At 69.3% G+C, this 57,671-nt stretch carries 23 protein-coding genes (1 of these 23 running past the window's edge); 16 read left to right on the top strand and 7 right to left on the bottom strand.

From position 1 onward, the window contains the following. The 6 genes from AC1DWT_RS19200 to AC1DWT_RS19225 all read left to right on the top strand — a co-directional run. Positions 1-539, top strand: a 539-nt coding sequence (locus AC1DWT_RS19200; protein WP_477921820.1) for an amino acid permease, incomplete at its 5' end; no start/stop codon positions are given. Next, complete coding sequence (locus AC1DWT_RS19205) at positions 536-1,948, top strand: ethanolamine ammonia-lyase subunit EutB (protein ID WP_072945612.1); 1,413 nt, start codon at positions 536-538, stop codon at positions 1,946-1,948. The genes AC1DWT_RS19200 and AC1DWT_RS19205, both read left to right, overlap by 4 nt. Next, a complete protein-coding gene (eutC, locus tag AC1DWT_RS19210) occupies positions 1,945-2,712 on the top strand; it encodes an ethanolamine ammonia-lyase subunit EutC (protein ID WP_095860948.1) in 768 nt (255 codons plus the stop codon). Before AC1DWT_RS19205 ends, eutC begins: the two co-directional genes overlap by 4 nt. Before the next feature lie 78 nt (positions 2,713-2,790). Beyond that, positions 2,791-3,336, top strand: coding sequence for a hypothetical protein (locus AC1DWT_RS19215; protein WP_477921822.1), 546 nt, complete (start codon positions 2,791-2,793; stop codon positions 3,334-3,336). 120 nt (positions 3,337-3,456) lie between these two features. Continuing rightward, positions 3,457-4,797: an MFS transporter gene (locus tag AC1DWT_RS19220; RefSeq protein ID WP_477921824.1), complete on the top strand. Its 1,341-nt coding sequence runs from the start codon at positions 3,457-3,459 to the stop codon at positions 4,795-4,797. Positions 4,798-4,958: 161 nt separating this feature from the next. Beyond that, the gene (locus tag AC1DWT_RS19225) at positions 4,959-6,596 is read left to right on the top strand and encodes an AMP-binding protein (protein ID WP_072945619.1); all 1,638 of its coding nucleotides are present in this window, start codon (positions 4,959-4,961) and stop codon (positions 6,594-6,596) included. A gap of 10 nt (positions 6,597-6,606) precedes the next feature. Here AC1DWT_RS19225 and AC1DWT_RS19230 read toward each other — a convergent pair whose 3' ends face one another. Then, complete coding sequence (locus AC1DWT_RS19230) at positions 6,607-7,104, bottom strand: ankyrin repeat domain-containing protein (RefSeq protein ID WP_477921826.1); 498 nt, start codon at positions 7,102-7,104, stop codon at positions 6,607-6,609. A gap of 12 nt (positions 7,105-7,116) precedes the next feature. After that, entirely contained in the window at positions 7,117-7,701 is a 585-nt protein-coding gene (locus AC1DWT_RS19235) for a GlcG/HbpS family heme-binding protein (protein WP_095860946.1), read from the bottom strand. A 164-nt stretch (positions 7,702-7,865) separates the two neighbouring features. On the opposite strand from AC1DWT_RS19235, the gene AC1DWT_RS19240 reads away from it, so the two are divergent. The 3 genes from AC1DWT_RS19240 to AC1DWT_RS19250 all read left to right on the top strand — a co-directional run bounded on the left by AC1DWT_RS19240 (position 7,866) and on the right by AC1DWT_RS19250 (position 10,108). Further along, entirely contained in the window at positions 7,866-9,068 is a 1,203-nt protein-coding gene (locus AC1DWT_RS19240) for a sensor histidine kinase (RefSeq protein ID WP_477921828.1), read from the top strand. Then, positions 9,065-9,691, top strand: coding sequence for a response regulator (locus AC1DWT_RS19245; RefSeq protein ID WP_072945628.1), 627 nt, complete (start codon positions 9,065-9,067; stop codon positions 9,689-9,691). Before AC1DWT_RS19240 ends, AC1DWT_RS19245 begins: the two co-directional genes overlap by 4 nt. 147 nt (positions 9,692-9,838) lie before the next feature. After that, positions 9,839-10,108 (top strand): GlsB/YeaQ/YmgE family stress response membrane protein, encoded by a 270-nt coding sequence (locus AC1DWT_RS19250; protein ID WP_072945630.1) that lies wholly within the window; start codon positions 9,839-9,841, stop codon positions 10,106-10,108. A 49-nt stretch (positions 10,109-10,157) separates the two neighbouring features. Here AC1DWT_RS19250 and AC1DWT_RS19255 read toward each other — a convergent pair whose 3' ends face one another. Beyond that, complete coding sequence (locus AC1DWT_RS19255; protein WP_095860943.1) at positions 10,158-10,799, bottom strand: SACE_7040 family transcriptional regulator; 642 nt, start codon at positions 10,797-10,799, stop codon at positions 10,158-10,160. 115 nt (positions 10,800-10,914) lie between these two features. Here AC1DWT_RS19255 and AC1DWT_RS19260 point away from each other — a divergent pair, with 115 nt between their 5' ends. The 7 genes from AC1DWT_RS19260 to AC1DWT_RS19290 all read left to right on the top strand — a co-directional run bounded on the left by AC1DWT_RS19260 (position 10,915) and on the right by AC1DWT_RS19290 (position 54,098). After that, positions 10,915-12,504 (top strand): carboxyl transferase domain-containing protein, encoded by a 1,590-nt coding sequence (locus tag AC1DWT_RS19260; RefSeq protein ID WP_477921829.1) that lies wholly within the window; start codon positions 10,915-10,917, stop codon positions 12,502-12,504. A gap of 14 nt (positions 12,505-12,518) precedes the next feature. After that, a complete protein-coding gene (locus tag AC1DWT_RS19265) occupies positions 12,519-14,528 on the top strand; it encodes an acetyl/propionyl/methylcrotonyl-CoA carboxylase subunit alpha (RefSeq protein ID WP_477921845.1) in 2,010 nt (669 codons plus the stop codon). Further along, positions 14,525-15,685 carry an acyl-CoA dehydrogenase family protein gene (locus AC1DWT_RS19270; protein WP_072945639.1) on the top strand — a complete coding sequence of 387 codons (1,161 nt, stop codon included), beginning with the start codon at positions 14,525-14,527 and terminating at the stop codon, positions 15,683-15,685. The genes AC1DWT_RS19265 and AC1DWT_RS19270 overlap by 4 nt, the downstream gene beginning before the upstream one ends. Next, positions 15,682-16,182: a MaoC family dehydratase gene (locus AC1DWT_RS19275; RefSeq protein WP_072945641.1), complete on the top strand. Its 501-nt coding sequence runs from the start codon at positions 15,682-15,684 to the stop codon at positions 16,180-16,182. The genes AC1DWT_RS19270 and AC1DWT_RS19275 overlap by 4 nt, the downstream gene beginning before the upstream one ends. Then, positions 16,179-17,012: an HpcH/HpaI aldolase/citrate lyase family protein gene (locus AC1DWT_RS19280; protein ID WP_072945643.1), complete on the top strand. Its 834-nt coding sequence runs from the start codon at positions 16,179-16,181 to the stop codon at positions 17,010-17,012. The genes AC1DWT_RS19275 and AC1DWT_RS19280 overlap by 4 nt, the downstream gene beginning before the upstream one ends. 60 nt (positions 17,013-17,072) lie before the next feature. After that, positions 17,073-19,013 carry an acetoacetate--CoA ligase gene (locus AC1DWT_RS19285; protein WP_072945645.1) on the top strand — a complete coding sequence of 647 codons (1,941 nt, stop codon included), beginning with the start codon at positions 17,073-17,075 and terminating at the stop codon, positions 19,011-19,013. A gap of 1,335 nt (positions 19,014-20,348) precedes the next feature. Then, positions 20,349-54,098, top strand: a complete 33,750-nt coding sequence (locus tag AC1DWT_RS19290) for a non-ribosomal peptide synthase/polyketide synthase (RefSeq protein WP_477921847.1) — start codon at positions 20,349-20,351, stop codon at positions 54,096-54,098. Between the two features lie 70 nt (positions 54,099-54,168). Here AC1DWT_RS19290 and AC1DWT_RS19295 read toward each other — a convergent pair whose 3' ends face one another. The 4 genes from AC1DWT_RS19295 to pabB all read right to left on the bottom strand — a co-directional run. Next, the gene (locus AC1DWT_RS19295) at positions 54,169-55,104 is read right to left on the bottom strand and encodes an RNA polymerase sigma-70 factor (RefSeq protein WP_072945650.1); all 936 of its coding nucleotides are present in this window, start codon (positions 55,102-55,104) and stop codon (positions 54,169-54,171) included. 114 nt (positions 55,105-55,218) lie between these two features. Next, positions 55,219-56,178, bottom strand: a complete 960-nt coding sequence (locus tag AC1DWT_RS19300) for an AurF N-oxygenase family protein (protein WP_477921832.1) — start codon at positions 56,176-56,178, stop codon at positions 55,219-55,221. Beyond that, positions 56,175-57,095 carry a prephenate dehydrogenase/arogenate dehydrogenase family protein gene (locus AC1DWT_RS19305; protein WP_477921834.1) on the bottom strand — a complete coding sequence of 307 codons (921 nt, stop codon included), beginning with the start codon at positions 57,093-57,095 and terminating at the stop codon, positions 56,175-56,177. Before AC1DWT_RS19305 ends, AC1DWT_RS19300 begins: the two co-directional genes overlap by 4 nt. After that, on the bottom strand, positions 57,092-57,671 hold the 3' portion of the coding sequence (gene pabB, locus AC1DWT_RS19310; protein WP_072945658.1) for an aminodeoxychorismate synthase component I. The gene runs 1,493 nt beyond the window's last position; only the last 580 of its 2,073 coding nucleotides appear in the window; its start codon lies beyond the right edge, outside the window; its stop codon occupies positions 57,092-57,094. Before pabB ends, AC1DWT_RS19305 begins: the two co-directional genes overlap by 4 nt.

A 57,671-nucleotide genomic window follows, 5' to 3' on the forward strand; every position in this document is an offset into this window, starting at 1 on the left:
CGGCGAAGGTCGTCAACTACATCGGCCTGGCCGGCCTCGTCGCCAGCTTCTTCTCGATCATGTACGCCTACTCGCGGCAGACGTTCGCGCTGTCCCGCGCCGGTTACCTGCCGACGAACCTGTCGGTCACCAACTCGCGGAAAGCGCCCACGCTCGCACTCATCGTCCCGGGTGTCATCGGGTTCGCACTCTCGCTCACCGGTGAAGGCGCGATGCTGCTGAACATGGCCGTGTTCGGCGCGGCCGTCAGCTACGTGCTGATGATGGTCAGCCACATCGTCCTCCGCAGGCGCGAGCCGGAGATGAAGCGGCCGTACCGCACACCCGGCGGCATCGTCACCACATCGTTCGCGCTGGTCATCGCGGCCGCCGCGGTGATCGCCACGTTCCTCGTCGATCCGGTCGCCGCACTGTGGACGCTGATCGCGTTCGCGGCCTTCATGGCGTACTTCGGCCTGTACAGCCGCCATCACCTCGTTGCCAATTCGCCCGACGAGGAGTTTGCTGTTCTTGCAAAGGCGGAGGAAGAACTCGAATGACCACCTACAGTCACGGAGTCGCAGGAACCGGGTACACGTTCGACGGTCTCGTCGACCTCATGGCCAAGGCGACACCGCTGCGCAGCGGGGACGAACTCGCCGGGTGCGCGGCGTCGTCCGACGCCGAACGCGCCGCCGCGCAGTGGGCGCTGGCCGATGTCCCGCTCGGCACGTTCCTGAACGAACTCGTGGTGCCTTACGAGGACGACGAGGTCACGAGGCTCATCATCGACTCGCACGACCGGGTCGCGTTCGGCGAGATCTCCCACCTCACCGTCGGCGGCCTGCGCGACTGGTTGCTGGACGTCGCGGCGCGGGACGGCGCGGCCGAGACGTTCCGCCGCGTCGCCCCGGGGCTGACACCGGAGATGGTCGCGGCAGTCAGCAAGATCATGCGCAACCAGGACCTCATCGCGGTCGCACGGGCCGTCACCGTCACCGCGGGGTTCCGCACGACGCTCGGCGTACCCGGGCACCTGGGAACCCGGTTGCAGCCCAACCATCCCACCGACGACCCCCGCGGGATCGCGGCCGCCACGCTCGACGGGCTGCTGCTCGGCTGCGGTGACGCCGTCATCGGCATCAACCCGGCCACCGATTCGCCGCACGCCACCGCGGAACTGCTGCACCTGCTCGACGACATCCGTCAGCGCTTCGACATTCCGGCGCAGTCGTGCGTGCTGTCGCATGTGACCACCACGATGGGCCTGATCGAGGACGGCGTACCCGTCGACCTGGTGTTCCAGTCGATCGCCGGAACACAGGGCGCCAATTCCAGTTTCGGCGTCGACATCTCGCTGCTGCGGCAGGCGAACGAGGCAGGCCGGTCGCTGAAACGCGGCACCGTCGGCGACAACGTGATGTATCTGGAAACGGGGCAGGGGTCGGCCCTGAGCGCCGGGGCGCACCTCGGCACGGGTGGCAGGCCCGTCGACCAGCAGACCCTGGAGACCAGGGCGTATGCGGTGGCCCGCGACCTCGAACCGCTGCTGATCAACACGGTGGTCGGGTTCATCGGACCCGAGTACCTGTACGACGGCAAGCAGATCATCAGGGCCGGACTCGAGGACCATTTCTGCGGGAAACTACTGGGCCTGCCGATGGGTGTCGACGTCTGTTACACCAACCACGCCGAGGCCGACCAGGACGACATGGACACGCTGCTCACCCTGCTCGGTGTGGCGGGCGCGGCCTTCGTCATCGCGGTGCCGGGCGCGGACGACGTCATGCTCGGCTATCAGAGTCTGTCATTCCACGACGCGCTGTACGCGCGCCAAGTGCTCGGACTCAGGCCCGCACCGGAATTCGAGGACTGGATGCGCCGTCTCGGCATGGTCGACGACGCCGGTCGTGTGCTGCCGGTCGACGCCGCGGCGTCGCCGCTTCGAGCGCTGACGGGGGCACGATGACCGATCCTGTCGCACAAGACTTCTGGGCGGAACTGCGAGCCACGACGCAGGCGCGTATCGGCCTCGGCCGCACCGGAGACGCGCTGCCGACGCAGCGCGTCCTCGAGTTCCGGTCGGCGCACGCCGCGGCCCGCGACGCCGTCCACCAGCCGCTCGACGCGCAGGCACTGGCCGAACAGGTCGAGGCCGTGGGCCTGGGAAGACCGGTGATCGTCACGAGCAAAGCGTCGGACCGGAGCGAATACCTGCGCCGGCCCGACCTGGGTCGCACGCCGGCAGATCTGTCCGGTGTCCCCGCGGGAACGGCCGAGGTGGGATTCGTCCTCGCCGACGGGTTGTCGCCCCGCGCGCTCACCGATCACGGGGTGTCCCTGCTGTCCGCGCTGGTCGACGAGTTCGGCGGCACGTACTCGCTGGCGCCGCCGGTGATCGCGACCCAGGCCCGGGTGGCGCTCGGCGACCACATCGCGCAGGCCCTGGGTGTGCAGACGCTCGTCCTGCTGATCGGCGAGCGGCCGGGACTGTCGGTGGCCGACAGCGTCGGCGTCTACCTCACGCACCTCCCGCGCCCCGGACGCACCGACGCCGACCGGAACTGCGTGTCCAACATCCACCCACCCGAGGGGCTCGGCTACGAACTCGCCGCCCGCGTCGTGGCGGGCCTGGTGTCCGGCGCCCGGAAACTGGGCCGGTCCGGAGTGGAGCTGAAGGACACTTCCCGCGCGGATGCGCTGGCAGCCCCCTCGGAGATCCTCGAACTGTAGTCGTGTTATCTAAAGGGCGGCAGGTCCGACCGGGCCTGCGGAGAACCGCCCTGGACGGGGTGTGACGAGGAGAGATCTATGGCCTTCGCTGGCAATGTGGACGAATTGGCCCTGCTGCAGGCGGTCCGGTTGAAAGAGCAGGTCAGCGCGGCGGTACTCGCCGAACATCTCGGTGTGAGCGCCGCGTCCGCGCAGGCCGCGTACGACGCGCTGCTGACCCAGGGCAAGGCGCAGGAGGCCTCGGACGGCCGGATCGCGCTCACCGGCGCCGGGCTGTCGGAGCTCGAGGACCAGCTCGACGCCGAGCGGGTGTCCATCGACGAGGATTCCATCGCCGAGGTGTACGAGAGCTTCGTGCCGTTCCACGAGGAGTTCGTCGGACTCATCGACACGGCCGACGCCGATCAGCTGGCGGACCTGGACCGTCGCGCGTCGGTCGTGTTCGACGACCTGTCGGCGTTCGTGCCCCGGTTGTCCCGCTACCAGGACCTGTTCGCCGATGCTCTCGCGAAAGTTGCTGCGGGGGAGACGAAGTGGATCTCGGATCCCGTGATCGACTCCTACGCCACCGTGTGGACCGAGCTGCACAGGGAGCTGATCGGCGCGTCCGGCGCCACCGAGTGACGTGAGCCGCGTCACCACCCCCCCATTCGGGGGTGGTGACGCAGTGAGCCGGATCACTACTTTTCCTCTCATCCGGGATACGCCCACCAGGGTGTTCCCCACGGACCACGGAGGAATCGAGTGACCACAGTCTCCAACTCGGGTGCGGGCGCCCCCCACGCCCCCACGCCGGTGCGACAGGGCGGTACCAGCGTCCGCAAGGTGGCCATTGCCAGTGGCATCGGCACGACCATCGAGTTCTACGACTTCTTCATCTACGGCACCGCCGCAGCACTGGTGTTCCCCACGGTGTTCTTTCCCGCACTCGGCTCCACCGCAGGCACCGTCGCCTCCTTCGCGACCTTCGCCGTGGCCTTCGTCGCCAGGCCGGTGGGTGCGATGCTGTTCGGCCATTACGGTGACCGGATCGGGCGGAAGAAGACCCTGATCTCCACGCTCATCCTGATGGGCGTCTCGACCTTCCTCATCGGCCTGCTGCCCGGCGCCGCGACGATCGGCGTCGCGGCCCCGATTCTGTTGGTGCTGCTGCGTTTCGGGCAGGGATTCGCCGTCGGCGGCGAGTGGGCGGGCGCCACGCTGCTGACGGCGGAGTACGCACCGCCGGGCAAACGCGGCCTCTACGCGATGTTCCCGCAACTCGGGCCCGCGGTGGCCTTCATCCTCTCCAGCGCCACGTTCCTCGTCACCGGCAGCCTGCTGGGCGACACCACCGAGGTCTTCCTCGACTACGGGTGGCGGATTCCGTTCCTGTTCAGTGCCGTCCTGGTCGGCATCGGTCTCTACATGCGCCTGGCGATCGAGGAGACGCCGGTGTTCCGCGCCGCTCAGCAGGCAGACCGTGCGGATGCGGCCCCGCGGACCCTCCCGCTGATGGACGCCTGGCGGTTCCAGACCAAGGAGATCCTCCTCTCGGCCGGCGCGCTGGCCACCCTGTTCGCGTTCTTCTACATGGGGACGGCGTTTCTCACCAGCTACGGCACCAAGACCCTCGGGTTCAGCCGCCCGTTCGTGCTGACGGTCGGGATCGCCTCGGCGGTGGTCTTCGGATTCACCATCGTCGTCTCGGCGCTGTACTCGGACCGGATCGGACGTCGACGGGTCATCATGATCTCCTGCGGCCTGGCCGTCGTGTGGGCGCTCGCGCTGTTCCCGCTGCTGGACACCGGTTCGCCCGTCGCGTTCACGATCGGCGTGATGGTCACGCTCGCCATCTTCGGGATCGCCTACGGTCCCTGCGGCGCCCTGCTTCCGGAAATGTTCCAGACGCGGTACCGCTACACCGGCGCGGGCCTCGGCTACAACCTCGCCGGCGTGCTCGGCGGCGCGGTGCCGCCGCTGATCGCCGCGCCCCTGGCGTCCGCGTACGGCAGTGCCGCGATCGGCGTGTTGCTCGCCGTCCTCGGTGTGGTGAGCCTGCTGTGCACGAAGGCCCTGGTGGAAACGAAAGACGACGCGCTCTGACCCCGCAGGCGAGGGGTGTCCGGACTTCGCACAGTTACCGGCACCCCTCGCCGTGCAGTATGCCCTGGATCACAACAACCAAGAGTAAGTTCGACCGCGGAAGGGCCTTCCGGTCTGCCCGTCCCGTAGGCGCCCGAACGGGTTCCTGGAGAGGAAGAGTGATGACAACCCCGCTTCCCAGCTACACCCACGGCGTGTGGGACGCCCCGATGCTCGGCGACACCATCGGAGACAACTTCGACCGGACCGTGGCGGCCCACGCCGATCGTGACGCCCTGGTCGACCGGCCGTCGGGGCGGCGGTGGACGTACGCCGAACTGAAGCGGGACGTCGACGCCGTGGCGGCGGGGTTGCTGAAGCGGGGCATCGCGAAGGGCGACCGGGTCGGGATCTGGGCGCCGAACTGCCCGGAATGGACGCTGATCCAGTACGCGACCGCGAAGATCGGCGCGATCCTCGTCAACATCAACCCCGCCTACCGGGCGCACGAATTGAAGTACGTGCTCGACCAGGCTGGTGTCCGGCTGCTCGTGTCGGCTCCGCAGTTCAAGTCATCGGACTACGCGGCGATGATCGAGGAGGTCCGGCCCGAGTGCGGCGATCTCGAGGTGGTCGTGCTGCTCGGGAGTGCCGAGTGGAGCAGGCTGGCGTCGGACGGCATGGCCGCGCATGCCGCGGATCCGGCCCGGCTGCGCGCGGCGCAGGCCGCGCTGTCACCCGACGACCCGATCAACATCCAATACACCTCGGGGACAACCGGGTTCCCGAAGGGGGCGACGCTCAGCCACCACAACATCCTCAACAACGGGTACTTCGTCGGCGAGCTGTGCCACTACACCGAGAACGACCGCGTCTGCATCCCGGTGCCGTTCTACCACTGCTTCGGCATGGTCATGGGAAACCTCGCGTGCACGAGTCACGGCGCGACCATGGTGATTCCGGGTCCCTCGTTCGATCCGAAGGCGACGCTGCAGGCCGTCGAGGCGGAGAAGTGCACGTCGCTGTACGGGGTGCCGACGATGTTCATCGCCGAACTCGCCGAGCACGACTTCGAGTCCTTCGACCTGTCCAGTCTGCGGACCGGAATCATGGCCGGATCGCCCTGCCCGGTCGAGGTGATGAAGCACGTCATCGAACTGATGGGGATGGCCGAGGTCTCCATCTGCTACGGGATGACCGAGACGTCGCCGGTGTCGCTGCAGACGCGGTCGGACGACACCATCGACCAGAAGGTCTCCACCGTCGGCCGGGTCGGCCCACATCTCGAGGTCAAGATCGTCGATCCGGCAACAGGATTGACCGTTCCGCGGGGCGAGCCGGGGGAGCTGTGCACTCGCGGGTACTCGGTGATGCTCGGGTACTGGAACAACCCGGAGAAGACTGCGGAAGCGATCGACGCCGGACGGTGGATGCACACCGGCGACATCGGTGTGATGGACTCCGACGGGTACGTCGCGATCACCGGGCGGATCAAGGACATGGTGATCCGCGGCGGCGAGAACGTCTACCCCCGGGAGATCGAGGAGTTCCTGTACACCCATCCCGACATCCTCGACGCGCAGGTGATCGGCGTGCCGGACGCGAAGTACGGCGAGGAACTGATGGTGTGGGTGCGGATGAAGGAAGACACCGAACCTCTGGACGCGGCGAAGGTGCGCGAATTCTGCACCGGCAAGCTGGCCCACTACAAGATCCCGAAGTACGTGCACGTCGTCGACGAGTTTCCGATGACCGTGACGGGCAAGGTGCGCAAGGTCGAGATGCGTGAGCAGTCCCTCGACCTGATCGGGCACACCTGACCCGCACCGGTCACCCGGTCCGCAGCAGCGCCGCGACGGCATCCTGCCCGCGTCGCTCCGCGTGCTGCAGTGCCGTCCGGCCGTCGGCATCCTCGATGGCCGGATCGGCGCCCGCGTCGAGGAGCAGTCGGACGACGTCCTGGTAGCGGGCGGAGCCGTCGCCGTAGACCACGGCCTCGAGCAGTGCCGTCCAGCCCGGATCGTTGACATGGTTCACCGGAACACCCGCGTCGATCAGCATCCGCACGGTCTCGACGTGGCCGTGCTCGGCCGCCGGGATCAGCGCGGTTCCGCCGAACCGGTTAATGCTGGTCACGTCGGCGCCGTGGTCGAGGGTGAGCGCGAGAATCTCGTTCAGCCCCTCCGCGCCCGCGTACAGGAACGCCGAGTCCTCGCGGGCGTTCTTCGCGTTCACGTCGGCTCCGGCGTCGAGCAGTGCTCGCACCGCCGACGCGTCGTCACGGGCGACGGCGTCGAACAGTGCACGCTCGAGTTCGGGAGTCGACACGGGAGCGGCTCTTCAACCCAGGGCGCCGGCGATCGCGTCGAGACCGGCCGCCGCGCAGGCCTGATCCCGCATTCCGTCGGGAGCGCCGCCGACGCCGATACCCGCGATCGACCCGCTCGCCGATTTCACACTCACGCCGCCCGCCAGGAACAACGTGCCGGGAAGGTCGGCGACCGTCGCGCCGTCGCCCTTGGCGCGTTCGCTCAGGTCGCTGGTGTTCGCGCCGAACGCGGCGGCGGTGTACGCCTTCTGCCGGGCCGCCTCCACGGTGTGCTGCGCGGCGTTGTCCCCCCGCAGCATGGCCTGCACGTTGCCGTTGCGGTCGACCACCGACACGGTGACGAAGCCGAGTCCGTCGGCCTGGCACTTCGCGAGCGCCGCCTGCGCGGCGGTCTGCGCCGCCCCGACACCGAGACGGTTCTGGCTGACCAGGCCGTCCGCGCCGTCGACCGGGGCGGGTGCGGCGGCCGTCGCGACCGGAGTGGACGCCGCCGTCGCCTCGTCCGTCGTGGAAGCGCCGCACGCGGCGGTCGCGACGATCGCGGCCAGCGGGACGGTGATCGCCAGAATGCGGGGCAGTCGGTGGAAGGTGCGCATCGGAAGGCCTTTCAAGGGAGTGACGAGCTGACGTGACCAGCCTGGTCCGCAAGCGCCGGTGACCGCATCGGGCCGACGGCGCTCCCGGGCTCATCCGTCCGGCGGGGGTAGATCATCCGAACGGTGGATCCGCGACCTGCCGCACGTCCGTAGGATCCACAGACGTGACAGGACCCGTGGACGGAGTGGACAGGTCGGCCGGCGAGAGTCTGCGCGGCCCGCTCGGTACGGCCATCCATGTCTCCTTCTACGTTCTCCTCGCGACGTCGACGGCGCGGTACCTCACGTACCACGGTGTCAGCGGGCAGTTCGTCGTCGTGGTCGCGTTGATCGCGGCGCTCGCCGCGTTGTACACGTCGACCGTGGTGGTGGCGCGGCGGGGCGGCGCGTGGGAACCGTGGGTGTGGCCGGTGCTGACGACGTGGGCGGTACTCGTCTGGCTCGCGCCGAGTTTCGCGTGGTGCGCGTTTCCCATGTTCTTCCTCTGCACGAGGGCCTACCCGAGCCGTATCGCGTATCCCGTCGTCGGTATTCTCGCCGTCCTCACGTCGCTGGCGTTCTTCACGTTCTCCGGGCGCACCGAGTGGGCGGTGCTGGTGGGACCGCTGTGCACCGGCGCGCTGATCGTCATGGCGTACAGCCAGATCGAGCGGGACGGCCGGGAACGGGTGCGGCTGCTCCGTCAGGTGGCGGAGACACGGTCCCGGCTCGCGGAGACCGAGCGGGAGGCGGGGGTCCTCGCCGAACGCGAACGACTGGCCCGCGAGATCCACGACACCGTGACGCAAGGACTGACGAGCAGTCTCCTCCGGCTCGAGGCCGCCGAGCAGATCTGGGCGCAGGCAGATCCGCGGGCGGAGGCGCGGGCCCGCGAGGACGTCCGTGTGGCGACCGGAACGCTGCGCGAGAACCTGGCGGAAACCCGCAGTCTCGTGCACCATCTCGCAGCGCCCAACCTGGAATCCCAGCCGCTCGACGCGGCACTGCTCGCCGCCGCGCGTACCCACCACCCCCGGGCGGAACTCCGGATCGTGGGCACTCCGATCGCGATTCCTGCGGAGGTGGCGCACGCGCTGCTGCGGATCACCCAGAGCGCCGTCTCCAACATCACCCGGCACGCACGGGCCGACACCGTCGGTGTCACCCTGACGTACCTTCCGGACGCCGTCGCACTCGACATCTACGACGACGGCGCCGGTTTCGACCCCGCACCCAGCGGACCTCCCTCGGACCGCGGCGGATACGGCCTGCGTGCGATGCGCAGCCGCGTCGAGCAACTGGGCGGCACGTTCACCGTCGAGAGCGCACCGGGCGAGGGCACCGTGGTGGCCGCACAGATACCGTGCGCGAGAGGAACCTCGGCATGACGACCGTGACCGTGCTGCTGGTCGATGATCACGCGGTCGTGCGCGCCGGACTGCGGGCGCTGCTCGACTCCCAGCCCGACATCGAGGTGATCGCCGAGGCGGGCACGGGCGAGGAGGCGGTCGACGCCGTGACCACCCGCCGGCCGCGGCTCGTGACGATGGATCTGGCCCTCGGATCCGGCATCGACGGGGTGGAGGCCATCCGCCGGATCCGGCAGGTCGACCGGGACCTGCCGGTGCTGGTGTTCACGACGTACGACACGGACGCCGACGTCGTCCGCGCCATCGACGCCGGTGCCATCGGGTACCTCCTGAAGGATTCGACGCCCCAGGAGATCTTCGCCGCCGTCCGCGGCGCGGCGGCCGGCCAGAGTGTGCTGTCGCCGCCCGTCGCGTCGCGCCTGCTGCAGCAGATGCAGCGCCCCGAGGAGGCTCTCACGCCGCGGGAGGCCGAATTGCTGACCCTGCTGGCCAAGGGGATGACCAACAAGGAACTCGGCAAAGCCCTGTTCATCAGCGAGGCGACGGTCAAGACGCACCTCGCGCACATCTACTCGAAGCTCGGTGTCGACACCCGGGCCGCGGCCGTGTCCGTGGCGCTGCGACGGCAGGGCATCCGCTGAACCGGGGGATTCGCGGTGGCACACCGCGTGAACCTTTTGGCAACGATTTGCCGAAGCCCTGTCGAACAGCTGTCCAGGTGGTTATGTTCGAAATGAGCGGTGACCTTCCGCTCGCACCATGAATTGCGTGTTGAGAGGACAAGGGCCATGGTCGGCAACATCATCGGCACCATCATCTTCGGTGCGGTCATCGGCGTTCTGGCGCGTCTCGTGATTCCGGGAAAGCAGGCGATGGGGTGGGTCATCACCGTCGTCCTCGGCATCATCGGTGCGCTGATCGGGTACTGGGTGTGGGAGGGGCTCCTCGGCAAGGGGAACACCGGAGGGATCGACTGGATCCGGTGGATCATCAGCATTGCCGCAGCGGCCGTGCTGTCGCTCGGATACACCGCGATGACGAGCAAGAACAGGGTGTAACCACCCGACAGTGCCTTGCGGCCCGTGAGTACTTCTCAACCGCCCGCGGTTAAGAAGTACTCACGGGCCGCAGGCATGAGAACGTCATGTCGCGCAGCACTTTCCGGGTGCGCGACGGGGTGGCGGGGTCGGCGCTGTGCGGGGTCGAGTTGATGAGCCCGAACGTGGCGTGCGCCTTGGTGCGGGCATCTGTCTCGTCCAGCGACGAATCCACCTGCAGAAGCACCTTCACCCAGATCTCCACGTAACGCCGCTGCGTCAGCCGGACCTCCCGGCGCGCGTCGGCGGGCAGGCTCTCCAGGTCTCGGTCCTGGATGCGAATGAGGTCGGGTTCCCCGAGTGCGAAGTCGAGATGGAAATCGATCAGACCTTCCAGCGCCGCGTCCGGGGATGTTGCCTCCGCGGCGACGAGCGACCCGCCTTCGAACAGCCGGGTGCTGATTCCGACGAGCAGTTCGACGAGGACGGCGTCCTTGTTGGGGAAGTGCCGGTACACGGCGGGGCCGCTGATTCCCGCCGCGGAGCCGAGGTCCTCGAGGCGGACTCCGAGGAAGCCCCGTTCGGCGATGAGGCGGGCGGCGGCGTCGAGCAGCTGGCGGCGGCGATCCGCCTTCATCTGCTCGCGGCGCGTGATCGGGGCACCGTCGATGGTCGGGGTCGTCGCTTCGGTGCCGTCGACGTCTGCAGTCATCGCCTTGCTCTTTCCGGGGTGCGGTCTGGACAACTCAGTTAATCACAGTTATCTTAGTTTCAGTTATCGAGCATTAACTCACTCGGCACGGGCGTCAAGAAAAGAAGGCGGCAGGATGGCACTGGGCGGAATCACTGCACGGGAGGGCTACCGGGCAGAGCACACGAAATTGGTCGACGAGCTGAAGTCGCGGCTGGCCGTGGCCGCGCTCGGCGGCAGCGAGAAGTCGCGCGAGCGGCACGTGAGCCGAGGCAAGCTGCTGCCCCGCGATCGGGTGGACACGCTGCTCGATCCCGGCAGCCCGTTCCTGGAGATCTCGCCGCTGGCGGCGAACGGCCTGTACGACGACGAGTGCCCCGGTGCGGGCGTCATCGCCGGCATCGGCCGGGTGTCCGGCCGGGAATGCGTGATCGTCGCCAACGACGCGACCGTCAAGGGCGGCACCTACTACCCGATGACGGTGAAGAAGCACCTGCGGGCGCAGGAGATCGCGCTGCAGAACCAGCTTCCCTGCATCTACCTCGTCGACTCCGGCGGCGCGTTCCTCCCGAGGCAGGACGAGGTGTTCCCCGACCGCGAGCACTTCGGGCGCATCTTCTACAACCAGGCCACGATGAGCGCGCAGGGTATCCCGCAGATCGCGGCGGTCCTCGGCTCCTGCACCGCGGGCGGCGCCTACGTGCCAGCGATGAGCGACGAGGCGGTCATCGTCCGCAACCAGGGCACCATCTTCCTGGGCGGCCCGCCGCTGGTGAAGGCGGCGACCGGTGAGGTCGTGACGGCCGAGGAACTCGGCGGCGGCGACCTGCACTCGAAGGTTTCCGGTGTCACCGACCACCTCGCGGAGGACGACCAGGACGCGTTGCGGATCGTGCGGAACATCGTCGCGACCCTCGGCCCGCGCGCCGAGCGTCCGTGGGACGTGATCAGCGCCGTCCCCGCGACGGCGCCGCAGACCGACCTGTACGACGTGGTCCCCACCGACCCGCGCACCCCCTACGACGTCCACCAGGTCATCGACCGCATCGTCGACGGCAGTGAATTCCAGGAGTTCAAGGCCGAGTACGGCAAGACCCTGGTCACCGGTTTCGCGCACATCGAGGGCCACCCGGTCGGCATTATCGCCAACAACGGTGTGCTGTTCGCCGAGTCCGCGATGAAGGGTGCGCATTTCATCGAGCTGTGCGACAAGCGCAAGATTCCGCTGCTGTTCCTGCAGAACATCGCCGGTTTCATGGTCGGTCGCGACTACGAGGCCGGCGGCATCGCCAAGCACGGCGCGAAGATGGTGACCGCGGTGGCGTGTGCGCGGGTGCCGAAACTGACCGTCGTGATCGGCGGCTCCTACGGGGCGGGCAACTACTCGATGTGCGGGCGGGCGTACTCGCCGCGGTTCCTGTGGATGTGGCCGAACGCCCGGATCTCCGTGATGGGCGGGGAGCAGGCGGCGTCGGTGCTCTCGACGGTGCGCAGCGAACAACTCGACAGCGCGGGCAACCCCTGGTCGGCCGAGGACGAGGAGGCGTTCAAGGCGCCGATCCGCGAGCAGTACGAGGCGCAGGGCAACCCGTACTACTCGACCGCCCGGCTGTGGGACGACGGCATCATCGACCCCGCCGATACCAGAACTGTTCTCGGACTGGCGCTCTCGGTGTGTGCGAACGCACCGGTCGAGCCGGTCTCCTACGGCGTTTTCCGGATGTGAGTGGAATGACTGAAATGACTCGGATCGATACCGTCCTGGTGGCCAACCGCGGCGAGATCGCGGTGCGCGTGATCCGCACGCTGCGGGCCATGGGCATCCGTTCCGTCGCCGTCTTCAGCGAGGCGGACCGGGACGCGCGGCACGTCCGCGAGGCCGACACCGCGGTGCTGCTCGGCCCGGCCGCGGCGCGGGAGAGTTACCTCGTCATCGAGAAGGTGATCGAGGCGGCCCGCGCCACCGGCGCGCAGGGGATCCATCCCGGGTACGGGTTCCTGTCGGAGAACTCCAAGTTCGCCGGCGCGTGCGCGGATGCGGGGATCGCGTTCCTCGGCCCGTCCGCTCACGCCATCGAGGTGATGGGCGACAAGATCACCGCCAAGAACGCGGTGGCGAAGTTCGACGTTCCGGTCGTCCCCGGCATCGCCCGGCCCGGCCTGTCCGACGACGAACTGATCGCGGCCGCAGGCGACATCGGATACCCGGTGCTCGTCAAGCCCTCGGCGGGCGGCGGCGGCAAGGGCATGCGCCTGGTGGAGGAGCCGGGCGCGCTGGCCGAGGCGCTGCGCAGCGCGCGGCGTGAGGCGGCGTCGGCGTTCGGCGACGACACGCTCTTCCTCGAGCGATTCGTGCTGCGCCCCCGGCACATCGAGGTGCAGATCCTCGCGGACGGGCACGGCAACGTCGTCCACCTCGGGGAGCGCGAATGCAGTCTGCAGCGCCGGCACCAGAAGGTCATCGAGGAGGCGCCGTCGCCGCTGCTGGACGAGGCGACCCGCGCCCGGATCGGGGAGGCCGCCTGCAACACCGCGCGCAGCGTCGACTACTCCGGTGCGGGAACGGTCGAGTTCATCGTCTCCGCCGACAAGCCTGACGAGTTCTTCTTCATGGAGATGAATACCCGGTTGCAGGTCGAGCACCCGGTCACCGAACTCGTGACGGGCCTGGACCTCGTCGAGTGGCAGGTGCGGGTCGCCGCCGGTGAGCCGCTCGGGTTCACCCAGGACGACGTCACCCTCACCGGTCACGCCATCGAGGCCCGCGTCTACGCCGAGGACCCGAGCCGCGGCTTCCTGCCCACCGGTGGACTCGTCGCCGACGTGGTCGAACCCGCCGGCCCCGGTGTCCGCGTCGATTCCGGGTTGCAGCCGGGCACGGTGGTGGGCAGCGATTACGACCCGATGCTGGCGAAGGTCATCGCCCATGCCGACGACCGCGCCGGCGCGCTGCGGAAACTGGACCGCGCCCTGGCCGGCACGGGTGTGCTGGGCGTGGTCACCAACATCGAGTTCGCGCGCTTCCTGCTCGCCGACCCGGACGTGGTGGCGGGCGATCTCGACACCGGTCTGCTCGATCGGCGGCTCGAGGACTTCGTCGCCGCGGAGGCCACCGACGGCGCCCTGATCGCCGCCGCGGCGTTCCGGTGGTTGCAGCGCTGGCCCGTGGGGGCGCAGGCCGACCCGTGGGATGTTCCGAGCGGCTGGCGGGTCGGGGCGCCCGCACCCACCAGCATCCGGTTGTCCTCGCCCACCCGCACCGACCACGTGCGGATCACGGGCAGTCCGTCCGAGGCCACCGCGCAGGTCGAGGACGGCGACACCCTGTCGCTGACCGCGGCGCTCGACGGGTCCACGCTCTCGGTGGTGATCGACGGCAGGCGCGAGACCTACCGGGTCGCCCAGACCGACGGGCACATCTGGCTCGCCGGGTCGGACGGCACGACGATGCTGCGTGAGGTCCGCGAACTCAGTGTCCGCACCGGCGACGTCCACGCCGGCGAGGCGGAGATCACCAGCCCCATGCCCGGATCCGTCATTGCCGTCGGCGCCGAGGCCGGCGCCCACGTCACCGCCGGCCAGAGCCTCGTCGTGGTCGAGGCGATGAAGATGGAACATTCGCTCACCGCGCCCGTCGACGGCGTCGTCGACATCCTCGTCGTGCCCGGTGACCAGGTGATGGTCGACCAACTGCTCGCCCGAGTCACCCCGCACACCGACACCACCGACACGAAAGAAGACGCGTCATGACCGAATTCCTTGCCACCGGCCAGCTTCCGGACGAGTACCAGCAGTTGGCGAAGACCGTCGCCGACTTCGCCAAGAACGTGGTGGCACCGGTCGCGGCGGAACACGACGCCAACCACACCTTCCCGTACGAGGTGGTGTCGGGGATGGCCGACATGGGCCTGTTCGGCCTGCCCTTCCCCGAGGAGTACGGCGGAATGGGCGGCGACTACTTCGCCCTGTGCCTGGCGCTCGAAGAACTCGGCAAGGTCGACCAGAGTGTCGCGATCACCCTGGAAGCCGGCGTGTCGCTGGGTGCGATGCCGATCTACCGGTTCGGCAACGAGGAGCAGAAGCAGGAGTGGCTGCCGCAGCTGACGAGCGGCAAGAGCCTGGCCGCGTTCGGGCTCACCGAGCCGGGTGCCGGAAGCGACGCGGGCGGCACGAAGACCACCGCGAAGTTCGACAGCGGTGAATGGATCATCAACGGCAACAAGCAGTTCATCACCAACTCCGGAACCGACATCACCAAGCTCGTCACCGTCACCGCGGTGACCGGGACGAAGGACGGCAAGAAGGAGATCTCCACCATCCTCGTGCCGACGTCGACACCCGGCTTCACCGCCGAACCGGCGTACAACAAGGTCGGCTGGAACGCCTCCGACACCCACCCGCTCACGTTCGCGGACGTGCGCGTCCCGGAGGAGAACCTCCTCGGCGAGCGCGGTCGCGGGTACGCGAACTTCCTGCGGATCCTCGACGAGGGGCGCATCGCCATCGCCGCGCTCAGCGTCGGCGCCGCCCAGGGATGCGTCGACGAGTCGGTCAAGTACGCCAAGGAACGGGAGGCGTTCGGGCGGCCGATCGGGCACAACCAGGCCATCGCCTTCAAGATCGCCCGCATGGAGGCGCGCGCCCACACCGCGCGCACGGCGTACTACGACGCCGCCGCCCGGATGCTGTCCGGCAAGCCGTTCAAGAAGCAGGCCGCCATCGCCAAGCTCGTCGCCTCCGAGGCGGCGATGGACAACGCCCGCGACGCCACCCAGATCCACGGCGGCTACGGGTTCATGAACGAGTACACCGTGGCGCGGCACTACCGGGACAGCAAGATCCTGGAGATCGGCGAGGGCACCACCGAGGTGCAGTTGATGCTGATCGCGCGGGAGGCGGGACTGTGACCTCCGCGGAGAGCACCACGGATACCGAACCGAGGCGAATCGTCCAGCGTGGCCTGTGGTTCGAGGAGTTCGAGCTGGGCGCGGTGTACGAGCACCGCCCCGGCCGGACCGTCACCGAGGCCGACAACGTCCTGTTCACGACCCAGACGATGAACACCCAGGCCCTGCACCTGGATGCGGCGTACAGCGAGGGCACCCAGTTCGGCGAGCGCCTCGTCAACTCGATGTTCACCCTCTCGACGCTGGTCGGACTGTCGGTGGCGCAGCTGACGCAGGGGACCATCGTCGCGAACCTGGGGTTCTCGGAGATCAGTTTCCCGAAGCCGCTGTTCCACGGGGACACGCTGTACGCGGAGACGAAGATCGCGGACAAACGCGAATCGAAGAGCCGTCCCGGCGAGGGCATCGTCACGCTCGAGCACACCGGCCGCAACCAGAACGGCGACGTGGTGGCGATCGCGGTCCGCAAGACCCTCGTCCAGAAGAAGCCGTCGTGAGCTGGGAACTGCCCGGTCCCGCCTGGTTGTTCTGCCCGGCGGACCGGCCCGAACGGTACGCGAAGGCGGCCGCGGCGGCCGACGTCGTGATCCTCGACCTCGAGGACGGGGTGGCGGCCGGCGACAAGGAGGCGGCCCGGGTCGCCCTCATCGACACCCCGCTCGATCCGGATCGCACCGTCGTGCGGGTCAACCCGGTCGGCACCGAAGACCACGAACGCGACCTGCTGGCGCTCGACGGCACCCGCTACACCCGGCTCATGCTGGCCAAGTGCGAGTCGGCCGACCAGGTGCTGTCGCTGGCTCCGCGCGAGGTGATCGCCCTGGTCGAGTCGCCGCTCGGTGCGCTCGCGGTCACCGAGATCGCGTTGGCGGCCAGCACCATCGGTGTGATGTGGGGGGCCGAAGACCTCGTCGCCGCGATGGGCGGCAACTCCAGCCGCCGCGACGACGGCAGCTACCGCGACGTCGCCACCCAGGTGCGGTCGTCGACGCTGCTGGCGGCCAAGGGTTATCACCGGCTCGCGCTGGACTCCGTCTATCTCGACATCAAGGACCTGGGTGGGTTGCGCGCCGAGGCACTCGATGCCGTCGCCGTCGGATTCGACGTCAAGGTCGCCATCCACCCGAGTCAGGTCGCGGTGATCCGCGAGGCGTATGCGCCGTCCGAAGAGGACGTCGACTGGGCGACGCGGGTTCTCGCCGCCGTCGCCGATCAGCGCGGGGTGTTCGCGTTCGAGGGAAAGATGGTGGACGCGCCGGTCCTGCGTCACGCCGAGGCGATCCTGCGCCGCTCACAGGTCGGTTCGGCGCGGGACACGCCGGCCTGAGGTCGGCGGTAGGCGGCGAAAGAGCGCGGAACGGCCGCGCTCTCGGGGAAGATGGTGCCCATGGCTGCCGATCCGCAATGGGTTCCCACCGAAGCCGACGTGCGCGACGCGGTGATCACCGATTTCGCCGCGTTCGTCGCGCGGCGCCACAGTGTCACGGTCGACGACTACCGGTCGCTGTGGCGCTGGTCGGTGGCGGCGCCGGGGGAGTTCTGGCAGGGCGTGTGGGACTACTTCGAGTTCCGGTCCGCCACCGACCCCGGGCCCGCCCTCGCCGACGCCGCGATGCCGGGCGCCGTCTGGTTTCCGGGGGCCACGCTCAACTATGTCGACCACGTCTTCCGGAATGCCCGCCCCGGCTGTCCGGCGATCCTATACGCGGGTGAGGGCTGCGCCGACGTCTCGATCGGGTGGGACGAGTTGCGGTCCGCGGTGGCGGGACTCGCCGCGACGCTTCGCGAGCACGGGGTCGGGGTCGGGGATCGCGTGGTCGGCTACCTTCCGAACATCCCCGAGGCTGTGGTCGCATTCCTCGCCACGGCGTCGCTCGGCGCCGTGTGGGCGGCGTGCGGGCAGGACTACTCCGCGCCGGCCGCGCTCGATCGGCTGGGTCAACTGGAGCCGGCAGCGCTGATCACCGCGGACGGGTACCGGTTCGGGGGCAAGGAGCACGACCGTCTGGGGGCGGTGGCCGAGCTGCGCGCCGGGTTGTCGCCGGCCCTCACCGTGGTGGTGCCCCACCTCGATGCGGACGCCGCCGTCGACGGCGGCGTCACCTGGGCGGAGGCCACCGCCGGGGGCCGCGCACTCGAGCCCGTTCCCGTCCCGTTCGACCACCCGTTGTGGGTGGTGTTCTCCTCGGGGACCACCGGCCTGCCGAAGGGCATCGTGCACGGTCACGGAGGTGTTCTCCTCGAACACGTGAAGTCGCTGGCGCTCCAGCTCGACATCGGCCGCGAGGACAAATTTTTCTGGTACACCAGTCCCAGTTGGATGATGTGGAACTTCCAGACGGCGGGCCTGCTGGTGGGAGCCACGATCGTCTGTTACGACGGAAGCCCGTCGCATCCGACTCCGGATGCGTTGTGGGCCTTGGTGTCACGACTGGGTGTCACGGTGGCCGGCACCAGTCCCGGCTACGTTCTCGCGTGCGACAAGGCGGGGGTGATCCCCGTCCGCGACCACGATCTGAGCGCGCTGCGCACGGTGGGAGTCACCGGATCGACGCTGCCTGCGGCGTCGTCGCTGTGGCTGTCGGAGAACGTCGGTCGCCGCGTTCCCGTCGTGTCGATCACCGGTGGGACCGACGTGGTGTCGGCGTTCATCGGGGGAGCGCGCACCGTCCCGGTCTGGCCTGGCGAGCTGTCCGCCCCCTGCCTCGGGGTCGCCGTCGAGGCGTTCGACGAGTCGGGCCGGCCGGTGCGAGACGAGGTGGGCGAACTCGTCGTCACCGCGCCGATGCCGTCCATGCCGGTGTCGTTCTGGAACGATCCGGACGGAAAGCGTTACCGCGAAGCTTATTTCGAAGTGTTCCCCGGAGTGTGGCGGCACGGTGACTGGATCACGATCACCGATCGCGGGACCGTCCTCATGCACGGAAGGTCCGATTCCACGTTGAACCGCAATGGAATCCGGATGGGTAGCGCCGACATCTACCAGGTGGTGGAGAAGCTCCCGGAGGTTGCCGAGGCGCTCGTCGTCGGGGTCGACCAGGCGGACGGCGGATACTGGATGCCGCTGTTCGTGGTCCTCTCGGAGGGTGCGGAACTCGACGACGCGCTGAAGCAGCGGATCCGCGGAGCTATCCGGGAGCAGGCATCGCCGCGGCACGTGCCCGACGACATCATCGAGGCGCCGGGCATCCCGCACACCCGCACCGGCAAGAAACTCGAGGTGCCGCTCAAGCGAATCTTCCAGGGTGCGGACGCGGGGCGGACGGTGGACCGCAGTGCCGTCGACGACCCCGGCCTGCTCGACTGGTTCGCGCGGCACGGACGCTGAGCAGCGACTCCGCCGATCTCAGTGTCGTTGGGCGCCAACGATTAGGTTAGGTTTACCTTTGTTACTGGCTGCGAGAGATCGACCTGCCGACGGCCGGGTATCCGCGAATGTGAGATATCTCCCGCCCGCCTCCGATTGGTCGCGCCGCAGCAAATGCGACTAATCGGACACCCGGGGTGCAGCGTTTCGGGAGCGCGTTCCAGATGCTGGGATGCGGCCGCGATCTCGCTGGTTCGCCCGTCCTCGCCGCGGTAGTGCCTGCGCTTCTCCGTGGCAGGTCAGCGGGCGATCTGCCCCGACCTGGATGCGCACAGCGCAGTGGTCGGGCGTCCAGTAGTCCGCTCGATATGGACGGGCGACGGACCTGGTCGGTTATTCCCCGCGCGCAACCTCGGGTGCTCGTCGTTTTGAGACCTGCTCGGGGCTTTGGTAGACACGGTGGTTGGCAAAAACTGCGGTCACGGGGGGCAGTGGGTGTTCAACGCCGCGGTCGATCACCTGATCGGCTGCACCGTGCATGGAGGACAGTCGGGAGGCGGAACATGAAACTGGATATGACAGTTGTACACCTAGCGAAATTCCGACTCTCGGTACGGTATCCGCGTTCCGGTTGGACACGGCGCCCGGAATGTGGTTCTGCCTGTTGAATATGAGCGCGTCGAAGATCGAATTCAGGCCTGGTTCTGGAAGTATCGAGGGTTGGGTACGTCACAGCAGCGCCGGTAACGGTACTGGATCTGACACCGATGTAATTCCCGGCGTTGCCGCGGAACCGTACGAACCGAAAATGTCACCACCGAGCGAGAGGAGGCCGAAGCGATGATCGCGACGATGTTTCGTTCCTTCACCAGGGCCGTAGACTCGGCTCTCGACTCGGAGGATGACGAGCACCGATTGGGTGGCCGCTTGTTGGATCGATGAGAGAACGGAGCCACGTATGAACCCGCTCACCGCAAGTAGGTCGGGATGTAAGGGCCTTGGAGTGTTCGGCGTCGCAGGCAATCGGGTTTCGGACGATCGTCTGACATCGACTCCGAGTGTGGTGGAACTCTTCGATCAGCGCAGGTCCTCCCGCGCTCGGCACGTCCCTGTTCCGCGAGATGCTTCGAACCGGCAAGGCCCGTTCATGTGATGGCGTTCATCGGAAGACCGGCCCACGGCGCAGTCCGTGGGACCGAGAGCTACGAATCACCAAAGACACAGGCGGCAGTCGCCACGCGTTCGAGAACGGAGTAACCCTTGGGGTCGGGACATGCAGCGGGTAGTAGCGGTGCTCCGGAAGGAGCGTTTCCGCTGTCGGCCGCGCAGCGTGGCATCTGGTTCGCGCAACACGCGATGGGCGACGTTCCCCTCACTATCGCCCAGTACATCGAGCTTCGCGGCGACATCGACCTCGACCTCCTGACCGAGGCCAGCAAGCGCACCGGCCGGGAGTTCGGCTCCGGCTTCCTCCGCCTCGTCGAGATCGACGGCGTTCCGTACCAGTACGTCGACAAGGCGCTCGACGACGCCATCACTTATGTCGACCTGCGGGGCGAGGACGATTCCGTCGACGCCGCCGAGAAGTGGATGCGGGCCAACTACAGCGCCCCCGTCGACCTTCTCGAGGACCGCCTCGTCGTGGTCTACCTGCTCCACGTCGGCGAGAACCACTACTTCTGGTTCTGCCGCATTCACCACATCGCGCTCGACGGCTTCGGCGCGATGGCGCTGATCGCGCGCATCGCCGAGATCTACACCGCACTGGTCGAGGGCGCCGAGCCGCCGGCCTGCCGCGCCGAGGACCTGGTCCGGATCGTCGAGGACGAGCAGCGGTACCGCAATTCCGACCGCTTCGCGAAGGATCGCGAATACTGGGCCGAACGCACCGCGCACCTGCCCGAGGCCCCGAGCCTGGCCGGTCGTGCCGCGATGGTCGGCAAGTTCGCGCGACTCTCCTCCGAAGCACTGCCCGAGTCCACCGCCACCCTTCTCGACGAGGCGCTGGGCGGCAGTAACGCCAGTTCCGCGCCCATCGTGGTGGCCGCGTTCGCCGCGTACCTGGCCCACATGACCGACCGGACGGACGTCGTCCTCAGCCTGCCGGTGTCGGCCCGCACCACCGCCACGTTGCGCCGCTCCGGTGGAATGGTGTCCAACATCGTTCCGCTCCGCCTCCAGATCACCCCGGAGATGACCGTCCCCGAGCTGGTCAAGAGCGTGCAGATCGAACTCACCGGGGCCCTGCGCCGCCAGCGCTACCGGCACGAGGACATCCGCCGCGACGCCGGCGCGCCCCAGGGGCAGCGCGGCTTCTTCGGACCCTCGATCAACATCATGATGTTCCACAGCGAGATCAAGCTGGGAACGGTCACCGGGCACCAGAACGTCCTCACCACCGGACCGGTCGAGGACCTCTCGCTCAACATCTACCAGGGTGTGGCAGGCAGCAAGATCCACATCGACTTCGAGGCCAACCCCAACCTGTACTCGGCGGACGAGCTGGACCGTCACCACAGCCGATTCTTCGACTTCTTCGAGCGCTTCCTCGGCGCCGGCGACGACGCCTCGGTGTCCGACCTGGCCACGATGAGCGGTGAGGAGTACGAGCAGGTCGTGACGCGGTGGAACGGCGACGTCGTGGCCCCGCCTGCGGGCACCGTCGTCGACCTGTTCGACGCCCAGGTCGCGCGCACGCCCGACGCGACGGCGCTCGTCTTCGAGGGCGAGGAGCTCACCTACGCCGAGTTCGACGCGCGGGTGAACCGCCTCGCCCGGACGCTGATCGGCCGTGGCGTGGGTCCGGAGACCAAGGTCGCCCTCGCGATCCGCCGCTCACTCGACTCCATGGTCGCGATGTACGCCGTCGTCAAGGCAGGCGCCGCATACGTGCCCCTCGACCCCGACCACCCCGCCGAGCGCACCGCATACGTGCTCGACAGCGCCCGCCCGCTGTGCATTCTCACAGTCGCGCGGGACGGTCTCGTCTTCCCCGCCGATCACGACGTCGTGGAGATCGACGCCGTGGATCCGAGCGGCGTTCCGGCGGGCCCGATCCGCGACGAGGAGCGGACTGCGGGCCTGCGGGCCGCCAACCCGGCGTACGTCATCTACACGTCCGGGTCCACCGGGCGACCGAAGGGTGTGGCGGTGAGCCACGCTGCCGTCCTGAACCAGGTCACGTGGATCGCGTCGCGCTACGGCCTCGACGCGCACGACGTCGTGCTGCAGAAGACGCCGACGACGTTCGACGTGTCGGTCTGGGAACTGTTCGCTGCACTCGCCTCCGGGTCGCGCGTGGTGATCGCCGCGCCCGAGGGGCATCGCGACCCCACCTACCTCGCCGACGTGATCGCGCGCGAGAACGTCACGGCGACGTCGTTCGTCCCGTCGATGCTGTCGGTGTTCGTCTCCGAGGCCGACCGCGAACAACTCGTCAGCCTGCGCGTCGTTCTCGTTGCGGGAGAAGCGTTTCCGCCTGCCGTCGCAGCGGCGTTCCGGGCGAAGTCCGGCGCCGAGTTGCACAACCTGTACGGCCCCACCGAGTTCACCGTGCACGCCACCGCGAGCGAGGTGGATCGGGAGTCGGTCCACACGATCCCCATCGGCACCCCGGTGTGGAACACCGAGGCGTACGTGCTCGACGGTCACCTCCGGCCCGCACCCATCGGATCCGCGGGAGAGCTCTATCTCGCGGGCGCCCAGGTGGCCCGCGGCTACGAGGGCAGGCCGGATCTCACCGCAGAACGCTTCGTGGCCAATCCTTTCGACGCCGCGGGTACCCGCCTGTACCGCACCGGCGACCTCGTCAAGTGGCGCGTCGACGGCAGCATCGAGTACCTCGGCCGCACCGACTTCCAGGTGAAGGTGCGCGGACTGCGGATCGAGCTGGGCGAGATCGAGTCCGCGATGTCCTCGTATCCTCATGTGGCGCAGTCGGTTGTGGTCGTGCACGACAGTTCCCTCGGGCAGCGGCTCGTCGGTTACGTCGTTCCCGAGGCCGGTTCCGCGGTGGACGTCGACGATCTGACGGTCCACGTCGGCCGCGCGGTGCCCTCGTACATGGTTCCCGACGCCGTCATGGTGCTCGCCGAGATGCCGGTCGGCGCGAGCGGCAAGCTCGACCGGAAGGCGCTGCCCGAACCCACGTTCGCGGCGGAGTCCAGCGAGTACGTGGCTCCCCGCAGCACCATGGAGGAGTCGATCGCCGGCCTGTTCGCCGAGGTCCTCGGTCTGCCGCGCGTCAGTGTCGGCGACTCGTTCTTCGCGCTCGGCGGCGACAGCATCGTCTCGATCCAGCTGGTGTCCCGCGCGAAGGAAGCCGGCGTCCTGTTCACAGCCCGGGACGTCTTCGAGCGCAAGACCGTTGCCTCGCTCGCCGAGGTCGCGAAGTCCGCATCCGAGTCGGCGACGGTGCACGTCCTCGAGGAGTTGCCGGGCGCCGGTATCGGCACCATGCCGCTGACCCCGGTCGTGCACTGGATGACGGAGCTGGGTGGCGACTTCCACCGGTACTCCCAGTCCATTCTCCTCGCGCTGCCGCCGAAGGTGGAGCGCGAGCGCCTGGTGCGCACGCTGGCGGCCGTCGTCGATCGCCACGACGCCCTGCGTTCGTCGTTGCGGCGCAACGACTCTCCGTCCGGGTGGTCGCTGGAGGTCGCTCCGATCGGCTCGGTCGACGTCGACCGCCTCGTCGATCGCGTCGAATTCACCGACGGTCCCGGCACCGGCACGTTCGAGTCGTTGGCAGCGCACGCCCTCGAGCGCACCGTGGACAGGCTGGACCCGGCGACCGGCGGTGTGGTGCGTTTCGTCTGGTTCGCGCCCGCCGAGGACTCCGCCGAACCCGCACCTCGGGACGCCGCGGACGGCGACACCGCGGAGGCGGAGAGCGCCCCGCGGACGGGACGCCTGCTCGTGGTGATCCACCACCTCGCGGTGGACGGCGTGTCCTGGCGAGTGCTGGTGCCCGACTTCGCGTCCGCCTGGGGGCAGATCGCCGCCGGGGCCGACCCGCTGCTCCCGGCCGTCGGGACCTCGGTCCGCCGCTGGGCGCACGGCCTCGCCGACAACGCGCGCAGTGCCCGGCGCGTGGGCGAACTGGACTACTGGCGCACCACGCTGGACGGTGCGGACCCGCTGATCGGTTCGCGCGCCCTCGACGGCCGCGACACGGTCTCGACCACCGGGCGGGTCCGCCTGGAGGTCCCGGCGAACGTCACCGACGGTCTGCTGACCGACGTGCCGCGCGCCTTCCACGGTGGCGTGAACGACGGTCTTCTCACCGCCCTCGCGCTTGCCGTCGCGGCGTGGCGCGCGGAACGCGGGATCACCGAGTCCTCCACGCTCGTGCACCTCGAAGGCCACGGCCGCGAGGAGACGGTGCTCCCCGGCGCCGACCTGTCCCGCACGGTGGGCTGGTTCACCAGCATGTTCCCGGTCCGGTTGTCGGCGCCCGGCGTCGACGTCCGTGACGCCCTCGCCGGCGGTGCGGCCGCAGGTCAGGCCGTCAAATCGGTGAAGGAACAACTCGCGCGCGTACCCGAGCACGGCATCGGTTACGGAATGCTGCGGTTCCTCAACGCCGAGACCCGCGCGGTTCTCGCGGCGCTGCCGAGCCCCCAGATCAGCTTCAACTATCTGGGCCGCGTGTCGGTCGGCGAGATTCCCGCCGCGTTCCGGGCTGCAGGCTGGGTCCCCGACACCGACACGATGGAGCTGACCGGCACCCGCAACAGCGAGATGCCGGTGCACTTCGCCCTCGACATCAACGCGATGATCGTGGACGTCGAAGGCGAACAACGACTTTCGGCCACCGTCGACTTTCCGCAGGGTGTCCTCACGGACGCCGAGGTGGGGGAGCTCACCGGCCTGTGGACGCGCGCGCTCGAAGGGCTCGTCGAGCACACGAAGCGGCCGGGAGCCGGCGGCCGGACGCCGTCGGACCTCGACCTCGTTCCGCTGAGCCAGCGCCGGATCGACACCCTCGAGAGCGACTACCCCGCGCTCGCCGACGTCTGGTCGCTGGCCCCGCTGCAGGTGGGCCTGCTGTTCCACGCGTCGCTGGCCGGTGCCACCACCGACGTGTACACCACTCAGCTGGTCATGGACCTGGGCGGATCCGTCGACACCGGCCGACTCCGCCGCGCCGCGGAATCGCTCGTCGCCCGGCACCCCAACCTGCGCACCGCTTTCGTCGCGGGCGACGACGGCACCGGCATGCAGGTGGTCGTCGACCGGGTGGACGTGCCGTGGACGCACGTCGACCTGTCGGCCTCGTCCGAGCACGACCGGGACGCCGAACTCGATGCGCTGATGCTCGCGAACCGGACGGACCGGTTCGACATGACGGCCCCGCCTCTGGTGCGATTCCTGCTGGTCGAGACGGGTGCGGACCGCTACCGGTTCGCCGTCACCAACCACCACATCCTGCTGGACGGCTGGTCGCTGCCGATCCTCATCCAGGATCTGCTGACCCTGTACGCGGTGGACGGCGACGCGCTGGCGCTGCCGCAGCCGCGTCCGTACCGCAGCTACCTCGAGTGGCTGGCGGCACAGGATCCGCAGGTGTCGGTGGACGCGTGGGCGAAGGCCCTCGGCGGTGTCGAGGAGCCCACCCTTCTCGCGCCTGCACATACGGAGACGGCTCCGGCGCTCACCCCCGGTGAGCTCGTCATGGATCTGCCGGACGACCTGCTCGCCGACATGACCGCGCGTGCGCGCGAACTCGGCGTCACCATGAACACGCTGGTCCAGGCCGCGTGGGGAATCGTGCTGGGCAGGCTGACCGGGCGGGACGACGTGGTGTTCGGCACCACCGTCTCGGGCCGTCCGCCGCAGGTGCCCGGCATCGAGTCGATGCTCGGGCTCTTCATCAACACCCTGCCGGTCCGGGTCCGCGTGCAGGCAGGCGACGCCGTGCGCACCCTGCTCGACCGCATCCAGCACGAGCAGACCGAGTTGCTCGAGCACCATCACGTCGGGCTCACCGACATCCAGCAGGGGCTCGGACTCGGAGCGCTGTTCGACACCCTGATGGTCTACGAGTCCTACCCGCTCGACCGTGAAGCCCTCACGAAGAACAGCGACATCGAGGGACTCCGCGTTCTCGACGTGACGTCCAACGACGCCACGCACTACCCGCTGGCGATCGTCGCGATGACCGACCCGCGGCTGCACCTGACCGCCAAGTTCCTTCCCGAGCTGTTCGAGGCCGCCGAGGTCGAGGAGATCATGGCGCGGGTCGTCCGCGTGCTCGGGGCGTTGTCCGGGGACGTAGACACGCGCATCGCGGACATCGACATCCTCGCTCCCGACGAGCGCGCGTCGCTGCTCGCGGCGCACGGCACCGACGCCGCCGCACCGCTGTCGCTGCCGGAGATCCTCGCTGCGGCCGCGGCGGAGAACGGCGAGCGCATCGCGCTCGTCGCGGACGGCGAGTCGATGACCTACGCGGAACTGGACGCGCGCTCGAGCCGTCTCGCGCGCGTGCTCATCGACCGCGGAGTCGGACCGGAAACGTCTGTGGCGCTCGGGATGACGCGCTCGCAGCACTCGGTGATCGGAACGTGGGCCGTGGCCAAGGCCGGCGGCACGTTCGTGCCCGTCGACCCCCGCTACCCGTCCGAGCGCATCGCGCACATGGTCGCCGACTCCGGCGCGATCCTCGGCCTCACCGTGTCCGCTCAGCGGGACGACCTTCCGTCGGGTGTCGACTGGCTCGCGCTGGACTCGTCCGAGTGCGAGTCGCTGTGCGCCCCGAAGTCGCCGGAGCCGGTGACGGATTCCGAGCGGACCGTGCCGGTCCGGCTCGAGGACGCGGCCTACATGATCTACACGTCCGGCACCACAGGTCTGCCCAAGGGCGTCGTCGTCACCCACACGGGTCTGGCCAACTTCTCCGCCGAACAGCGCACCCATTACGGGGTGAGCCCCTCGGCGCGGACCCTGCACTTCGCGTCCCCGAGTTTCGACGCGTCCGTCCTCGAACTGCTGCTCGCGTTCGGTTGCGGCGCGACGATGGTCGTGGCCCCCGCCGACCTGTACGGCGGCGAGGAACTGCGACACTTCCTCGCGGACAACGACGTCACCCACGCCTTCGTCACGCCCGCCGCGCTCGCGTCGGTGGAGCCGGCCGGACTCGATCGGCTCGAGGTCGTCGTCGTCGGCGGCGAGGCGTGCCCGCCGGAACTGGTGGAACGCTGGGCGCCGGGCCGCCGGATGTACAACGGCTACGGTCCCACCGAGGCCACGGTCATGAGCAACGTCAGCAACATGCTGGTGCCCGGGAACCGGATCGAGATCGGCGGTCCCGTCTGTGCCGTCACCGTCTACGTCCTCGACGCACTCCTGCGCCCGGTACCCGTCGGCGTGGCAGGGGAGCTGTACATCGCGGGCCCCGGTCTCGCCCGCGGATACCACGACCGTCTCGGCCTCACCTCCGAACGATTCGTCGCCAACCCGTTCGGTGAGAACGGCAGCCGGATGTACCGCACGGGCGACATCGTCCGGTTCGTCGCCGACCCCGGGCACCGCGCCGGTTACGGGGTGGAGTACGTGGGCCGCAGCGACTTCCAGGTGAAGGTCCGCGGCTTCCGCATCGAACTCGGCGAGATCGACGCGGCGCTGGTGGCGCACCCGAACCTCGAATTCGCGGCCACCCTCGGCACGTCGCTGCCGTCGGGATCGACGGCCCTCGTGTCGTACGTGCTGCCGACCGCGGGTGCCACGGTCGACGTCGCCGAGGTGACGCACTTCGTCGGCGACACACTGCCGGCGCACATGGTGCCGAGCGCGATCGTCGTCCTCGACGAAATCCCGCTCACCACGGCAGGCAAACTCGACCGGAAGGCTCTGCCCGAGCCCGATTTCGACGCCCTGCAGGGCGAGATGGTCGAACCGCGCACACCCACCGAGGAACTGGTCGCCGGTGTCCTCGCGGACGTGCTCGGGCTTCCGAAGATCAGCGTCGCCGAGTCGTTCTTCGACCTCGGCGGCAACTCGCTCGTCGCGACGAAGGCAGTTGCGCGGCTCAACGCCGCCGCAGGCACCCGACTGGGCGTGCGCGAGTTGTTCGAGGCGCCGACCGTGGAGCGGCTCGCCGCCAAGGTCGCCGAGCAGGCAGGCACCGGCTCGGACCGCCCGGCGCTCGTCGCGCGGCCGCGCCCCGAGCGCGTTCCGCTGTCGATGGCGCAGCAGAGCATGTGGCTGATGAACCGGTTCGACACGGCGTCCTCGGCGTACAACATCCCGCTCGCCGTTCGGCTGTCCGGTGCACTCGACATCGACGCGATGTCGTCGGCCGTCTCCGACGTACTCGCGCGGCACGAGTCGCTGCGGACGGTGTTCCCGGACTCCGCCGACGGGCCGTACCAGCAGGTCGTCGACGTCACCCAGGTTCCGTTCGACCTCACGCCCGTGCGGGTGCCCGAGGCCGGGCTCCACACGGCCCTCACCGAATTCGCCACCGAGGGATTCGACGTCACGGTCGCGCCCCCGCTGCGGATCCGGCTGTTCGCCACGAGCGAGAGCGAATTCCTGCTCGTCCTCGTGGTGCACCACATCTGCGCCGACGGCGCGTCGATGGCGCCGCTCGCGCGGGACGTCATGGTCGCCTACAGCGCGCGCACCGCGGGCGCGGCCCCGCTGTGGCAGCCGCTGCCGGTGCAGTACCCCGACTTCGCGCTCTGGCAGCGTGACGTCCTCGGCGACCCCGCCGACATGCGGTCGCTCGCGGGCAAGCAGATCGCCCACTGGGCGGACACCCTTGCCGGGGCACCCGAGCTGATCGACCTGCCGCTGGACCACGTACGCCCGGCCAGGCAGTCGATGCTGGGCGACTCGATCGACTTCGCGATCACCCCGGAGTTGCGGCGCGGCCTCGAAGCGGTCGGCAAGGACCACGGAGCGTCCCTCTTCATGGTGACGCACGCCGCACTGACGACGCTGCTGTCGCGGCTGAGCAACAGCGACGACATCACCGTCGGCACCCCGCTCGCCGCACGCGGCGACCAGGCGCTCGACGACCTCGTCGGCATGTTCGTCAACACCCTCGTCCTGCGTACCCACGTGCGGCCGGGAGATTCGTTCTCCGGTCTCGTCGACCGGGTCCGCGAGGGTGACCTGGCGGCATTCGGCAATTCCGACGTGCCGTTCGAGAAGATCGTGGAGGCGCTGCGGATCCGGCGCTCGGCGGCCTATTCGCCGCTGTTCCAGGTGATGCTGTCGTTCCAGAACAACCGGATGGACGCGCTCGAACTGCCCGGGCTGACCGTGCGCGTGATCGACGACATGGCGCAGGGCGCCAAGTACGACCTCACGTTGACGATCACCGAGAAGGCCGACGAGTCGGGTCGGCCTGCGGGTCTGGGCGGGCGGTTCACGTTCGCCACCGACCTGTTCGAGCGCGGCACCGCCGAACGTATCGCGGAACGGTTCGTCAGGATCCTCGAGGCCGTCGTCACCGATCCCGGTGTCGCTGTAGGCGACATCGACATTCTCACCGAACACGAGAGAGCAAAGTTGAGCCAAGCGCGACCTGCCCGCACGATGACAGTTCGCGAGCTGCCGCAGCTTCTGGCTGCTGCGGTCGACGTCGCCCCCGACGCCGTGGCCGTCGCCCACGACGGCATGCAGGTGACGTACCGCGAGTTCGACGAGCGCCTGCGCTTGATGTCGGCTCCGCTGTCCGAGCGGGGCATGGGCCCCGACGCGATCGTGTCCGTCGTGCTGTCCGGCCTGGTTCCCACCATCATGATGGCCCCGCCGTCGGAGGACGGGAAGGACGGCTTCGGCACGATCCTCGACCAGGTCATCGCGGACGCGCACGCCCTGGTCGGCGACATCGAGATCGTGGCGCCCGCACCGGAGATCGTCGCCGGACCCGAGGCGGAGACCGCGGAGACGGAGGGCTGGCCGCTCGAACTCTTCGTCACCCGCTGGCAGGAGTGGGTCGAGCGCGACCCGCAGGCTCCCGCCGTCGTCGCCGGGGGTGTCTCGACCACCCGCGGCGAAGTGAACCGTCGCGCCAACCAACTCGCCCGCGAACTGGTGTCGCGGGGGGTTCGCCCCGACGACGTCGTCGCACTCCTCACCCCCCGATCCCTGGAATGGGTGATCGGGATGATCGCCGCCTGGAAGGTCGGCGCGGCCTACTCGCCGTTCGACCAGAAGTGGGGGATCGAGCGGATCACGGGACTGGTCGACGACAGCGGAACGCGGGCCGTGGTGGCCACCCGGTCCTGGAGCGGGCTCACCGGCGCACCCATCGGCAACGCGGCGCTCGACGACCCGATCGTGCTCGACGATCCCGAGACGGTGCGTCACCTCGCCTCACTCGACGACACCGATTTCCCGCACGATCCGTGGTCCGACGAGCACGCAGGCAAGCGCCTGGGGCACGTCATCTCGACGTCGGGCTCGACCGGACGGCCCAAGCCGACGATGGTCCCGATGCTGGGTCTGTCCAACAACTACCAGTCGTACCAGGGCGACCTCCGGGTGAAGGACGGCACCGGACTGCTGATCGCGAACTCGCCGCTGTTCGACCAGACGCAGAAGAACATCTGGGTGGGACTCGCGTACGGCGGCGTGCTCCACCTCGCCGACGACGGCTTCGATCCGGGACCGATTCTCCGCATGATCGGCACCGGCGACGTCCAGATCACCAACCTCGCGCCGAGTGCGTTCGAGGTCCTCACCGAACTGGACACCGAGGGTGTCCTGCCCAACCTGAAGGTGATTCTCCTCGGCGGTGAGATGCTGCGGCCGGCGGCGTGCACGGCGCTGATCGGCACGGACTCGCGCCTGCTCAACAATTACGGTCCGACCGAGGCCTCGGTCACGTGCTCCTCGTACGAACTGGACCTCTCCACCGCGGACGCCGAGAAGTGGCCGGTCCCGTTCGGCACCGCGTTCCGCGGTGTCCGGTACCACGTGCTCGACGGCCGGATGCGCCCCGTGCCGCCGGGAGTGACCGGTGACCTGTACATCGGCGGCCAGGTCCTGGCCCGCGGTTACGGCAACATGTTCGGCACCACCGCGTCGCGGTTCGTGGCGAACCCGTTCGAGGGGCCCGGCGCCCGCATGTACCGGACCGGCGACCGCGTCCGCGAACTCGACCACGGTGGGCTCGTGTTCGTGGGCCGCAGCGACTTCCAGGTCAAGATCCGCGGTCTCCGGATCGAACTCGGCGAGATCGAGGCCGCCCTCACCGCGAACAGCGCGGTGCAGAAGTCGGTGGTGGTCGTGCACGACAGCGAGCAGGGTCCCCGGCTCGTCGCGTACGTCACCGCGACCGCGGGCACCGAACTCGACGTCGACGCGACCGTGGACGCACTGCGGGACGTGCTGCCGTCGCACATGATCCCGGACACGGTGATGGTCCTCGACGAGATGCCGCTCAACGCGAATCTCAAGGTCGACCGCAAGGCTCTTCCGGAACCGGTCTTCACCACCGGCACCGCCGAATTCGTCGCCCCGCGCACGCCGCTCGAGGAGATCGTCGCCGGCATCTTCGGTGACGTGATCTCCGCGCCGCGGGTGGGCGTCGACGAGTCGTTCTTCGACCTCGGTGGCAACTCGCTCAGCGCCACCCGGGTGGCTGCCCGCGTCACGTCCGCGACCGGCACCGAGGTCGGGATCCGTGACCTGTTCGAGGCGCCCACGGTCGCGACCCTCGCGAAGCTCGTCGAAGACCGGGCCCACACCGGCACCCGCCGCCCCGCGCTCGTCGCGGCACGGCGCCCCCAGGCGTTGCCGCTGTCGCTCGCGCAGCAGCGGATGTGGTTCCTCAACCGTTTCGATCCGTCTTCACCCGCGTACAACGTTCCGCTCACCGTGCGGCTGCGCGGCGAACTGGACGTCGACGCCCTGGCCGCGGCGCTGTCCGACGTCGTCGCGCGGCACGAGGTGCTGCGGACCGTGTTCCCGGACTCCGATTCCGGTGCGCACCAGGTGATCCTGCCCGCCGCCGACGTCGACCTCGCTCTCGAACCGGTCGACGTCCGCGAGGAGGACCTGCGGGACCGGATGTTCGAGTTCGGGTCCACCGGCTTCGACGTCACCGACACGATCCCGGTCCGGACCCGCCTGTTCCGGCTCGGCGCGAACGACCACGTCCTCGTGCTCGTCATGCACCACATCGCGTCCGACGGCGCCTCCACGCTGCCGCTGGCCCGCGACGTCATGACGGCGTACGCGGCCCACCGAGAGGGCACGGAGCCCGCCTGGCCGGTGCTGCCCGTCCAGTACGCCGACTACGCGCTGTGGCAGCGGGACGTGCTCGGTTCCGAGGACGACCCCGATTCTCTGGCCGCCGCGCAGATCGACTTCTGGTCGAAGACCCTCGCGGGTGTCCCCGACGTGCTGGCTCTCCCCATCGACCGCCCCCGCCCGACGGTGCGGTCGATGGCAGGCGCCTCCGTCGGCTTCTCCGTCGACGAGGACGTGCACCGTCGTCTCGGCGAGGTCGCGCGGGCGCACAACGTGTCTGTGTTCATGGTGCTGCACGCCTCACTGTCCGTGCTGCTGGCGCGGCTCAGTTCGAGCACCGACATCGCCATCGGCGCCGCGGTGGCCGGTCGCGGCGACGAGGCGCTCGAGAACCTCGTCGGCATGTTCGTCAACACGCTGGTGCTGCGGACCGAGGTCGAGCCCGGAACCTCCTTCGGCGAACTGCTCGAGCAGGTCCGCACCCAGGACCTCGCCGCATTCAGCAACCAGGACGTTCCGTTCGAGCAGTTGGTGGACGCCCTGAATCCGACCCGGTCCACGGCGTACTCGCCGCTGTTCCAGGTCGTGCTGACCCATCAGGTCAACGGCATCCCGTCGCTCGAATTCGCCGGACTCGAGGCGACACCCGGTGCCGTGGACGTCGAGTTCAGCAAGTTCGACCTCACCGTCGACCTGCGCGAACTGTGGTCGGACGAGGGTGCGCCCACCGGGATCACCGGTGTTCTCGGGTACGCCACCGAGATCTTCGACGCGGACACCGTGCAGGGCTTCGCGGACCGCTTCGTGCGGATCCTCACCGCCGTCGCGGGCGGCGGAACCGACGTCGCGGTGGGGGACATCCCCATTCTCGACGCCGCGGAGACCGAGGAACTGACACCGGTCCGCGGTATCGAGGGCGTCGCGCCCACCACGCTCGTCGAACTGCTCGAGGCTGCGGTCGCCGCGAACCCGGACGGGGACGCGATCGTGTCGGGCGGCGACAGCATCACCTACCGCGAACTGGACGAGCGCTCGAACCGGGTGGCGCGCATTCTGATCGAACGCGGGGTCGGCGCGGAAACGTTCGTCGGGCTCGGCATCACCCGCTCGATCCCGTCCATCGTCGGCATCTGGGCCGTCGCCAAGAGTGGCGGCGCGTACGTGCCGATCGACCCCGGGTACCCGGACGAGCGCATCGCCCACATGGTCACCGATTCCGGTGTGACACTGGGCCTTTCCGTGAGCTCCGAGGTCGGCAGGCTTCCGCGGGACGTCGACTGGCTGATCCTCGACAGCGACGACTTCGTGGACGCCTCGGCGCGCTACTCCACGGCTCCCGTCGCGGAGGCGGAGCGCCGGACGGCGGTCACACCGGCCAACAGCGCCTACGTGATCTACACGTCCGGCACCACCGGGCAGCCCAAGGGCGTCGTCGTCACGCACCGGGGTCTGGCCAACTTCGCCGCCGAACAGCGTGAGCGCTACTCGGTGACGACCGACTCGCGGACGCTGCACTTCGCGTCGCCGAGTTTCGACGCGTCCGTTCTGGAACTGCTGCTCGCGGTCGGCGCCGGCGCCACCATGGTGATCGCTCCCACCGACGTGTACGGCGGACCCGAGTTCGCGAAGTTCCTGCGCGAGCACCGCGTCACGCACGGCTTCGTCACGCCGTCGGCGCTGGCCTCCGTGGACCCGTCCGGGCTGGACGACTTCCAGTTCGTCGTCGCCGGCGGCGAGGCCGTCCCGGCGGAACTCGCGGCCCGCTGGGCTCCCGGACGGTCGCTGTTCAACGGCTACGGTCCCACCGAGACCACGATCATGACCAACATCAGCGACCCGATGGCCGCCGACGGCCCGGTCACGATCGGTGGTCCGATCCGCGGCACCAGCGCGCTGGTCCTCGACGATCGGCTCCGACCCGTCCCGGTCGGTATCGCAGGTGACCTCTATCTGTCGGGCCTCGGACTGGCCCGCGGCTACCACCGGCGCACGCCGCTGACCGCGGGACGCTTCGTGGCGAACCCCTACGGTGAACCGGGCGACCGGATGTACCGCACCGGCGACGTCGTCCGCTGGACGAAGGACGCGGACGGCGCGCTGACCGTCGACTACGTGGGCCGCTCGGACCAGCAGGTGAAGGTTCGCGGGTTCCGCATCGAACTCGGCGAGATCGACGCGGTGCTGGCCAAGCATCCCGCCGTCGACTTCGCGACGACGTCGGTGCTGCCCGGGCCGTCCGGGGATTCGGTCCTCGTGTCGTACGTGCTGCCGGCGCCGGGAGCCGAGGTGGACGTCGCCGCGATACTGGACTTCGTGGGCGAGTTCGTCCCCACGTACATGGTGCCGTCGACGATCGTGACGCTCGACGCGATCCCGCTCACCCCGGTGGGCAAACTCGACCGCCGGGCGCTGCCCGAGCCCGAGTTCCTGGCGGAGGACCGCGAGTTCCGTGCCGCGGGAACCGCTCTCGAACAGCGGGTCGCCGCGGTGTTCGCGGAGGTGCTCGGTGTCGACCAGGTCGGCGCCGACGACTCCTTCTTCACGCTCGGCGGCAACTCGCTCGCCGCCACCCGCGTGATGGCGCGGATCAACGAGGCCGTCGGAATCGACGCGCCGGTCCGCGAGATCTTCGAGGCCCCCACGGTGGAGCAGCTGGCCCGCAGGCTGGAAGCGCTCGGCGTGGACGGCGGCGCCCGTCCGCCCGTCACCGCCGGACCGCGCCCGGACCGTCTGCCGCTATCGCTGGCGCAGCAGCGGATGTGGTACGCCAACCGATTCGACCCCGAATCGGCCGAGTACAACATCCCGTTGGCGCTCCGGCTCACCGGCGCACTGGACGTCGACGCGCTGCGGACGGCGATCGCCGACGTCGTGGCCCGGCACGAATCGCTGCGCACGGTGTACCCGGATTCCGTCGACGGCCCCTACCAGGTCGTCCTGTCCGCGTCCGACACGCAGTCCGAACTCGACGTGGTCCGCGTGGCCGGCGAGCAGGAACTGCGGGAGCGGGTCGTCACGCTGGCGTCGGCAGGCTTCGACGTCACCGCCGACGTCCCGGTGCGCGCCGCCCTGTTCGCGCTCGGGCAACGCGACCACGTCCTCGTGGTCGTCGTCCACCACATCTCGGCGGACGGTTCGTCGATGGCCCCGCTCGCGCGGGACCTGTTCGGCGCGTACGGCGCACGCGTGCAGGGGGAGGAGCCCGGCTTCTCGCCGCTGCCCGTGCAGTACCCCGACTTCGCCCTGTGGCAGCGCAACCTCCTCGGCTCCGAGGACGATCCGGAGTCGCTCGCGGGCAAGCAGATCGCGTACTGGACGCACGCCCTCGGCGATGCGCCGGAGGTCCTCGACCTCCCGGCCGACCGGCCGCGCCCGGCGGTCCGCAACCCGCAGGGCGGGCTGATCGAGTTCGAGATCGGGCAGGACGTGCACCGGTCCCTGAACGTACTCGCGCAGACCCACCAGGCGTCGCTGTTCATGGTGGTGCACACCGCGCTCGCGGTGCTGCTCGGACGACTGAGCAGCACCAGCGACATCTCGGTCAGCACCCCGGTCGCGGGCCGCGGTGACCGCGCGCTCGACGACCTCGTCGGGATGTTCGTCAACACTCTGGTGCTGCGCACCGACGTCGACCAGAACGCCCGCTTCAGCACGCTGCTCACGCAGGCCCGTGAGGTCGATCTCAACGCATTCGGCAATGCCGATGTGCCGTTCGAGCAGATCGTCGAGGTGCTCCGGCCGTCGCGCACCGCCGCGTACGCGCCGCTCGCGCAGGTGATGCTGAGCTTCCAGAACCTCGAGAGGCCGAAGCTCGAGCTCGCCGGGCTGACCGTCGAGGTCCTCGAGAGCGGTCTCACCACGAGCAAGACCGATCTCGGTGTCGCCGTCGAGGAACGGTTCGACGAGGGATCCGTCGCGAACGGCATGCAGGGCTGGTTCTCCTACGCCACCGATCTCTTCGACGAGGCGACGGTCCGCGGTTTCGCCGATCGTTTCGTCCGTGTTCTGGAGGCCGTCACAGCCGACGCGGACGCCGTCGTCGGCGACATCGACATCCTGACCGAGGACGAGAAGGCCGGGCTCGCCGTACCGGACGAGGGCGGACAGTCACTGTTGTCGCACTCGATCTCGCAGGAGCTGGCAGCCACCAAGTCGCTGCCCGAACTCCTCGACGGTGCCGCGTCGATCAACCCGGACGGAATCGCGCTGTCGCACAACGGCACCGACGTCACGTACGTGCAGCTGCGGGACAAGTCCGCGGAACTCGCGCGCACGCTCGCCAGTGTGGGCGTCGGCCCGGAGGCCGCGGTCACGGTGGCCCTGTCCACCCTGCTGCCCGGACTGCTCGACGGATCGTCGGGCGAAGGTTTCGCCGACACGTTCGCCGGTGTCCTCGCCGGCGTGATCGCCGACGCGACGTCGGCGACCTCCGCGACCGAAGCGGAGGAGCAGACCGTCGTCGACCTGTTCGACGAGCAGGTCGCGCGGACGCCGGACGCCGTGGCCCTGGTGTCCGGCGACGAGTCGCTGACCTACGCCGAGTTCGACAAGCGTGTCAACACACTCGCGCGCACCCTGATCGAGATGGGTGTCGGGCCGGAGGTCCGGGTCGCACTCGCGATCCGGCGGTCGATCGACTCGATGGTCGCGATGTACGCGATCGTGAAGGCGGGTGGGGCGTATGTTCCGCTCGACCCCGACCATCCGGCCGAGCGCACGTCCTACGTCCTTGACAGCGCCTCGCCGCTCTGCATCCTGACGGTTGCGCGAGATGCTCTCGACCTTCCCGCCGGGCACAACGTGGTGGAGATCGACCGGCTGTCCGTCGACATGCCGGCCGAGCCGCTGCGCGACGAGGAGCGCCGGGGGACTCTCCGGCCGTCGAACCCCGCCTACGTCATCTACACGTCCGGTTCGACGGGTCGGCCGAAGGGCGTCGCGGTGAGCCACGCGGCGGTCCTGAACCAGATCTCGTGGATCGTCGACGAGTACGGACTCGGCGCGCACGATGTCGTGCTGCAGAAGACCCCGGCGACGTTCGACGTGTCGGTCTGGGAGTTGTTCGGCACGCTCGTCTCGGGTGCCCGCCTGGTGATCGCGACGCCCGACGGTCACGGTGACCCCGAGTATCTCGCGGCGCTGATCGCGCGCGAGGGCGTCACGGCGACCTCGTTCGTGCCGTCGATGCTGTCGGTGTTCGTCGGCGAGGCCGAACGGCACGACCTTCTCAGCCTTCGAATCGTGCTCGTCGCGGGCGAGGCGTTCCCGCCCGCGACCGCCGAGGCGTTCCGCGGACTGTCGGATGCCGTAGTGCACAACCTGTACGGTCCGACGGAATTCACCGTGCACGCGACCGCCGGGCAGGTCGACCACGATGTCCGCGGTACCGTTCCCATCGGTAGTGCGGTGCGGAACACGGATCTCCACGTGCTGGATTCACGGCTTCGCCCGGTGCCGGTCGGGGTTCCCGGCGAGCTGTACCTCGCGGGGACGCAGTTGGCCCGCGGATACGTCGGACGCAGCGATCTGACCTCCGATCGGTTCGTCGCCAACCCGTTCGGCGGGTCCGGGCAGCGGATGTACCGTACGGGCGACGTCGTTCGCCGGCGCGCCGACGGGAACCTCGAATACATCGGACGCAGCGACTTCCAGGTCAAGCTGCGTGGATTGCGGATCGAACTCGGCGAGGTCGAGGCCGCGTTGCTGACGCACGAATCCTTGGCGCAGGCAGCGGTGACGATCCATCGAAGCGAGTCGACCGGCGAGAATCTCGTGGCCTATGTGGTGCCGCGGTCCGGCGCCCGGGTCGACACGAAGTCGGTGCAGGACGCGGCGGCGCAGGTGCTGCCCGCGTACATGGTGCCCGCACGCGTCGTCGTCCTGGACAGTTTCCCGCTCGGTGCCAGCGGGAAGCTGGACCGGAAGGCCTTGCCGGAGCCCGAGTTCGCCACCGTCGCGGTGGAGTACGTGGCCCCGCGCACGCCGATGGAGACCGTCGTGGCGGGCGTGTTCGCCGATGTTCTCGGCGCCGAACGGGTCGGGTCCGCCGACTCGTTCTTCGACCTCGGTGGAAACTCGATCAGCGCGACGAGGCTCACCGCCCGCCTCAGGGCGGCGGTCGGCGCGCACCTCTCGGTGCGGGAGTGCTTCGAAAATCCGACCGTCGCGGAACTCGCGGCGCTGCTCGAGGCGACGTCGGGTACCGCAGAGCAGCGTCCTGCGCTCGTCGCCCGACCGCGGCCCGACCGGATCCCGCTGTCGCTGGCCCAGCAGCGGATGTGGTTCGTCAACCAGTTCGATCCGACCTCCCCGGCGTACAACCTGCCGTTGGCGGTGCGGTTGACCGGCTCGATCGACGCGGCGGCGCTGAATGCGGCGTGGGCGGACGTCGTCGAGCGGCACGAGTCGCTGCGCACGGTCTTCCCGGTCGGCGACGAGGACGCGCACCAGGTCGTGCTGCCCACAGCGGACGTGGTGTCCGACCTGACCCCGACCCCGGTCGCGGACGAGCAGGACCTGTTCGCGCGTCTGCGTGAACTCGGTGCCACCGGATTCGACGTCACCGAGACGGTCCCCGTGCGGGTCGCCTGCTTCGAGGTGAACCCCACCGACCACATCCTGATGATGGTCGTGCACCACATCTCGGCCGATGGTGCGTCGCTGGCGCCGCTGTTCACGGACGTGATGACCGCCTACGCGGCGCGTGCCGCCGGCAGTGCCCCCGGCTGGGAACCGCTGCCCGTCCAGTACGCCGATTACGCTCTGTGGCAGCGTGAGTCGCTCGGCGACGAGTCGGACCCCGACTCGCTGGCCGCCCGCCAGCTCGGTTACTGGCAGCAGGCGCTCGGCGGGCTCCCCGAAGTGCTCGAATTGCCGACCGACCGGCCCCGGCCGCCCGTGCAGTCGCTGCGCGGCGCGTCGGCGCGGTTCACGATCGACGCGCAGACCCACCGCGGGCTGCTCGCGATCGCCCAGGATACGAACACGACCCTGTTCATGGTCGTGCACGCCGCGCTCGCGGTGCTGCTCGAGCGGCTGTCTTCGCAGACGGACGTCGCGATCGGCACGCCGGTCGCCGGCCGCGGCGAGCAGGAACTCGACAGGCTCGTCGGCATGTTCGTCAACACCCTCGTGCTCCGCGCGTCGGTGCGCCCCGACGACACCTTCGCCGACCTGCTGGCACAGGTGCGCGCCACCGATCTGAATGCGTTCAGCCACAGCGACGTTCCGTTCGAGCGCCTCGTCGAGGTCCTCGACGTCCCGCGGTCGACGGCGCACCAGCCGCTGTTCCAGGTGGCGTTGTCGTTCGACAACAACGAGTCGGTCCGGATGGAGTTCCCGGGCCTCGGGATCTCCGCGCTCGACGCCCCGCTCGAGGTCGCCAAGTTCGACCTCCAGCTCAGCGTCGGGGAGCGCTACGCCGACGGGGCCGCCGCGGGGATCGCCGCGACGTTCAACTATTCGACCGACATCTTCGACGAGCAAACCGTCCTGAGCTTCGCGGACCGGTTCGTCCGGATCCTCGGCGCCGTGTCGTCCGACCGCGACGTGGTCCTCGGCGACATCGAGATCCTCGACGCCGCGGAGAAGGCCGCGATCGCCCCGGTCCGCGGGCCGCAGTCGGTCGAGCCGAGCACGCTGCCGGACCTGCTGCGTTCGGGCGTCGAGATCTCGCCGGAGTCGGTCGCGGTGTCCTTCGAGGGTCGTGAGCTCACGTACCGCGAACTCGACGAGCAGTCGAACCGGCTGGCGCGCGTCCTGATCGATCGGGGTGTGGGGCCGGAGGACTATGTCGCGCTGGCGATCACGCGCTCCGTCGAATCCATCCTCGGGGTCTGGTCGATCGCGAAGGCCGGCGGCGCCTACCTGCCCGTCGACCCGAAGCTTCCGTTCGAGCGGATCGGCGAGATGCTGTCCGATTCGGGAGCGGTCCTCGGACTGACGGTCGCCCGCCATCACACCGACCTGCCCGGCACGGTGCCGTGGATCGTCCTCGACGAGACGGCAGCCGCCGAGGAGATCACTGCCCGCAGTGCGGCCGCGGTGGAGTACGCCGATCTGCGCCGCGCGCTGACGGTCGATCATCCCGCGTACCTCATCTACACCTCGGGTTCGACGGGCAAGCCGAAGGGCGTGGTGGTCACCCACCGCGGTCTGGCCAACCTCACCCGCGAGGTGCGCGAGCACTACGTCGTGTCGCCGGAGTCCCGGTTCCTGCACGTGGCGTCGCCGAGCTTCGACACGTCGGTCGGGGAGATGCTCGCCGCGTTCAGTGCGGGCGCCACCCTGGTGATCTCGCCCGCGGACGTCTACGGCGGCGACGAACTCGCCGACCTGATCCGCCGCGAACAGGTCACCAACGTGGTCATGACGCCGACTGCGCTGATGACGGTCGATCCCGACGGCCTCGACTCCGTCACGTCCGTCGTGGTCGGCGGCGACACCTGCACGCCGGAACTCGTGGCGCGGTGGGCTCCCGGCCGCGAGATGCGCAATGCGTACGGTCCCACCGAGACCACGGTCATCGTCACCATCACCGAACCGATGGTGGCCGGTGAACGCGTCACGATCGGTTCGCCGCTGCGTGGCGTCGAATCGCTCATCCTCGATTCACGGTTGCGTCCGGTGCCGGAGGGCGTGCCCGGGGAGCTGTACATCTGCGGTCCGTCGGTGACCCGCGGCTACCACAACCGTCCGTCTGTCACGGCGGAACGGTTCGTGGCCAACCCGTTCGGCGAGCCCGGCGCCCGCATGTACCGCACCGGCGACGTCGTGCGCTGGGCGGACGGACATCGGGTGGAGTACGTCGGCCGGTCCGACTTCCAGGTGAAGGTCCGCGGGTTCCGCGTCGAACTCGGTGAGATCGACGCCGCCCTGACCGCGCAGCCGGACATCGAGTTCGCGGTGACCGTGGGTCGCGAGAACCCCGCCGGACTGACGACCCTCGTGTCGTACGTCCTGCCCGCCGACGGCGCGACGGTCGATCCGGAATCGCTGAAGACGGTTGTCGGCGACACACTTCCGCCGTACATGGTGCCGTCCGTCGTGATCCTCCTCGACGAGATCCCGCTGACCGGCATCGGCAAGCTGGACCGGGCGCGGCTGCCCGAACCCGAGTTCGTGTCCGCGGGTGCGGAGTTCCGTGCCCCGACGACACCCGCCGAAGAGACGATCGCGGGCATCTTCGCGGACGTGCTCGGACTCGAGCAGGTCAGCGTCGACGACAGCTTCTTCGACCTCGGCGGAAACTCGCTGAGCGCCACCCGGGTCGTGTCGCGTGCCGGACAGGTCTTCGGACTCCGCATCGGCGTGCGGGAACTGTTCGAGGCCCCGACGGTCGCGGGCCTGGCCGCCCGCATCGCCACCCCGGACGAGAACGTCCGGCCACGGCCCGTCCTCGCACCACGGGAGAGGTCTGCCTTCGTCCCGTTGTCGCTGGCGCAGTCCCGGATGTGGTTCATCAACCGCTTCGACCCGGACTCGCCCGCCTACAACATCCCGCTCGCGGTCCGGTTGACCGGGGCGCTGGACGTCGACGCACTGCAGTCCGCGGTGTTCGACGTGCTGGGGCGGCACGAGTCGTTGCGCACGATCTACCCGGATTCGGCCGACGGCCCGCACCAGGTGATCCTCCCGGCCGCGCAGGTGCCGATCGACGTCGCACCCGTTCCGGTCACCGAGACCGAACTGCGTGAGCAGTTGGTGGAGATGGTGTCCACCGGATTCGACGTCACCGCCGATGTGCCGCCGATCCGGGTGCGACTGTTCGAAGCCGGTCCGCAGGACTACGTGCTGGCACTCGTCGTGCACCACGTGTCGACCGACGGCGAATCGACCGCCCCCTTCGTGCGTGACGTCATGGTGGCGTACGCATCCCGGGCGGCAGGCCGCGAACCCGGCTTCGCGCCGCTTCCGGTGCAGTACGCGGACTACGCGATCTGGCAGCGGGAACTCCTCGGCAGCGAGGACGACCCGGACAGCCTGATCGCCGCCCAGCTGGGCTTCTGGACGAAGACCCTCGCGGGCGTGCCCGACCTCCTCGAGCTGCCCGTGGACCGGCCGCGTCCGCCCGTGCAGTCGCTGCGCGGGTCGCGGATCGATTTCACCGTCGACGCCGAGGTGCACCGCGGACTGGCCGCACTGGCCCGCAGGCACAACGCCAGCGTCTTCATGGCCGTGCACGCCGCGTTCGCGGTGCTGCTCAGCCGGCTGTCCGGCACCGAGGACATCGCGGTCGGCACCCCGATCGCAGGCCGCGGCGAGCGCGAACTCGACGACGTCGTCGGCATGTTCGTCAACACCCTCGCGCTGCGGGTGCAGGTCGACGGGCGGCAGACGTTCGACGAGATCCTCGATCGCGCCCGGGAGGCCGACCTCGAGGCGTTCTCGCACGCGGACGTCCCGTTCGAGCGCCTCGTCGAGGTCCTGAACCCGGCACGCTCGATGGCCCACCACCCGATCTTCCAGGTGGGCTACTCGTTCCAGAACACGACGAAGGCCGAGCTGGAACTGCCCGACCTCACCGTCGCGCCGCTCGACGTCGAGGGCGACACCGCGCAGTTCGATCTGCATCTGATCCTGGGGGACAGCCCCGAGGGTGAGCAGATGTCGGGTGTGTTCACGTTCGCCACCGACCTGTTCGACGCCGCCACCGTCCAGCGCTTCGCGGACATGTTCCGCCGTGTGCTGGCCGCCGCGGTGGATTCGCCGCGGACAGCGGTCGGCGACCTGCCGCTCACCGGCAGCGACGAGCGCGCACTCGTGGTGTCCGGATGGAACGACACCGCGCAGGCACTGCCGGAGACGACGCTGGCGGACATGTTCGCGGCCGCCGCCGCGGAGAACCCGGGCGTCACCGCTCTCGTGTTCGACGGCGAATCTCTCACGTACGCCGAGTTCTCGGCGCGGGTGAACCGGTTGGCCCGGCATCTCGTGGGCCGCGGTGTCGGCCCCGAAACCGTGGTGGGCCTGGCCATTCCGCGTTCGGTGGAACTGCTGGTCGGCATGTACGCGATCGCCGCGGCAGGCGGCGCGTACCTGCCGATCGACCCGGACCATCCGGCCGAGCGCACCGCGTACGTGCTGGAGAGCGCGCAACCCGTCTGCGTCCTGGCGACCCGCGACGTCGTCGGGGGACTGCCCGGTGGTGTCGACTACCTCCTCCTCGACGAACTGGATCTCGGCGATATCGACCCGGCTCCGCTGACCGACTCGGAGCGGACCGCACCGCTGCGGCCGGAGAACGCCGCGTACGTGATCTACACGTCCGGCTCGACCGGACGGCCGAAGGGCGTGGCGATCGCGCACGGTGCGATCGCGAACCAGTTGCGGTGGAAGCAGTCGGAATACCCTCTCACCGCCGAGGATTCGGTGCTGCTCAAGACGGCGGCCACGTTCGACCTGTCGGTGTGGGAGTTCTGGTGGGCGCTGACCGCGGGCGCACGGCTCGTCGTCGCCGCACCGGACGGCCACCGCGACCCGTCCTACCTGGCCGCACTCGTCGCCGAGCAGCAGGTGTCGACGGTGCACTTCGTGCCTTCGCTGCTGTCCGCGTTCGTCGCGGTGGCGGAACCCGCGCAGCTGGCGTCGCTGCGCCGGGTGCTGTGCATCGGTGAGGCCCTGCCCGCCGACACGGTGCTCCGGTTCCGGGACGTCTGCGACGCGGACATCTTCAACCTGTACGGCCCCACCGAGGCCGCCGTCAGCGTCACCCACTACCGGTGCGGCGACGAGCGCGACGGTTCGGTCCCGATCGGCAGGCCCGAATGGAACACGCAGACCTACGTTCTCGATTCGCGTCTGCACCCCGTTCCCGCCGGCGTCACCGGTGAGCTCTATCTCGCGGGCGAGCAGTTGGCGCGCGGGTACTTCGGCCGCCACGACCTCACCGCGGAACGATTCGTCGCCGGCCCGTTCGGCGAGGCCGGAGCGCGGATGTACCGCACCGGCGACCTCGTGCGGTGGAACCGCGACGGCAACCTCGACTACGTCGGCCGCAGCGACTTCCAGGTGAAGGTCCGCGGTTTCCGCATCGAACTCGGCGAGATCGAGCGTGCCCTCGTCGCGCACCCGGCGATCGCGCAGGCCGTCGTCGTGGTGCACAGCGACCGGCACACCGGCGACCGCCTCGTCGGTTACGTCGTGCCGGAGGCACGCGGTCACTCCGTGCCGGAGCCGGGCGGTTCCGTGGCCGACGCCGACGTCCTCGCGTTCGCGGGTAGGTCGGTACCCGGCTACATGGTGCCGTCCGCGCTGATCGCGCTCGACGAGTTGCCGCTGAACATCAACGGCAAGCTCGACCGCAAGGCCCTTCCCGAGCCCGAGTTCGGCGGCGCCGCGGACCATTACCGGGCTCCGCGCACCCCGGTCGAGGAAATCGTCGCGGGGGTCTTCGCGGACGTCCTCGGCCACGAGCGGGTCAGTGCCGACACGAGCTTCTTCGACCTCGGCGGCAACTCGCTGGTCGCGACCCGCGTGGTTGCCCGGCTCAACGCAGCCCTCGACACGTCGATCGGTGTGCGCGAGTTGTTCGAGGCGCCGACGGTGATCGCGCTGTCGGCTCGCGCCGAGCAGTCCGATTCGGCGGGTGCGAACCGGCCGGCTCTGGTGCCGCAGTCGCGTCCCGCCCGGATTCCGCTGTCCCCGGCGCAGTCCCGCATGTGGTTCATCAACCAGTTCGACACCGCGTCGGCGGCGTACAACATTCCGCTGGCGATCAGGCTGACCGGCCACCTCGACGTCGCCGCGCTCGAGCAGGCACTCGGCGACGTCGTCGAGCGGCACGAGACGCTGCGCACCACCTACCCCGACACCGGTGACGGACCGGGCCAGGTCGTGCTGTCGCGGGCCCGGAGTTTCACGGCCCTGGACGTCGAGGACGTCGCCGACGAGACTGTGCTGCGCGAACGCGTGATCTCTCTCGTCACCGCCGGATTCGACGTCGCGACGGCGGTTCCGGTCCGCGCCCGGCTCCTGCGGATCGACGCCGACCAGCATGTGCTGGTCATCGTCGTCCACCACATCTCGTCCGACGGCGCCTCGACGGCACCGCTGGCACGCGACGTGGTGATCGCCTACAGCGCCCGCGCCGCCGGTTCGGAACCCGCCTGGGCTCCGCTCGACGTCCAGTACGCGGACTTCTCGCTGTGGCAGCACGAGTTGCTCGGTGACGAGAACGCTCCGGATTCGCTGGCCACCCAGCAGATCGACTACTGGCGGACCACGCTGAGCGGTCTGCCGGACGTGCTGCCGTTGCCGACGGACCGGCCGCGGCCGCCCGCACAGTCGATGCGCGGCGCCAACTTCGACTTCGAGATCGACGCGGCACTGCGCGACCGGCTCGGGGCACTGGCCCGCGAACACAACGCGTCGCTGTTCATGGTCGCGCACGCGGCGCTGTCGGTGCTGCTCGCACGGCTCAGCGCCACGGACGACATCGCGGTGGGTACCGCGATCGAGGGCCGCGGCGAGGCCGCACTCGACGACCTGGTCGGCATGTTCGTCAACACGCTGGTGCTGCGCGCGCAGGTCGACGTCGACGCGACGTTCGCCGACCTCCTCGCGCAGGTGCGTCAGCACGACCTCGGCGCGTTCACGCACACCGATGTGCCGTTCGAGCGGCTGGTCGAGATCCTGCAGCCGGAACGCTCGACCGCATTCTCGCCGCTGTTCCAGGTCGCTCTCGCGTTCCAGAACATCGAGCAGGCGCACCTCGAACTGCCCGGCCTGACGGTCGAGGGACTCGACGGTGGGATCAACGCCGCCAAGTTCGATCTGCAGCTCACGCTCGCCGACGCGGCAGGCGCGGACGGGGACGCGCCGATGCGCGGCGTGTTCACCTATGCGACGGATCTGTTCGACGAGCGCACCATCGCGTCGTTCGCGTTCCGCTTCCAGCGCATCCTCGAGGCGATCACCGCCGACGCGTCCGTGCTGATCGGCGACATCGACGTCCTCAGCGAGAACGAGCACGCCGTGCTGGCTCCGGTGCGCGGCGCGGACACCGCCGCACCCGAGCTGCTGGCGGGCATCCTCGCCGCTGCCGCGGCGGTGAACCCGGACGCCGTCGCCGTCGTGTGCGGCGACGACCAGGTCACCTACCGCGAACTCGACGAGCGCTCGAACCGTCTCGCCCGCGTTCTCATCGGCAGGGGCATCGGCGCCGACGACTTCGTGGCGCTGGCACTGACACGCTCCGTCGAATCGATCCTCTCCATCTGGGCGGTCGCGAAGACCGGGGCGGCGTTCGTCCCGGTCGATCCGAGCTACCCGTTCGACCGGATCCTGCACATGGTCACGGACTCCCGCGTGGAGATCGGTCTCACCACCGGCGCCCACGTCGCCGAACTCCCGGACACCGTGCGCTGGCTCGTGCTCGGCGCGGACGAGATGGACGAACTGTGCGCGTCCGTGTCGGACGAGGCCGTCACCGATGCGGACCGCATCCGTCCGACCCGGGTCGACGACGCGGCGTACGTGATCTACACGTCGGGATCGACGGGTCTGCCCAAGGGCGTCGTCGTCACCCACACGGGCCTGGCGAACGTCACGACCGAGCAGGTCGAGCGGCTCCGGCTCACCCCGCAGTCGCGGGTGCTGCACTTCGCCTCGCCCAGCTTCGACGCCTCCGTCTTCGAGTTGCTGCACGCCGTGGCCGCCGCGTCGACGATGGTCATCGCGTCCGGTGTCGTGTACGGCGGAGACGAACTCGCCCGGTTGCTGAAGAAGCAGAAGGTCACGCACGCCTTCATCACACCCGCCGCGCTCACCACGGTGGACCCGGCCGGGTTGGAAGGCATCGAGGTGCTGTCGGTGGCCGGTGAGGCCTGCCCGCCGGAGCTCATGCAGAAGTGGGCACCGGGCAGGCGCATGTTCAACCTGTACGGCCCGTCCGAGGCGACGATCTGGAGCACGTCGAGCAACCCGATGACGGCGGATCGGCCCGTCACCATCGGCGGTCCCACCCGGGGCGTCGACGTGGTCGTTCTCGATTCCCGGCTCACGCCCGTCCCGGTGGGTGTCGCGGGTGAGCTGTACGTCGCGGGTCCGAGTGTGGCCCGCGGCTACCACAACCGGTTCGCCCTGACGGCAGAGCGATTCGTCGCCAACCCGTTCGGCGGTCCCGGTGAGCGCCTCTACCGCACCGGCGACGTCGTCCGCTGGGTGCACGACGACGAGACGGGCGACCTCGTCCTCGACTACGTCGGCCGTTCCGACTTCCAGGTGAAGGTCCGCGGATTCCGCATCGAACTCGGAGAGATCGACGCCGAACTCGGCAGGCACCCGAGTGTCGACTTCGCGGTCACGCTCGGCCACCACCGCGAGCAGACCGGGCAGACCGTGCTCGTGTCGTACGTCATGCCCGCATCGGGCGCGTCGATCGACGTCGCCGAGCTGTCGGCGTTCGTCTCCGAGACCCTGCCCGGGTACATGGTGCCGTCGTCGATCATGGCCATCGACTCGGTTCCGCTGACACCCGCGGGCAAGCTCGACCGCAAGTCGCTTCCCGAGCCGCAGTTCGTGTCGGTCGCCAGTGAATACACCGCGCCGTCGACGCCGATGGAGAAGGCCATCGCCGACGTCTTCGCGCAGGTCCTCGGCGTCGACCGGGTCAGCGTCGACGATTCGTTCTTCGCTCTCGGCGGCGACAGCATCGTGTCCATCCAGCTGACGACCCGGGCGAAGAACGCCGGGGTGCTGTTCACCGCGCGCGACGTCTTCGAACGCAAGACCGTGGCGGCGCTGGCCGAGGTGGCCGCCTGGGCCACCGAGGTCGACTCGGTGAAGCTCGAGGAATTGCCGGGCGGCGGCGTCGGACCGATGCCGCTCACCCCGATCGCGCACTGGCTCGTGGAGACTGCAGGAACCTTCGAGAAGTTCTCGCAGGCCGTCCTGCTGACCACCCCGCCCGCCGTCACGCGAGATCAGCTGGCGGACACGGTGGACGCGATCCTGGCGCGCCACGACATTCTCCGCTCCCGGCTCACGCGGGTCGGGGACGACTGGTCGTTCGAGTCGCTGTCCGTTCGACGCGCGTTCGACGCGGACGAGCTGATCGAGCAGATCGAGTTCACCGACAAGCCGGGCACCGACGAGTTCGAGCGGCTGGCCCGCGCGGCTCTCAGTCGTGCCGCAGACCGCCTCGATCCGGCGTCGGGCCGGATGACGCAGTTCGTGTGGTTCGCCCCGGCGGAGTCGTTGCCGGGTCAGAGCGGACGCCTGCTGGTGCTCGCGCACCACCTCGTCGTCGACGGGGTGTCCTGGCGAGTGCTGTTGCCGGACTTCGCGACCGCGGGTTCGCAGATCATGGCGGGAGCGCCCGCGCAGCTCGAACCGGTCGGATCCTCCGTCCGGGCGTGGGCGCACGGACTCGCCGAGGAGGCGAAGTCTCCGCACCGTGTGGCCGAACTCGACTTCTGGCGCGGCATGCTCGCGGGAACCGATCCGCTGATCGGACGGCGCGCGTTCGATCCGGAACGCGACGTGATCGCCCGGACCGACCGCCTGAGCATGACGTTCTCGACGCAGGTGACGCAGGCGCTGCTGACCACGATCCCGCAGTCCGTGAACGGCGGCGTCAACGACGGCCTGCTCGCGGCGCTCGCCCTCGCGGTGTCGCGCTGGCGCGAACTCCGCGGCGGCACCACGGATCGTTCGGTGCTGATCAACCTGGAGGGACACGGCCGCGAAGAGTCGACCGTTCCCGGTGCCGACCTCGCCCGCACGGTGGGCTGGTTCACCAGCCTGTACCCGGTGCGGCTGGACGTGTCGCGGGCCGATCTCGCCGACGCGTTCGACGGCGGCATCTCGGCGGGTTCTGCGTTGAAGGCCGTCAAGGAACAGTTGCTGGCCGTGCCCGACAAGGGCATCGGCTACGGGCTCCTGCGCTACCTCAACGACGAGACCGCTCCGGCGCTGGCGTCGCTGCCGACTCCGCAGATCGGGTTCAACTACCTCGGCCGGGCGGGTTCGGTGGATCTGCCCGCCGAGATCCGGGATCTCGGCTGGATTCCGGACAGCGACTCGGGTGAGTTCGGCGGCGCCATGGACGACGAGATGGTGGCGCCTGCGGTGCTCAGCATCAACGCCGTGACGTCGGAGACGGCGTCCGGCCCGCAGATCGAGGCCAAGATCGCTTTCGCCACCGAGATTCTCGACGAGGCGGATGTGTGGGAGTTCGCGGAGCTGTGGCATGCCGCGGCGACCGCGCTCGCCGAGCACGCGTCCGGGCCGGAGAGCGGCGGTCTCACGCCGTCCGACGTCCCGCTCGTGACCGTGACGCAGGACGACCTCGAGGCGCTCGAAAGGCGCTACCCCGCCGCGACCGACGTGTGGCCGCTCGCTCCGCTGCAGTCCGGAATGTTCTTCCATTCCGTTCTCGCCGAGGACACGGTGGACGTCTACACCGCTCAGGTGGTGCTCGATTTCCGGGGCGTCGTCGACACCGGCCGCCTCCGCGGCGCGGCGGAAGCGTTGATCGCGCGGCACGCGAACCTGCGCACCGCCTTCGTCCCCGACGATTCGGGGACCGCGGTCCAGGTGGTCGTCGACCACGTTGCGCTGCCGTGGGAAGAACTCGACCTGTCGGCGCTGTCCGAGGCCGACCGCGAGGAGCGGATCGGTTCCGTTCTGAGCGAACACCGTTCGGCGCGGTTCGACATGGGCCGTCCGCCCCTGATGCGGTTCCTGCTGATCCGCACGGGGGAGAGCAGCTACCGGTTCTCCATCAGCAATCACCACATCCTGCTCGACGGATGGTCGATGCCGTTGCTGATGAAGGATCTGCTGGTGCTGTACGCGACCCGCGGAGACGGCTCGGTGCTGCCGCGAGTCCGCGGCTACCGTGACTTCCTCACCTGGCTGTCCGAACGCGACGCCAACGCCTCGCGCAGCGCGTGGGCGCACGCACTGGCCGGGCTGGACGGGCCGACCGTCCTGGCCCCGGCACCTGCCGGCGAGGACCGTCCCGAGCCCGCCGAGATCGCACTGCATCTCGGTGAGGTGGTGAGCGAGAACCTGGCGCGCATCGCGCGGGATCGCGGCCTGACGATGAACACGATCGTCCAGGCGGCGTGGGGTCTGCTGCTGGCCCGGATGACCGCGTCCGACGACGTCGTCTTCGGCGCCACCGTGTCGGGCCGCCCACCGGAGGTCGCGGGCATCGAGTCGATGGTGGGTCTGTTCATCAACACCATCCCGATCCGGGTGCGCGTCGATCCCCGCGAGTCGATCCTCGGACTGCTCGAGCGGCTGCAGGCGGAACAGTCCGCTCTGTTCGACCACCACCACATCGGTCTCCCCGAGATCCAGCAGATCGCCGGAATCGGCGGGCTGTTCGACACGTTGACGGTGTTCGAGTCGTACCCCGTGGACCGGGCCGGACTCACCGAGGACAGCGACATCGACGGCCTGCGGGTCGCCGGGGTGCAGATCAGCGACGCCTCGCACTACCCGCTGAGCCTGCTGGCGCAGTCGGACAGCGAACTGCAGTTGGTCCTGAAGTACCTTCCGGATGTGTTCGGCGCCGACACCGTCGAGCGCCTCGGTGCCCGGCTGAACCGGATCCTGCAGACCATCGCGGCCGGAAGTTCCACTCTGGTGGGCGATCTGGACCTGCTCGCGCAGGACGAGCGCGACCTCGTCCTGTCCGGATGGAACGATTCCCGCCGCGATGTCGCGGAAGAATCCGTGGTGTCGATGTTCGGTGCCCAGGTTGCGCGCACACCCGATCGGACCGCCGTGGTGGCGGACCACGTGCGGCTCACCTACGCCGAGTTCGACGCGCGGGTCAACCGCCTGGCGCGGCACCTGATGGCGATCGGGGTGGGACCGGACACGGTGGTGGGCATCGCGATGCGGCGCTCGCTCGACATGCTGACCAGCCTCTACGCCGTCCACGCGGCGGGCGGCGCGTACGTGCCGATCGACCCCGAGCATCCCGCCGACCGGACGTCGTACGTGGTGGACAGCGCCACGCCGGCCTGCGTGCTGAGTTCGGCCGACGACATCGCGAACCTCGACGTGGAGGTCCCGGTGTACCTGGTCGAGGACTTCGACCTGTCCGGGTACGGCGACGGTCCGATCGAGGACACCGAACGGCTCGCCGACCTGCGCCCGGACAACCTGGCGTACGCGCTGTACACGTCGGGTTCGACGGGACGTCCGAAGGGTGTGGCGATTCCGCACTCGGCGCTGGCCAATCAGCTGGCGTGGATGCGCGATGTCTACGGCATCGACGCGCAGGACGTGGTGCTGCAGAAGACGCCGTTCACGTTCGACGCCTCCGTATGGGAGCTGTTCCTGCCGTTGGTGGTCGGCGGAACCCTCGTGATCGCGTCACCGGACGGTCATCGCGATCCCGAGTACATGGCCGCGACGGTCGACACGGAATCGGTGACGGTGATCCAGTTCGTCCCGTCCGTGCTCACCATGTTCCTCGACGCCGCGACCGCCGACGGGTGCGGTTCGCTGCGGCTCGTGTTCGCGGGTGGTGAGCCGCTGCCGCAGTCGGCCGCCGAGCGGGTTGCAGCACTCGGCTCCGCGGAGCTGGTGAACCTGTACGGCCCGACCGAGGTGACCATCAACTCGACGGCCCACGTGGTGGAGCGGTCGGGGACGGCGACGATCGCACCGATCGGTTCGCCGGCCTGGAACACGCGGGCCTACGTGCTCGACGCCCACCTGAACCCGGCGCCGATCGGTGTTCCCGGCGAGCTGTACCTCGACGGCGCGCAACTCGCGCGCGGCTACGTCAACAGCGCTGCGCTGAGTGCGGAACGGTTCGTCGCCGACCCGTTCGGTGATCCGGGTGTGCGGATGTACCGCACCGGTGACCTCGTCCGGTGGAACGAGAGCGGTGCCCTCGAGTTCGTGGGCCGCACCGACTTCCAGGTGAAGGTGCGCGGACTGCGCATCGAGCTCGGCGAGGTCGAGGAGGCCTTCGTCCGGCACGGCGACGTGGCGCAGGCAGCCGTGATCGTGCACACCAGTGAGGTGGGCGCGCGGCTCGTCGCCTATCTCGTGCCGAGGCCCGACGCGGCCATCGACCAGGCGGCGCTGAATGCCTTCGTCGCGGAATCGTTGCCCGAGTACATGATCCCGGATTCCGTGATGGTTCTCGCGGAGCTTCCGCTGGGCACCAGCGGCAAGCTCGACCGGCGCGCGCTGCCGGTGCCGGACTTCGCGTCGGCGGCCGAGTTCCGCGCGCCGCGCACCGACACCGAACGGGCACTCGCGACCGTGTTCGGGGAGCTGCTCGGCCGGGAGCGCGTCGGCATCGACGACTCGTTCTTCGAACTCGGCGGCGACAGCATCGTGTCCATCCAGTTGGTGGCGCGGGCGCGTTCGGCCGGTATCCACTTCACGGCGCGCGATGTGTTCGAGCGGCGCACCGTTGCCGAGCTGGCAGCAGTGGCCGATTCGGGCGAGTCCGCGGCAGCGGTACTGGCCGAGTACGAGGAGGGCGGCGTCGGAACGGTGCCGCTGACCCCGGTCGCCCGCAAGATGGTCGAGCGCGGCGGCGACTTCGACCGATTCGTCATGCCGTTGTTGCTGACACTGCCCGCCGGGATCGAACGCGAGCAGGTGATCGCGACGATCACCGCGGTGGTCGACCAGCACGACGTGCTGCGGTCGACACTGGTCACGGACGGTGCCGGGGACGCGCTCGAGATCGCACCTGCGGGCAGCGTCGATCTCGACGCCACCGTGCAGCGGGTGGAGATCGCGGCCGGCGCCGAGCCCGGTTCGCCGGAGTTCGACGCGGTGGCGGGCGGGGCATTCGATGCGGCGCTGGATCGTCTCGATCCGCGCACCGGGTCGATGCTCCAGTTCGTCTGGTTCGACCCCGCCGAGGCGGATCGGCGCGGACGGCTCCTCGTCGTGCCGCACCACCTCGTCATCGACTCCGTGTCGTGGCGGATCCTGGTGCCGGACTTCGCGACCGCAGGCGCCCAGATCGCCGCAGGCACGACGCCGTCGCTGGAGCCGGTCGGAACGTCGCTGCGGCGGTGGACCGACGGTCTGCTCGAGGCGGCGGCGACACCGGAGCGGGTGGCCGAACTCGCGGTGTGGGAACGGATGCTGACCGCTCCGGATCCGCTGCTCGGATCGGGTGAGCTGGACCTGCGCACCGATCTGGTCAGCACGCTGGAACGGACCCGGGTGGACGTGCCCGCACCGGTCACCGAGGCGTTGCTGGGCGGCACGCCGGGTGCGCTCGACGGTGAGATCGGCGACGTCCTCGCGGCGGCCCTCGCGTTGGCGGTGGCCGCGTGGCGGCGCGACCGCGGAGTCGAGGCCTCGTCGATGGTGGTCACGCTCGAGGGTCACGGACGTGAAGAGTCCGCGGTGCCGGGTGCGGATCTGTCGCGGACGGTCGGCTGGTTCACCACGATGTACCCGGCACGGCTCGATCTCGCCGGGGTCGACATCGCCGACGCCCTGCGGGGCGGTGCGGGCGCCGCGGATGCGGTGCGCGCGGTGCGGGATCAGCTGCGTGCGATCCCGGACCGGGGAATCGGATACGGACTGCTGCGGTACCTCAACCCCGACACGACGTCGGTGATGAGGAACTGGCCGGAACCGCAGATCGTGTTCAACTACATCGGACGCGTCAGCGCCGCCGAGGTTCCCGAGGCGGTCCGCGGACTCGACTGGCTGCCCGACTTCGAATCTCCCGTCACGGGTGGGTTCGAGAAGAGTGCGATGCCCGCCCAGGCCGTTCTCGACATCCAGTCGGTGATCTCGGAAACTGCTGAGGGCCTGCAGTTGTCGGCGTTCATGTCGTTCCCGCCCGGCATCCTCTCGGCGCCGGACGTGGACCGGTTCGGGCAGTTCTGGGTGGCGGCGCTCACCGCGCTCGTGGCTCAGGCCGAGAAGCGGTCCGGGAACTGATGTCCGAGCGCCCATGGTGGGAAGGCTCCGCGCCTTCCCACCACGGGCATCGTCAGTTCACGGGTCCGCCTCAGCGGCTCACCGCGGTTTCCCGCTCGACCCGCGACAGTTTCTCGGGGTTGCGCACGATGTAGAGCCCGGTGATCTTGCCGTCGTCCATCCGCACGGCCACGACGTCGTCGATCTCCCCGTCGAGCCGGACGATCAGCGCGGGGGAGCCGTTCATCTGCACGGGTTCGACCGATACCTCGCCGCCGATCCGGGGAAGGCCTGCCGCCAGCAGACGGCCCACCTTGTCGGCCCCGACGATGGGTCGCAGCACGGCCTGCTTGACTCCGCCGCCGTCACCGAGGAGGACGACGTCCGGTGCGAGCTGGTCGAGCAGGCTCTGCAGGTCGCCCGTCTCGAGCGCCCGTTTGAACGCATCGAGCGCATCCCGGGACTCGGCAGGGGAGACGACGCCCCGCGGCCGGCGCGCCGCGACGTGGGTCCGCGCCCGGTGCGCGATCTGGCGGACGGCGTCCGTGCTCTTGTCGACGGCGGCGGCGATCTCCCCGTACTCCAGAGCGAACACCTCACGCAGCACGAACACCGCCCGCTCGGTGGGTGCGAGTGTCTCCAGCACCAGCATCATCGCCATCGACACGCTGTCGGCCAACTCGACGTCCTCGGCCACGTCGGGCGCGGTCAGCAAGGGCTCCGGTAGCCAGGGGCCGACGTAGGACTCCCTGCGCCTGCCGACCGTGCGCAGCCGGACCAGCGCCTGGCGGGTGGTGATCCGCACCAGGTACGCCCGCTGATTCCGCACCGTGCCCAGATCGACGCCCGCCCACCGCAGCCACGTCTCCTGCAGGATGTCCTCCGCGTCGGCGGCCGAGCCGAGCATCTCGTAGGCGACGGTGAACAGCAGATTGCGGTGGGCGACGAACGCCTCGGTGGCGGGATCGGAACGGGCATCCGTGCTCCCGCCGCGATCGTCAGGTGTGGTCTGCGACGTGCCGGCCATGGCTGGCTCCTCTTCGTTCTCGACGGTGTCACACACCAGACACCGGGCCCCGCCGTTCTGTGACAACCGGACGGGAGCGGCTGTCACGGAAATCGGGCGGCTTCCCCCGCGACGTCAGGCCCACTCGTAGGACATCTCGCCCGCGACCCCGAGGTGCTTGCACAGTTTGTGGATGCCACCGAAATCCTGGACCAGCGCGGATCGCCGGGTGTCGTGTTCGGCGTCGTCGATCATCGCCTGACCGCCGTCGAGGTCCAGGATGTCGACGATGGTGTGCCAGGTCGAGTAGTCGTTGCTGCTGAAAGCGGTCATCGCGTCGACCAGCCCGTCGAGGAAGAGCCGCCGGTCGCCGGGGTTCAGGGTGTCGTAGACGACGCCCGCGATGTCGTCGGCGATCGAGGCGTGACAGTACTCGTCGCGATTGTGCAGCCGGACCGTCGCCCGGTTGACCGGCTGGATGACGTCGTTCTCGGAGATCAGGTCGAGGTAGGAGCTGATCGAGATCTCCGCCACGGTCATGAAGGCGAACGTCGTGATCGCCCGCTGCCTCGGATCGGCGGCCTCGGTCGTCGCCGCGCGCTGGCGGCGCAACGTCAGGACGTCGGGCAGGGCGTTATTGGGCATCGCCCAACCGCGTTGACGGCGCGTGACCGCGCTCGCGTTCAGGTGCATGAGGGTGTGGTACTGCTCGTCCACCATCGCCTGGTGGACGGCCACGGCGAACGTGTCTCCGAGCCCGGTGTCGAGGGCGTCGTGCGCGACGAGGTCGAACCCGGGATTGACCACGTACTGCTCGATGTCCATGACGTTCTTGTTGAACGCGATCCAGGCCCACGCCCGCAGCTGGTTCCTTTGCTCCTCGCCCATGCGGAGGAACCGGTCGTGATCGGCGAAGGGCAGCAACTCGTTCGGGTAGTCCTGCTTGCCGAGGTCGAACAGCGCGTCGAGGTCCGGTTCCGGCTTCTTCACGGTCGCCCGCTGCCCCCAGTTGCGGGCGAGCCGCGTCACGACGGCACTCTCCACCGGATCGGACGGGTCGTACTCCGGGAGCGAGGGAATGTTCCGGGTCGTCATGACGTATCTCCGTTCCGCGGCTGTCGGTGAACGAGATCGGTGAAGAGGTCGGCGCACAGCCGGACGAGGGGTTCGTTCCGGTCGCCGAGGGGGGACGTCGCGCGGGACATGAGCGCGGCGAAATCGTCTTCCGAACCCTGCTCGACGGTGTCGGTGAGCGTGGCGAGCGCGGCGGCGAGCGCGCGGCGGGCCTCACCGGCGAAGGGATTGCCGGCCTGGATGTCGTGGTAGACCTCCGGGACGCCGCCGCCGACCCGTGCGAGGAGCGCGAGCGAGACGAGATGCGGAGGGGTGCCCACCGCGGTGAGTTCGGCGCCGTCGACACCGAGTTCCGCGAGAGCGAGGCCGAAAGCGAGGACGCCGGCGTGTGTCAGTGCCTGGGTCGCTGCCGTGAGCCGGTCGTGGTGTTCGGCGTCCAGGCGGACCACCGAGGATCCCCAGCCGGACAGTGCGGACAGGAACCATTCGACCCCGGCGCCGTCCCGGTAGGTCACGGCCGCGACGGGGCGGCCCTCCGGTCCGAGGGACGGCGCGAACATCGGGTTGATGCCCACCGCGCCGCCCCGCAGTGCGCTCTCCCGCAGGGCCGCATCGAATCGAGATTTCACGGACAGCGTGTCGACCAGCAGGGCCTGCTCGCGCAACTCCGCGACGACGAACGGAATCGACTCCAGCGCGACGCTTTCGGGTATCGCGAGGATCACCGCATCGGCGTTCTGCACCACCGCCCGCATTTCCGGTGTCGGGTCGGTGACGTCGCCCTTCATCTGATCCGAGTCGGACCGGTCGGTGAACCGGATATCAATGGTGCGCACCGTGTTTCCGTCGGCGCGGAGCCGGGTTGCGAGCATCCGGCCGACATCGCCCGAACCGCCGATCAGTGCGACGGTCCGGGTGGATGCGGCCGGGACGTTCACTGCCCGATCTCGTTCGGCCGGTCTGCCGTCACGGACAGCGCCCGCAACATGGTGGCGGCCTTGACCATTGCCTCGTCGAACTCTTCCTCCGGGTCCGACAGCGCAGTGATCGCACCGCCGATGCCGAATGTCACCTCGGTGTCCGTGGCAACGATCGTCCGGATGACGATGGACAGGTCGGCCGTCCCCGTCAGCGAGAAGTAGCCGATCGAACCGGAATACACACCGCGCGGCCCGGACTCGAGCCGGTCGATGATCTCCATCGTCCGGATCTTCGGGGCGCCCGTCATCGATCCGCCGGGGAAGGCGGCCCGGACACACTCGACGACGGAGGCGTCGGCGCTGAGGGTTCCGCGCACGGTCGACACGAGTTGATGGACGGCCGCGTACGTTTCGACGTCGAACAGCTTCGGAACGTGCACCGAGCCGGGAACGCACACCCGGGCCAGATCGTTCCGCGTCAGATCGACGATCATCAGGTTCTCGGCGCGATCCTTCTCGCTGTCGAGCAGATCCTGCCGCAGCGCCGCGTCCTTGGCGGGGGTGGCACCGCGCGGACGGGTCCCCTTGATGGGT

It is taken from the genome of Rhodococcus sp. P4_B6, assembly GCF_056402215.1.

What these genes read in the sequence shown, in the direction of transcription:
- eutC (WP_095860948.1), top strand. Translation starts at nt 1,945, where the DNA reads ATGACCGATCCTGTCGCACAAGACTTCTGGGCGGAACTGCGAGCCACG.
- AC1DWT_RS19250 (WP_072945630.1), top strand. Translation starts at nt 9,839, where the DNA reads ATGGTCGGCAACATCATCGGCACCATCATCTTCGGTGCGGTCATCGGC.
- AC1DWT_RS19235 (WP_095860946.1), bottom strand. Translation starts at nt 7,701, where the DNA reads ATGCGCACCTTCCACCGACTGCCCCGCATTCTGGCGATCACCGTCCCG.
- AC1DWT_RS19300 (WP_477921832.1), bottom strand. Translation starts at nt 56,178, where the DNA reads ATGACGACCCGGAACATTCCCTCGCTCCCGGAGTACGACCCGTCCGAT.
- AC1DWT_RS19205 (WP_072945612.1), top strand. Translation starts at nt 536, where the DNA reads ATGACCACCTACAGTCACGGAGTCGCAGGAACCGGGTACACGTTCGAC.
- AC1DWT_RS19270 (WP_072945639.1), top strand. Translation starts at nt 14,525, where the DNA reads ATGACCGAATTCCTTGCCACCGGCCAGCTTCCGGACGAGTACCAGCAG.
- AC1DWT_RS19255 (WP_095860943.1), bottom strand. Translation starts at nt 10,799, where the DNA reads ATGACTGCAGACGTCGACGGCACCGAAGCGACGACCCCGACCATCGAC.
- AC1DWT_RS19215 (WP_477921822.1), top strand. Translation starts at nt 2,791, where the DNA reads ATGGCCTTCGCTGGCAATGTGGACGAATTGGCCCTGCTGCAGGCGGTC.
- AC1DWT_RS19260 (WP_477921829.1), top strand. Translation starts at nt 10,915, where the DNA reads ATGGCACTGGGCGGAATCACTGCACGGGAGGGCTACCGGGCAGAGCAC.
- AC1DWT_RS19265 (WP_477921845.1), top strand. Translation starts at nt 12,519, where the DNA reads ATGACTCGGATCGATACCGTCCTGGTGGCCAACCGCGGCGAGATCGCG.
- AC1DWT_RS19245 (WP_072945628.1), top strand. Translation starts at nt 9,065, where the DNA reads ATGACGACCGTGACCGTGCTGCTGGTCGATGATCACGCGGTCGTGCGC.
- AC1DWT_RS19225 (WP_072945619.1), top strand. Translation starts at nt 4,959, where the DNA reads ATGACAACCCCGCTTCCCAGCTACACCCACGGCGTGTGGGACGCCCCG.
- AC1DWT_RS19290 (WP_477921847.1), top strand. Translation starts at nt 20,349, where the DNA reads ATGGGCGACGTTCCCCTCACTATCGCCCAGTACATCGAGCTTCGCGGC.
- AC1DWT_RS19295 (WP_072945650.1), bottom strand. Translation starts at nt 55,104, where the DNA reads ATGGCCGGCACGTCGCAGACCACACCTGACGATCGCGGCGGGAGCACG.
- AC1DWT_RS19285 (WP_072945645.1), top strand. Translation starts at nt 17,073, where the DNA reads ATGGCTGCCGATCCGCAATGGGTTCCCACCGAAGCCGACGTGCGCGAC.